Raw genomic sequence first — 54799 nt, 5'->3', positions numbered from 1 at the left:
CCCGGAGTCGAGACTGACGATGTCGTTCGGGGAATGCTTGCGCAGTTCCTCGATGCGGGCATCCCAGTGCTCGCGGTTCATCATCGCGGCGTACACCTCTTGCGTGGTGTGCAGCGGATACCGCGCGGAGTAGTCGAGTCGGCGTGCCACGATCGCTCAGGTTACTGCCGGGCGACCCCGGTCAGTGCGACCTTGGGGCGGGTTGCCGGCGGTGAACCGGGGTGCTCAATGCGAACTCAGCCATGTGTCGGTGAACTCGGCCTCGCGCTCCAGCAGCTCGGTGAGGTGCTGCTGGATGGCGGCCTCGATCTTCTTGCCGAACAGCGGGATCTTCACGTCGATGGAGCCGTCCACCACGAAGGTGGAGCCGGAGCCGTTGTCGGTGACGGTCAGGGTGCCGTTCACGGTGGCGGGCGCGCCGTCCACGCGGGCCTCGACGGTGCCGCCGCTGCCGTGCCAGGTCTCGGTGCGCGGAATGGTCAGGCCGTCGGGCTTGATCGCGGTGATCTGCGCGGGCAGCTCTTCGGCCGGAATCGTCTGCACCATGTCGACGCGCACCTGGTCACCGGTGATGACGAGGTTCTCGATGCGGGCATTGGGGCCGCCGACCGCCTCGATGCGGTCCTTCCAGTACTGCTCGTCGGCGAACGCCGCGCGCACCGCGGCCATGGGATGTGTCGAGTGCGCAGTGAAGGCCAGAGGTGTCGCCATGGTCGGACAGGCTACCGTCTGTGCCTGTGCGTACTTCTCGGGTGGTGTCGTTCGACGACCTGCGGGACCGGCTGACGGCGACCGGTGCGCGGCTGCGTGCCGCGGTCCCGTTGGCGGAGCTGACGACCCTGCGGGTCGGCGGTCCGGCCACGGTCGCCGACTGCGCGACCACCGACGCCCTGGTGGCGACCGTGCGCGAACTGGACGCGGCCGGAATTCCGGTGCTGCTCATCGCGGGTGGCTCCAACCTGCTCATCGGCGATGACGGGTTCGACGGGGTTGTGGTGCGGATCGCGACCGAGGACGTCGAGATCACCGGTGACACGGTGACCGCCGAGGCGGGCGCGAACTGGGACGCGGTGGTGGCCGCGACCGTGGCAGCCGGTTTGGGCGGTCTCGAATGCCTGTCCGGAATTCCCGGTTCGGCCGGTGCCACACCGGTCCAGAATGTCGGCGCCTACGGTGTCGAGGTGGCGAGTTTGCTGCGCCGGGTGCGGTTGCTGGACCGCGCGACCGGCGAGATTCGCTGGGCCGGGCCGGAGGAGCTCGGATTCGGTTATCGCACTTCGGTTCTCAAGCACAGTGCCGCCGCCGTGGTGCTGGCGGTCGAATTTGCCCTGCGTGCTGACGGTTCCAGCGCGCCGCTCGCCTACCGCGAACTGGCCAACGCGCTCGGTGCGACCGAAGGCGAGTCCCGGCCCGCGGCGGAGGTGCGCGCCTCGGTGCTGCGTTTGCGGGCGGGTAAGGGCATGGTGCTGGATCCGGCCGATCACGACACCTGGAGTGCGGGTTCGTTTTTCACCAATCCCGTGATTCCGGACGCACAGGTGGCCACGGTGCGCGCGGCGATCGCGTCACATCTGGGGGCGGACGTGGCCGTGCCCACCTATCCCGCGGACGGCGGGGTAAAGTTCTCGGCGGGCTGGCTCATCGAGCGCGCCGGCTTCGCCAAGGGCTTTCCGGGCGACGGGTCTCCAGCGCGGTTGTCGACCAAACACACGCTGGCGCTGACCAATCGGGGCGCGGCTACCGCGACCGATCTGGTGACCCTCGCCCGCACGGTTCGCGAGGGGGTTGCTGAGCGCTTCGGCATTCATCTGGATCCGGAACCTGTGACCGTGGGAGTCAGCCTGTAGCGAGTGGCTTTCGCCACCAATTCAGCGTCCGGAATACACGGTTTGCGGGGGTAGGGTCGAGCAAGTGAGTAAACGAGGACTGACCCGTCGGGCGGCCATACGGGCCGCTCTGGTGGGGTCGACGGCAGTGATCGCGGCGGCGTGTTCGTCGTCGAACAAGGGTGGTGGCGGCCCTGCGCCGGCCGCTCCGGTCGCGTCCGTCAAGCTGGAGCCGGGTGGCGGCACCGACAATGTCAACCCGACCACCGCGGTGTCGGCGACGGTCAGCAATGGCCGCATCGATCAGCTGGCGCTGACCAATTCCAATGGCAAGCAGGTAACCGGTACCTTCGATGCCACTCACAGCAAATTCACGGTGAACGAACCGCTCGGCTACGGCGCCACCTACACCTGGTCCGGCACCGCCATCGGCACCGACAACAAGCCGGTGGCCATCGACGGCAAGTTCACCACCATCAGCCCCAAGAACACCGCGCCCGCCACCATCAATATCGGTGACGGCCAGGAGGTCGGCATCGCGGCGCCGATCATGCTCCAGTTCAAGGGGCACGTCGAGAACAAGGCCGCGGTCGAGAAGGCGCTCGTCGTCACCGCCACCCCGGCCACCGAGGGCTCGTGGGCGTGGCTGCAGGACGAAAACGGCGGCTCCCGGGTGCACTGGCGGCCCCGCGAGTACTGGCAGCCGGGCACCACCGTGCACGTCGGCGCCAAGCTGTACGGCCTGGACATGGGCAGCGGGCTGTTCGGCGACTCCGACCTGACCTCCGACTTCCGCATCGGCCGCGCCCAGATCGTGAAGGCCGCCGCCCCCACCCACCGCGTCCAGGTGGTGCGCGACGGGCAGACCGTCTTCGACTTCGCCTGCAGCTACGGCGAAGGCAACCAGGACCGCAATGTCACCCGCTCCGGCATCCACGTGGTGACCGAGAAGTACGAGGACTTCATGATGTCCAACCCGCCGTTCTACACGAACGTGCGGGAACGCTGGGCCGTGCGCATCTCCAACAATGGCGAGTTCATTCACGCCAATCCGGAATCGGTGTCCGCCCAGGGCAATTCGAACGTCACCAACGGCTGCATCAACCTCAACCCGACCGACGCCCAGGCCTACTTCCCGACCGCCCTCTACGGCGACCCGGTCGAGGTCACCGGTACCCGTATCCAGCTCTCCGCGGCGGACGGCGACATCTACGACTGGACCATCGACTGGGAGACCTGGAAGGGCCTCTCGGCGCTGCAGGGCGAGCCGAAGAACCAGATCTCGGCCACCCCGCTCCCGCCCCAGCCCGTCGGCGGCCGCTGAAAACCCTTCCGCGACATGCGCGCCCTGAGTCCCTCGGAGCGGTGGTTCTGGATCATCGACCGGATCTCGCCGTCGAATTGCACTGGGCGCGTGCGGGTTCACGGGCGGGTTTCGGCGCGGCGGCTGGAGGAGGCGGCCGCTGCTCTGGTGGCGGAGTATCCGCTCCTGCGGGTAGGGGTAGTGGACGAGGCGGGCCGGGATCCGTGGTTCCGGGAGTTGGCTGAGCCGGGAATTCCGTTGCGGCGCATGGAGTCGCACGATTCCGAGGCGTGGGTGCGGGAAATCGATGCCGAGATGGCTGATCCCTTCGATACCGCGAAGGGGTTGGCGCGCATTGTCGATATCGCGGTCGGGGCGGGGACGGCGGACGAGTTCCATGACGTCGTGCTCACGATCTCGCACCTCATCGTGGACGGCCGGTCGCTGATGGCGTTGCTGCAGAAGCTGATCGGGCATGCGGCGGGGGCGAGTGCCGGGGTGGCAGCGCGTGCGGAGGTTCCGGCCGCGGATGATCTGATTCCCGCTGGGGCGCGGGGGTGGTGGCGGTGGGCGTATACGACGCTGTTCGATCAGGTGGCGGCGCTCGGGCAGCGGCCGCAGCGCGTGGCCGGTGCGCGGGCGGCGCTACCGGAGCGGCGAACCAGGGTCGTGCACCGGGTGCTCGATCGGGAAGCGCTGGCGGCGTTGGTAACCGACTGCCGGCGCGCCGGAGTCACCGTGCACGGGGCGCTGGCCGCCGCGGCGGCGTCCGCGGTCGGCGCCTGGAATTCCGGGGGGAGCGGAATCGCCGGGATCGCGTCGCCCGTGGATTTCCGGGAATTGCTCTCCCCGCGTCCGGCCGACGATGAGCTGGGGATCTATGCGCCGGTGCTGGTCGGATTCGTGCCGTTCGGAGTTCCGCTATGGACCGCGGCCCGGTCGGTGAAGCGGCAACTCGAGCGCGGGGTGCGGCAGCGGCGGCATCTGGCGACGGTGGCAGGCATGCGATTCGGGACGCCGCGGGCGCTGGAATCCGGCCGGCGCCTGGCGGACCTGGTGGATCGGCGGGCGCCGTGGAATGTGTCGGTCACCAATCTGGGGCGGGTCGAATTGCCGGAAACGGCCGGGGCATGGCGGCTTTCGGGACTGATGCTGGCCGCGTCGAATTCCTGTGTGAGCGTCCTGACGGTGGCGGTCGCGACCGCGCACGGGGAAATGCGCCTCGGGTTCTGCTACGCGGAACCGGTCCTGTCCGAGCGGCGGGCGGCGGAGTTCGCGGACGCGATGCTGACCGCGCTGCGCGAGCGCCCGGATCCCTCAGCCGAGCCGCTGCGCCAGCCGGGCGCGTAGCGCGGCCCGGTCGGGCTTGCTGGTGCGCCCGCCGACGGGGATCTCCGCGACCAGCACGATGTCGTCCGGCAGCGCGGAAACATCGATCAGGGACGGTAATTCGCGGCGTAGCCGGTCCTCGATATCGGAGGCGTCCGGGTCCGGCACCACGGCCAGCACGATGCGCTCGTCGCCGATCTCGTCGGGAATGCCGACCATGATGGCCTGCCGTACGCCCTCGACGCCCGCGATGGCCGGTTCGTACAGGCCCGGATAGATATTGGTCTTGCCGCGGATCATCATGTCCTTCTTGCGGCCCATGAGCACCAGGGTGCCGCCCTCGAACCGGGCGAGGTCGCCGGTGGCGATCTCCTTCAGCGGTGGTTCCCCGAGGTAGCCGCGGCACAGATTGGGCCCGGACAGGATGAGCTCCCCGTCGTCGGCCAGACGCGCGTCCACGCCCTCGACCGGCGGGCCGAGCGGGTCACCGGATCCCTCGAAGGCCAGCTTGTCCGTGCCGGAGGTGATGGCCACCGGCAGGATCTCGGTCATGCCGTAGACGGCCAGCAATTCGGTGTCCGGGAGGGCGGCGCGGGCGCGGCGCAGCAGCGCGGTGGTGACCGGCGCGCCGCCCAGCGAGACCTCCTCCAGGTGCACCGGCGCGACCAGTCGCCCGGCCTCGATGGCGTCCAGCACCACCGCCAGGTCGGCGGGGGTGAAGAAGGCGTGCGTCGCCGTGCCGAGGGTGCGCGCGAAGCCGATCGGGTCGATGTGGGTGCCGAAGCGCGGGTACCGCGGCATGGACCAGCGCGCGCCCTCCAGCACCGCGGGCAGCCCCATCATCAGCTGTTCGGTGTGCAGGTGCGAACCGGGCATGAGGCTGGTGCAGCCCGCCATGGCCGCCAGGCCCGCGCCCAGCGAACCACGGGTGTGCACAACGGCTTTCGGGTCGGCGGTGGTGCCGGAGGTGAAGACGATGAGCGCCTCGGCGTCGGGGTCCTCGACGGGCGCGTCGAAGGTCGATGTGGCCGCGGGACCCTGCCAACCGGGCTCGGAACCCACCAGCTGCCGCAGCGGGAGGGCCCCGCGCGGCGTGCCCGGTAGCCACGGCCCGCAGCGGATGTGCCGCACCGGCAGCTGCCCGAACTCCGGCAGCGACAGGCCGAGCCGGCGGCCGAACCCGCGCAGCGGCCCGCTCAGCAGGTACAGCAGCGATTCCGTCGCGGCCCAGCTCGGCTGCACCAATTCGATGCGGCGCGCGAACAATTCGGGCCCGACGCCCGGGTCCACGAACACGATGGTGCCACCCGCCGCGATGGTCCCGAACACCATGACCACGGCGTCCACGCAGGGCCGGATGGAGAACAGCATGCGGTCGCCGGGGCGGAAGCCCTTGCCGTGCAGGCGTTTCACGACCAGCCGGACGCGGGCGTCGAGTTGGGCGAAGCTGAGCGGTGGTTCGCCGATCATGCCCAGCGCGGGCGCGTCGGGGGTGCGCAGCACCTGCTCGCGGAGCAGCGCGGTGAAATCCTCACCCGCCAAGGGGTATCCAGCGTTCACCGGATGTCCACCAGCTCCGGTTTGTAGCGGTGGTCGGCGTACCAGGCGAGAGTTTTGCGCACACCCCAGGCTCGCACGCGCCGGTTGGAGCCGTACACCCGCACGTCCCGGCGCAGCCCGTAGTCGGTGGTGAGCGTGCGCACGGCGTTCACCAGTGCCCGATCCTCGTGCAGCTCCTCGATGGCGGTGCGCGGGAATCCGCCCGCGGCCTCGTACAGTTCGGCGGTGATGGCCATATTGCAGCCGGGCGTCATGACATACGGGCCCAGGTAGCGCGGATCGCGGTTGCCGGGCCGGAATTTCCCGAACAGGGAGGCCACCTCCAGCGCGACCAGGATGATGGTGCGATCACGCAGCCGCACGCCCTCGTCGGTGCGCGGGATCAGCTGCCCGCTGATCAGCCGCAGCCCCGAGTCGAAGGCGGCCCGGATGCGCGCGGTCCAGTCGGGGGCGGGCAGGCAGTCGGCGTCGGTGCGGGCCAGCCGGGTCGCACCGGCCGCGATGGCGTGCCGCATGCCGGTGTCGGCGGCCGCGCCGGTGCCCTTGCGCAGCTCGGTGATCACCTCGACGCGCAGGTCCGGATGGGTGTCCGCGAAATCGCGCACCACCTTGACGGTGGCGTCGGTGGAGTTGTTGTCCACCACCAGCAGCGTGAAGTCCCGGTCCCGCTGCCCGGCCAGGGCGGACAGCGTGCCGGCGATGCCGTGCTCCTCGTTGTAGGCGGGCACGATCACCCACAGTTCGTTCATGGCCCCTCCCGGCGGATTCCTCGCCCCGGCTTACGGTTTCGGCAGGCGGTAGGCGATGGCCGCGGCCGACGGCCCGGCCCCGGCGGCCACGAACAAGGCTACGTCGGCCCGATCGAGCTTGCCGCTGTCGCGGGCCGCCAGATACGCCACCGGGAGTGCCGAGGTGTGCGCGTCGAAGCGCGGGGAGGCGGAGCCCTCGGTATCGTCGGCGCTGACCGCCTCCGGCGCGATGCCCAGGCGCTCGGCCAGCAGTGCGGGGAATCCGGCGGTGGGCCGCCCGCAGATGAGCACCGTCCGCGCGGGGGGAGCGTCGGCCACGTCGAGCGCCTCCGACGCTGCCGAAACCGCGTGGTGCAGTAGCTCTTCCACATCGCCGGTGCGGTTCACGGTGATCGAGGACCGGCCGGTCGAGCCCATCTCCGACAGCCGCACGAAGCCCTCTGCAGCGGGCCGCCCGTCGGTGGCGCTGATGTGCAGCGCCCCGAATCCGGCTGTGCCCGGCCGCTTTTCCAGCAGCATGGCCGCGCCCACCGGCTTGATCGGGAAGCCCGGCTGCGGTTCGGGGGATTTCGACGGATGCGCGTCACCGGAGACCAGCAGCACCCGGTGCACGGTCGGGGCCTCCAGCAGCGCCTGACTGACCTGGATGGCATTGAGCATGCCGCAGGCACCGTTCATCAGGTCGAAGGACAGGCACGGCACATCGCCGCTGCGATACTCCAGCCCGATGCCGGCCTGCTGCTGAATCAGCGCGGACATGGCCGGTTCCACCATGTTCGAGTCGCGATAGACGCCGGTATTGATCAGCGCGTCGATCTGCTCCGGTGTGGCGCCGGCCTCCGCGATGGCCCGGCGCGCCGCGGCCGCCGCCTGCTCGATGGAGCTGCCGCCACCGATTTCGGTGGTTACGGAAGAAATGACGATTCCCATGCTGCATCACACCCGAAGGTCGCCGAGCGTCACCGACAGAAACCCGGCCACGACGCCGGAAGCCGCGGGCACCATCAGTACTTTCGCCCCGGACGCTATCCGCTGTTGTTTGAGCGCGTCGTGTAATACCACGAAATGCGAGGTGGATGCGGTATTGCCATAGCGGTCCAGGACCATGAGCGCGGGCGGCACCGGGGCGTCGAATTCGCGTTCGGCGATCTTCGATACCAATTCCACCGCGGGTGCGCTGAATTGATGATGGATCACGTGGTCGTAGCCTTCCGCCGCGAAACTGCTGTCGTTCTCGCGCAGGAAATCCCGCTGCCGGGTGGTCCACAGCAGATAGCGGGATTCATTGTGCATCGCCCGGTTGTCGGTGTACAGCGCGATGCCGGAACTGCGATCGCTGGGCATGCCCAGGCACAACTGTGCGAAACCGGCGCTGGTATTGAGTTCGATGTAGTCGATGCCCTCGTCGGCGCTGCCCTCGCTGTCCAGAATGACGGCGGCCGCACCGTCGCCGACGGTCAGCGAGGCGAACTGCGGATCGTATTTCTCGGACATCTCACGCACGGCGGTGTCGGAGATGGGCGTGATGTACTCCCCGGAAACCACCAGCCCGCGTTTCACCATGCCCGCACGAATCATGCGATCCAGCACGAGAACTCCGCTCATCATGCCCGCGCAGGCATTGGAGACATCGAAGTGGATGGCCCCGGTCGCGCCGAGTTCATTGCGGATCATGAGTGCGAAGGACGGCTCCACACAGAATTCGCCGTCGCGAATGCGGGTGATGGAGCAGGAGATGACGATATCCAGATCGGCAGCGTCATAGGACGAATTGGCCAGTGCGGTCCGCGCCGCCGCCAGCGCGACGCTCAGGGAATCCTCGTTCTCGGCGCAGCGGCGGCGGTGCCGCACGCCGCTGATGCGCTCCAGGTCGATGGGGGAGTCGATGGCCAGCTGGGCCAGCAATTCCGCGGTCGATATCTCGGTGTCGGGCAGGTAGGACCCGACCGCCTCGATTCGTGATCTCACCATGTTCACTCCAAGCAGCCCTCGGTTGCGGGCGACGCTAGCAGTGCCGGTATTTCGGTTTTGAAAAATCTATGATTCAGATCATGTGAGGTGAACTACATTGCGGCACAACACCATTTGACCTACCCCTGCGGAGGCGACTTCACGAGCGGCGGGCGAAACGTCCCGCCTCGGCCTGATCGCGCGGCTTGACGACAATGGTGTCCAGATCAACGTGCGGCGGGCGCGAGGCCACGAAGCCTACGATCTCCGCGATGTCCTGCGCGACCAGCGGATCGATGCCCTGGTACACACTCGCCGCGCGCTCGGCGTCGCCACCGAAACGCACCAGGGAGAATTCGGTCTCCACCGCGCCCGGCGCGATCTCGGTCAGCCGCACCGGCTGACCCAGCAGCTCGCCCCGCAGCGTCCGGTGCAACACCGCCTGCGCGTGCTTCGCCGAGGTGTAGCCGGAGCCGTTGTCGTAGGTGGAGAACGCGGCCACCGAGGTGATGGTGACGATCAGGCCGTCACCGGAGGCGATCAGCTTGGGCAGCAACGACTTCGTGAGCCGCAGCGTGCCCAGCACATTGGTCTCCCACATCCAGCGCCAGTCGTCCAGATCCGCCTCCAGCACCGGGGCCAGGCCCTTCGCGCCGCCGGCATTGTTGACCAGCACATCGCAGCGCTCGACGGCCTCGGTGAAGGCGCGCACCGACTCCTCGTCGGTCACGTCCAGCGGCAGCGCGGTCCCGCCGATCTCCGCGGCCAGCTGCTCCAGCCGATCGACCCGGCGGGCGCCGACGTACACGTGGTACCCCTGCTTGGCGAGTTCGCGGGCGGTTGCCTCGCCGATACCCGAACTGGCTCCGGTCACCACAGCGGTACGAGTGCTCATGTCCCTGAGCTTAGGCAGGGCGTGTCGCCGGTGCGTCGCGGGTGGTTAGCCTCACTCCTATGGCGATTCGGGAAGTAGCAAGCGCGGACGGCACGACCATTGTTTACCGGGTGACCGGTCCGGAGGGGGCCCGGCCGCTCGTTCTCCTGCACGGCTGGTCCGGAAACCTGCGCTGCTGGGGGCAGGCCGCCGACCTGCTCGCCGAGCAATTCCGGGTGATCGCCGTCGACCTGCGCGGCCACGGCTACTCCGACGCCCCCGAGGCCGGATACGACGACCCGAAGAACTGGGCAGCCGATATCGCCGCGGTGCTCGCCGCCGAGGACATCTCCTCCGGCGCGATCCTGCTGGGCTGGTCGTACGGCGGCATCGTGCTGTCCGACTACCTGACCGCCTACGGGACCGGCGCGATCGCGGGCGTCGTCTACACCGGTTCACAGGCCAATATCGGCCGCGGGGTCCAGGGCGCGGAGACCGGTCCGGGCATGAGCAAGGCCATCCCCGACGTCTTCGACGAGAGCGCGGGCAAGGCCATGCGCGGTTTCGCCGCCTTCGGCAATGCCAATACCGGGCCCGGCCGCGACAAGGGCGTGGACGCCCAGCGCCTGTTCGGCGGCAGCATCGCCACCCTGCCCCGGGTGCGCAAGGCCCTGTTCTATCGCACCGTCGACAACACCGAGACCCTGCGCGCCCTGGACGTGCCGGTGCTGGTGCTGCACGGCACCGCCGACCCGGTCGTGCCGATCGAGAACGGCCGCTACATCGCCGGCGCCGCGCCGGACGTGCGGACCTCCTACTGGGAGGGCGCGCAGCACGGCCTGTTCATCGAGGATCCCAGCCGGTTCGTGACGGAGATCACCAATTTCGTTGAGGCGCTGGGGTAATCGCGCGTCGCGGGAGTTCGGGGGCGGAGCCCTCGGAAGACTCACGCGAGTTGTGACCGACCTCACTTGGGAAGGTAACCCGTGCATGGGGTGTTACTACCCCCGTGCACACTGGAGTGGTGAGTCAGCGCCTGGACCTACGGCCCAATCGGATTGCCGTGCTATCGGTGCACACCTCACCACTAGCCCAGCCCGGGACCGGCGACGCGGGCGGCATGAACGTCTACGTGTTGCAGACCGCCATCGAACTGGCCCGCCGCGGCACCGAGGTCGAGATCTTCACCCGGGCCACCTCCTCCAATGACGAACCGGTGGTCGAGGCCGCGCCGGGCGTGCTGGTCCGCACGGTGGCCGCCGGGCCCTTCGAGGGGCTCGACAAGCACGATCTGCCCACCCAGCTGTGCCCCTTCGCCGCCGAGGTGCTGCGCACCGAGGCCCGCAATCTGCCCGGCCACTATGATCTCATCCACTCGCACTACTGGCTCTCCGGCCAGGTCGGCTGGCTGGCCCGCGACCGGTGGCGAGTGCCCATGGTGCACACCGCCCACACCCTGGCCGCGGTCAAGAACGCCTACCTCGCCGAGGGCGACTGCCCCGAGCCCGCGGTCCGCGAGATCGGTGAGAAGCAGATCGTCGCCGAGGCCGACCGGCTGGTCGCCAATACCGCCGACGAGGCCCGGCAGCTGATCGAGCTGTACGGCGCGGACCCCGACCGCATCGATGTGGCCCTGCCCGGCGCCGACCTGACCCGCTACCAGCCCGGCGACAAGCTCGCCGCCCGCCGCGAACTCGGCCTGCCCGCGCATGAGCGCATCGTCGCCTTCATCGGGCGCATCCAGCCGCTCAAGGCCCCGGACGTGCTGGTGCGCGCAGCCGCCCAGGTGCTGGCCGAGGAGGCCGCCCTGCCGACCCCGCCGCAACGCCCGCTGCGCGTGGTGATCGTGGGCGGCCCGTCCGGCAGCGGACTGAAGAAGCCCGAGGCCCTGATCGAACTGGCTGCGGCCCTGGGCATTTCGGACCGGGTCACCTTCCTGCCGCCCCAGCCCGCGCACCGGCTGGTGCAGGTCTACCGGGCCGCCGACCTGGTGGCCGTGCCCAGCTACAACGAATCCTTCGGCCTGGTCGCCATCGAGGCGCAGGCCAGCGGGACCCCCGTGCTCGCCGCCGATGTGGGCGGGCTGAGCACCGCCGTCCATGACGGCGTCTCCGGTTTGCTGGTGCCCGGCCACCAGACCGGCGACTGGGCCGCAGCTCTGCATTCACTGCTCGACGATCCGGGCAAGCTCGAGGACATGGGCCGGGCCGCGGTCGGGCACGCCGCCAACTTCTCCTGGGCGCACACGGCCGAGGCGCTGCTCGACAGCTATGCCGCCGCGCTCGCCCAGGCGCCGGCCATCCGGCCGCACAGCGGTAACCTGCACACCGACAGCAATCACGCCAGATCGCTGGCGCTGTGGCGGCGTCGGATGGGAGCAGTACGCAGATGAGCGAGGCCGACCGCACCGAGGAGTGGACGCCCCGCCCGCATGCCAGCACCGGCGGCCTGAACGACGAAACCGCCCGTGCCACCGCGCAACTCATCGACGAGACGCTGCGCGAACGCGAGATCGAGTACACCCGCGACGCCCCCGACCTGTTCGTGGTGGTGCTCCCCGGTGAACGCAAGCTCAAGACCGTCATCGGCGTCAGCGTCGGCAAGCACGGCGTCCGGATGGAGTCCTTCGTCTGCCGCAAGCCCGACGAGAACTTCGAGGGCGTCTACAAATTCCTGCTCCGCCGCAACCGCCGCCTCTACGGCGTGGCCTACACCATCGACCGCGTCGGCGACATCTACCTGGTCGGCCGCATGTCCAACGACCGCGTCACCCCCGACGAACTCGACCGCTGGCTCGGCCAGATCCTCGAGGCCGTCGACGCCGACTTCAACACCCTCCTCGAACTCGGCTTCGCCGAATCCATTCGCAAGGAATGGAAATGGCGGGTCGCCCGCGGCGAATCACTGAAGAACCTCCGCGCCTTCGAACACCTCGTGGATTCTGCGGACAAGCCGTAGCTGTCCCGCCTCCCCGAATCTTCAGCGCCCGGCTGAGAGCCGTCGGCGTTTGGCGACGCGTGCCGGCGGTTGGGTACCGAACCGATTCCGGGCGTCCGCGACGAGTTACCCCGACCGTTACGAGATCAGTTGCCGCCTTGGCGTACGGAGACGGCATCGGCGCGCGACAATCGGCCGGGCTATCGGTACGGGAGCGTAAGGGAGGCGGCTGCGGATGACGGCGCTGGCACTGGATATCGGAGCGACGAAATTCGCGGCGGCGCTGGTCGATTCGGCCGGGGCGGTGGGAGAGCCCCGACGGATCGCCGTGCCGGAGTCCGAGGTGTGGGAAGCCTGCCGGGAATTGCTGACCGAGGTTGTCCGGGATGCGCGAGTGAGTGCGGTCGGCATCGGGTCGGCCGGGCCGGTGGATGTGGGCGCCGGAGTTTGCGGGCCGCTCAATATTCCGGAGTGGGCCGACGGGTTTCCGATCGTGGATGCGGTGCGGAAACTGTTTCCGGAGGCCGAGATTCGGTTCGCCATCGACGGTGTGTGCCTGGTGCTGGCCGAGCAGCGGTTCGGGGCTGCGCGCGGGGTGCCGAATGTGCTCGCCATGACCGTTTCCTCGGGAATTGGTGGCGGCATCATCTCAGATGACCGGGTTGTCATGGGGCGCACCGGAAATGGCGGGCACGTCGGTCATATTGTCGTGCCCGGTCAGAACGAGCCCTGCGCGTGTGGTGGATTCGGGTGTGTGGAAGCCGTGGCGAGTGGCAAATCCTCGGTGCGCTGGGCGCGGCGGCAGGGCTGGACCGGAACGACCGGGGTGGAGCTCGCGGCCGCGGCGCACGCGGGGGAGCCGATCGCGGTGGCCGCCCTCGAGCGCGCGGGCACCGCGATCGGGACGGCTGTCGCCTCGGCCGCCGCCTTGCTCGACACCGATCTGGTGGTCATCGGGGGCGGCTTCGCGCAATCCGGCGAACCGCTGTGGGGTCCGCTGCGGACCGCCGCCGCGGCGCACGCGCGGCTGAAGTTCCTGCGCGGACTGCGCGTGGTGCCGTCCGAATTGACCGATCAGGCCACCCTGCAGGGTGCCGCGATTCTCGCGTTCGGGGCCGCGAATGCAGGTGAAACCCCGCGTGGGAGGATGACGTCATGACGTACACCCTCGTGTTGCTGCGCCACGGCGAGAGCGAATGGAATGCCCTGAACCTGTTCACCGGTTGGGTGGACGTTCGTCTCACCGACAAGGGTGTCGCGGAAGGCAAGCGTGCCGGTGAATTGCTCGCCGAGCACGGGATTCTGCCGGATATCGTCTACACATCGCTGCTGCGCCGTGCCATCAGCACTGCCAACAATGCCCTCGACGCCTGCGACCGGCACTGGATTCCGGTGGTCCGCGACTGGCGCCTGAACGAGCGCCACTACGGCGCGCTGCAGGGCAAGAACAAGGCGGAGATCAAGGAGCAGTACGGCAACGACCAGTTCATGCTGTGGCGCCGCAGCTACGACACCCCGCCGCCGCCGATCGAGGTGGACAGCGAGTACAGCCAGGACGGCGACCCGCGCTACGCCGGCATCGAGGTGCCGCGCACCGAGTGCCTCAAGGACGTCGTGGCCCGCATGGTTCCCTACTGGGAGGACACCATTGCGGCTGATGTGCGCTCGGGCAAGACGGTTCTCGTTGCCGCGCACGGTAATTCGCTGCGTGCCCTGGTGAAGCACCTGGAGAACATCTCGGACGAGGAGATTTCCGAGCTGAACATCCCCACCGGTATCCCGCTCAAGTACGAGCTGGACGAGAACCTGCGGCCGATCGGCAAGGGCGAATACCTCGACCCCGAGGCCGCCGCGGCGGGCGCCGCCGCCGTGGCCGGCCAGGGCGGCAAGTAATTCGAAACGAAACTCGCGCTGTGACCGAATTATCCGGTCACAGCGCGTTTTTCATTTCCGGCGAAGTTTTCGCGTCGAAGCCTCGATCGGAATGCCTTATCCGCTACTGTGATCCGCGTCTCACTACGTGACCGTAGGGTATTTCCCTGTCTCGCAAAATAATTTGCCGAAGCGTTGCCAGTTTAAATCAGTGTCTGTAACCGGGGTTTGCAACTTACTTCGGAGTAGATATGCTGCTGAGCGTTCGACCATTTGCGAGAGGTAGATCACGTTCGATGAAGCACGCGCTACGGGCCACGGTCTCGGCCGCCGCGGCCGCTCTGCTCCTGCCTGTTGCCGGCATCACCGCCGATGCCGCCATCCCCACCGGCCCCGACGGCGGTGCCGCGGGCGCCGAATGGACCACCACCGAGGACGGGCAGCAGCAGTACCCCAACGTCTTCATCGACTGGGACGTCCCGATCACCATGAGTGACGGCACCGTCCTGAAGGCCAATGTCTACCACCCGGCCGACGCCGCGGGTCATCCCATCGACGCCCCGACGCCGACCGTCGTCAATATGACGCCCTACACCAAGCTGGTGTCGAACATCGCCGACAGCGCCTTCTCCATCCCCGGCCTGTCCGACGCGCTCCTCGACGTCTTCCGCAACATCCACCTCGACGGCACTCCGCTCACCGGCTTCGGTGAACTGCTGAACGCGGCGGGCAACGGCGAACTCCGCAACTTCTCCGTCGACCGCCAGCTCATCAGGTCCGGGTACACGCAGGTCGTCGTGGACGTGCGCGGCACCGGCTTCTCGCAGGGCGAGTGGGACATGCTGCGCGGCCGCGAACAGCAGGACACCGTCGAGGTCATCGACTGGGCGTCCAAACAGGGCTTCAGCAATGGCCGCATCGGTATGAACGGCCTGTCCTACTCGGCCATCAACCAGGTGCAGGCCGCCGAGAAGCAGCCGCCCGCGCTGAAGGCCATCTTCCCCATCGTGCCCGGCAGCGACCTCATCGACGACGTGCTCGCGCCCGGCGGCGGCTTCGGCGTCAACTTCATTCCGCTGTGGCTGAGCGCCATCAACGGCCTCAAGTGGGTGCCGGACCTGGCCTCGATCGCCAACGGCGCCTTCGACTTCAAATGGCTGCAGGACCGCGTCAACGATCCCTTCGGCTACCTCGACGTGCTCATGTCGGCCTACACCAGCACGGACATGAACAGCATCGACCCGCGCGTCAAGGACATGCTCAACGGCTTCAGCCAGGAACGCCAGGAGTGGCTGGGCGACCCGGCCAAGATTCAGGTGCCGACCTTCGTGACCGGCGGCTGGCACGACCTGTTCACCTACTCGGAATCCAAGATCTACAACCAGATTCCGCTGCCGCCCGGCCAGAAGCAGCTGCTCATGGGCAACACCTACCACGTCACCTCGGGTGCGGATGTCAACCGGGTCGGGGCGCCGCCGCGCCTGGACGTGCTGCAGCGCGCCTGGTTCGACAAGTGGCTCAAGGGCATCGACAACGGCATCGATCAGTACGGCCCGGTGACCCTCAAGCAGCAGGGTGGCGGCTGGACCACCCAGGGCGGATTCGGGTCCACCGCACCGGTTTCCGAGGCCGCCGACTACCGCCGCATGTACCTCTCGTCGCAGGGCTCCGGCACCGCGAACAGCGTCTACGACGGCTCGCTCACCGCCGACGCCAATGGCGACACCGATCGGCTCACCGTCGCGCCCGGCCTGTCCACCGTCTGCTCCAATGACGCGGCCCAGGCCACCGCGGGCATCCTGAACCTGGTCGACGCCTGCGCCAAGGACTCCCGCATCGCCGAGACCAACGCGCTCACCTTCACCAGCGCGCCGGTGGCCGAGGCCACCACCGTCTCGGGCCCGATCGCGGTGCACCTCAACACCGTTCAGGACGCCGCCGACGGCTACTGGACCGTCACCGTGAACGATGTCGCGCCCGACGGCCAGTCGACCGTGCTGACCTCCGGCGAACTCATGGCCTCGCTGCGCCAGGTCGACGAGGCCGACAGCACCCGCTCCGCCAACGGCGACTACACCGACCCGCGCGCCTTCACCTCCCTGGACAAGCGCGAGGAGACCGTCCCCGGCGAGGCCACCACCCTCGACATCGCCCTCGGCGGCACCCAGGCCGTCCTGCAGCCGGGCCACCGCCTGCGCGTCGACGTCTTCGCCGGCAACTTCCCCAAGGGCCTTCCCATCCTGCCGATGCTCATCGACACCGGTCTGAAGCCCGAACACCTCCAGCTCGACCCCGACCGTCCGAGCTTCGTGAACATCCCGGTCCGCGGTAACACCGGCTGGTGAATCCGTCCCTCCGGGATCGAAGCCCCGGGTGTGCACAACGGCGTGCACACCCGGGGCTTTGCTTTTCGCCCGCATCGGTGCCGAGGTTCAGGCTTCGCCGAGGATGACGACTTTGCCGGTGACGGTGCCGGATTCGGCGAGGGTGAGCGCCCGTGCGGCCTCCCGCAACGGGATTCGGGCCGCGATCTGGGGGTGCAGCACGCCGCGCTCCGCGAGATCGAGCACCGCGCCGAGGTCCGCGGCGAGCTGAGCCCGGAACCGGGCGAGCCGGCGGCGTCCGGCCCAGATGTTGTAGAAGGACGCATGCCGCCCGTTGGGCAGCGCGTTCCACCACAGCAGCCGGGCGAACAGCTTCAGCACCGGCAGCCGGGAATCGCCCTCCTCGTCCTTGGTGGCCGCGCTGCCGTAGGAGACGAGGGTGCCGCCGGGCGCCAGCAATGCGAAGGAGTCCACGATGCCGGGACCGCCGACATGATCGAAGACGGCGTCCACCCCGTTCGGCGCGAGCGCCCGCACCTGGGCCGCCACGTCCCCGCGATAGTCCACCGGCAGTGCGCCGAGCGCGGCCACCGCGTCCGCATTGCGTGCCGACGCCGTCCCGATCACCCGGATTCCGGCGGCACGCGCCAGCTGGACCAGCGTCGAGCCGACGCCGCCGTTCGCCCCGTGCACCAGAATCGTCTGCCCCGCACGGGCCTTCGCCTTCCGGTGCAGCATCTGCCAGGCGGTGATGCCATTGACGACGAAGGTCTCCGCCGCCAGCCCGTCGGGTACCGGCACCAGATCGCCCGCGGGCACCGTGAGGTGACTGCTCCAGCCGCCGATCTTGGTCAGCGCCGCGACGTGGCGGCCGACGAGGGCCGGATCGACCCCAGCGCCCACCGCCAGTACTTCACCGACGATGTCGTAGCCGGGCACGAACGGGAACGCGGGCTGGTCGTAGTACTTGCCGCGCCGCATCTGCTGTTCGGCGAAGGACACGCCCGTCGCCTCCATGCGGATCAGCGCCTCGCCGGTGCCCGGCGGCGGCAATTCGCGGTCGGTGACGGTCAGGCCCTCCGGCTCGACGCGTCCCGGCAGCACTACCTCGGTGGCGATGATGTTCGACATCGGTTCGTCCCTCTCTGGTGCGTGATTGGTCAATCACCCTGTGGGTGAAAGAAAACGCCCTCGTCGGAGGGCGTGTGAAGGTCAGTTGAAGTGGCGGATTCCCGCGGTCAGGGTGGCGGCCCAGGCGCCCTCGCCGGCGTCCAGGCCGAGGGTGGTGATCAGGTGGCACAGCTGTCCGTAGGCCATGAAGTGCTGCACCTGCTCACCCGTTGCGCCGGAACGGGTTTCGGCGAAGTCGGTAATGCGCTGGAGGCCGCGGCGCATGGCCGCGGCGATATCGGGCGTATCGGCCGCGGACAGGGCGTGCACCTGCAGCATGAGCAGGCTCTTGTCCGCGATCAATTCGGCGTAGGCCCCGCCCATTTCGTGCAGCACCCGCTCCGGATCGCCGCCCGGTGTCCGGGCGGCTCCGGTGGCCAGCGCCCCCTCGACCTGCTCGAAACACCGGTCCAGCGCGGCGACGAACAACTCCACCTTGCTGGGGAACAGTTTGAACACGTACGCGGGGGAGATCCCGGCCGTCGCGGCGACGGTGTTGATCGGGGTCCCATGGAATCCGGTCTTGGCGAATTCGGTGATGGCCGCGTCCAGCACGGCTTCCCGTCGAATGTCCGAAGTCGAGAGTGCGATCCCGCGCCTGTTCATGTGAGTGACCATACACTCACTCTGCGGCTCCCGGCAAGCCCACCGGCCTAATCCGCAACGGCGAAGGCGGACTTCAAGGGCGGGAACATGGCTCGGGCGTCGTGGCCCGCGAACCAGAGACCGACGACGAAAGCCGAAGTGGCTTCGAGGTATCGGGCCTGGGCGAGGCCGCCCGCGTGGACCGGATGCAGCTTCAGGTCCGTGGCCAGGGTGGCCACCGTCGCCATGGCGTTCGGGTCGTCGCCGCACAGCGGGACGGTCAGGGGGCGGCCCTCGAACTCGCGGTGCGGGCCCGCCCAGACCTCGGCCGCAAGCAGATTGAACGCCTTCACCACACGGGCTCCGGGCACAGTGGCTGCGATCCGTTCTGCGACAGCGGGTTCGGAAAGGGTGAACCCTCCGCTGTCGGGCGCGAAGGCATTCGTGCAGTCGATCAGCGCGCGGCCCGCCAGGACATGGCTTCCGTCGGTTCCGTCCGCCGCACCCACCCCCGTCACGTCCTCCGAGTTCGCCGCGGCGAGCACCTCGGCGAGGGCGTCGACCGGGACGGCGAGCAGTGTGATGTCGCCGAAGCGAGCGGCGTCGGCGATGGTGGTGGCTCGTGCGCCGTGGCCGATGACAGCGACTGCCTCGTCGGCGCGGGCCGAAGTGCGTGCACCGAGCGCGATTTCGTGTCCGGCCGCAGCCCAGCCGCCGCCGAGGGCGCGGGCCATCTGTCCGGCTCCGATGATTCCGATTCGCATGTGAACTCCTTGGTCTGGCTTGCGAAATCGACGCTAGGGATTCCGATGCGCACTCCCGGGTGCCCAATGGCGGTGGCAGGCTGGATTCATGACGGCCGAGATCATCGAACCGGTGGAATTCGCGGAGTACGGCGGGCTCGAATCCGATTGCCCCGCGCGGCTCGCCGTGGACGTGTTCGGCAATTCGTGGCTGACTGTGATCGTTTACACACTTCGCGAGGGCCCGATGCGGCCGGTGGAGTTGCGGCGGGCGATCGGCGGCATCAGTCAGAAGATGCTCACCCAGACGCTGCGGCGCATGGAGCGGATGGGATTGCTGGCACGTCGCCGATACGCGGAAGCCCCACCGCGCGTGGAGTATTCGCTGACTCCGGCGGGCGCGGATCTGCTCATCCCCATCTTCGCGCTGGGGGAGTGGGCGGACCGCCACGGGGACACCGTCCGCACCGCCCTCTACGGCGACGCCGAGGACTGATCCGCGATCGCGAAAGTGGTTGCCGCAAGGGCGCTCAGCGGTCGAGACACGCTGACCGAACATTGCGTAAACGCCGGGCTAACGAGGATGGAAGTACCCATGACCTGCGTGAAACTTCCAGCACCCGGGGTTTGACCACGCGTCGGCGACCGTACGATTCAAAGTGTGAGCGTTCCACAGGCCGTGCTTTTGGCAGTCCTGGCGGCCGTAGTCGGACTGGCCGTCGGAGGACTGCTCATTCCGTATGTGAACGCTCGCCAGGAGCGCCTGCGCGCCGCCACCGACACCGGGCTGACCATGTCCCAGGTCCTGGACCTGATCGTGCTCGCCTCCGAGTCCGGCATCGCCGTGGTGGACCAGTATCGGGACGTGGTGCTGGTGAACCCGCGCGCCGAGGAGCTGGGCGTCGTCCACGACCGCCTGCTCGACGAGCGCGCCTGGGCCGCGGTGGAACAGGTGCTGGCCGGCGGCCAGGACGTCGATTTCGAACTCACCGCCAAGATCCCCATGCCGGGCCGCGCCCGCCTCGCTGTCCGAGGGGTTGCTCGGCCGCTCTCGCAGGAGAACACGAACTTCGTGGTCCTGTTCGCGGACGACGACTCCGAGCAGGCCCGCATGGAGGCCACCCGCCGCGACTTCGTCGCCAATGTGAGCCATGAGCTCAAGACCCCGGTCGGCGCCATGAGCCTGTTGGCCGAGGCGTTGCTGGAATCCGCCGACGATCCGGACTCGGTGCGGCACTTCGGGGAACGCCTGCACGGCGAGGCCCGCCGCATGGGCAAGATGGTGACCGAGCTCATCGCACTGTCCCGCCTGCAGGGCGCGGAACGGCTGCCGGAACTGGAAGCCGTCGACGTCGACACCGTCGTCACCCAGGCCATCGAGCGCTCCCGCAACGTGGCCGAGGCCGCGGGCATCACCGTCTCCACCGACGCCACCAGCGGCCTCGAGGTGCTCGGCGACCAGACCCTGCTGGTGACCGCCCTGTCCAACCTGGTCGAGAACGCCATCGCCTACTCGCCGCGCGGCTCGCACGTGTCGGTGAGCCGGGCGCTGCGCGGCGGCTACGTCAATATCGCGGTCACCGATCGCGGCATCGGCATCTCCAAGGAGGACCAGGAGCGCGTCTTCGAGCGTTTCTTCCGGGCCGACAAGGCGCGCTCGCGTGCCACCGGCGGTACCGGCCTCGGGCTGGCTATCGTCAAGCATGTGGCCGCCAACCACAACGGTGAGATCACCCTGTGGAGCAAACTGGGCACCGGATCGACGTTCACCCTGCGTATCCCGGCCCACCCTGCCGATTCCAACGGGCAGGTCGACAAGAGACTTGCCACCGGTGTTCCGGTGGCCAAGAAGGAAAACGGCTCGCGCCCCCTCGGGCGGGCCAGAACCAACGGTGTGGAGGCAACCCGATGACGAGTGTGCTGATCGTCGAGGACGAGGAGTCGCTGGCCGATCCGCTCGCGTTCCTGCTGCGCAAGGAGGGGTTCGAGGTCACCGTGGTGGGTGACGGCCCGGCCGCCCTGGCCGAGTTCGACCGTTCCGGCGCGGACATCGTCCTGCTCGATCTCATGCTCCCCGGCATGAGCGGCACCGACGTGTGCAAGCAACTGCGCGCTCGCGGCAGTGTCCCGGTGATCATGGTGACCGCGCGCGACAGCGAGATCGACAAGGTGGTCGGCCTGGAACTGGGCGCCGACGATTACGTCACCAAGCCCTACTCCTCGCGCGAGCTGATCGCCCGCATCCGGGCCGTGCTGCGCCGCGGCGCCGGCGAGGAACCCGACAACGGCAGCGAGACCAGCGTGCTGGAGGCCGGCCCGGTGCGCATGGACGTGGACCGCCACACCGTCCAGGTGAACGGCAAGGCGGTGACCCTGCCGCTCAAGGAGTTCGACCTGCTCGAATATCTGCTGCGCAATTCGGGTCGCGTGCTCACCCGCGGACAGCTCATCGACCGCGTCTGGGGCGCCGACTACGTCGGCGACACCAAGACCCTCGACGTGCACGTCAAGCGCCTGCGCTCGAAGATCGAGGCCGACCCGGCCAAGCCGGAACACCTGGTCACCGTGCGCGGCCTGGGCTACAAGCTCGAGGCGTAGCCCACCCGGACGACAAAGAACCCGCCCGCTTCGAATTCGCGAAGCGGGCGGGTTCGGCTTACTCCCGACCAAGTCCTTCGTGCGGCCCCCCGGCAGTCTTCGGTGCTTAGGCGTTGGGGTCGTTCTTCATGGTGTCGACCCACGCGGGGCCGAGGCCCGGCAGGTCCTGCTTGTCCAGAATGATCCAGCCCAGGCCCGGGTTGTCCTGCTGCATGCAGCCGTACCACGGCACGTCGGCGCCATTGCCCTTGCACGCGATGGTGTGGCTGGTGCCGTACGGGCTGACGATGATCTGCTTGCCGGCATCCTTGGCGCTCAGGACGGCGGGATCGTTGTACGCGACGAAGTCGGCGGTGCGATCGCTGTACGCATTGGGGTCGGCGTTGTCGGCGAACGCCTGCGGCGCGATGGCGAGAACGGCACCTGCGGCCAGCGCGGTGACGGCGAGAGTTTTCTTGATCATGGCCAGGATGTCTAACACGCTCCGGTGAATTCGCAATAGCGGAACAATGTCGCGCATACTTCGGGCTATTCACATCCCGAGGTCATCGGACCGGAGGGGATGCGAAATATACTTCTGCGCAGCCTGATTCGTTTGTCGTCCGGCCGCACCGGTTGTTCACCTCCCGGACACCCGCGATCGCGTCACATAACGACGCGGGTCGGGCTCGGGACGTCCGCGCCCGCCGCGATGTGACAGCGGGCACGAAACCGGTGCGGACTACGAGCCCGCGCTGCCGGTCAGCCCGCCGAGCAGGCCGCCAAGCGCCGAACCCGCGCTGCCGGTCCCGCCGCCACCGCCGGCGCCGCCACCGCCACCGCCCGGCTGGGACGGATCGGTCACGTTCACGATGACGGTCTTGGTGTTGCCGCCCTGCGAGGCGGTGATCATGTGCTGGCCCGCGGTGGTGGGCTTCCAGTCGACGTGGGAGTAACCGACCGGCCACGGCACGATGCCCACGCCATTGGTGAGGCTGGCGCCGTTGTCCGACCAGTAGACCAGCAGGCCGATGCCAGCCCCGCTGAGGTTCGCGGTGAGGGTGTAGCTGGTGTTGATCGTGTACGGGGCCGTGCCGGAGATGGCGACCGAGTCGACTGTGGCGGCGGCTTGCGGCGCGGCCAGCACGGCCACGGCGGCGGTGGTCGCGAGACCCGCGACGCCCGCGGCGATCCGGCGGGCTGATCTCGATGCGCGAATGCTGCTCATGCGGAAAGTCCTGTCTCGCTTACTAGTTCGGCGTGGTGCCGCTGCTGCCGCTGCCGAGCGGACCGGCGGGCCCGAAGCCGCTGCCGCTGCTGCTGGAGCCCGAGCCGAGCGGTGCGTCGGCCACCTGCACGACGATCGACTGGCTGTTGGGGCCCTGGGACGCGGTGATGATGTGCTGTCCGCTGGTGGTGGGCCGCCAGCTGATCGAGGCGTGTCCGGGCGGGGACGGGATCTTGGGCGGGCCGATCTCGTTGCCGTTGTCGCTGAAGTACACGAGCAGGCCGATCGAGGCGCCGCTGAGGGTGGCCGAGATGGTGTACGCCTTGTCGACCACCGGGTTCGTCTGGTCGATGCTGACCGTGTCGACCGCGGCCAGGGACGCGGGGGCCGCGACCACGGCCGCGGCGGCGAGGGCGGCGAAGCCGGCGATCCCCACGCCGGCTCGGCGCGCGCGGATCCTCGGTGGTGTGTTGCGCATGTGTTGCTCTCCTGTGCTGCCCCACGGGGAGATGTGCGGGCTTCCGCACCCTAAGTGACCGAATGTGTGAAGCGTGGCTATTTCGAAAAAATAATCAAGCAAGCGTCCGCTTGGTACTGGTGGGCGTGACGGGCCCCACCGGAAAACCCGCCACGCCGTACCCGAATCGGGTGGTTGCTAGCTGCTGCCGAACAGCCCGCGCAGCAGTCCGCCGACCAGGGTGCCCGCGCTGCCGCTCGCGCTGCCCGTGCCATTGCTGCCAGTGCCGCCGCTGCCCGGCGTGGTGGTGGTCGGGTTGCTGGTGGGCGGCGTGGTGGTGGTCGTGGTCGGCGGCGTGGTCGTGGTTGTGCCACCGGAACCGCTGCCGACATTCACGACCAGGGTCTGGGTGCTGTTGCCCTGCGAGGCCGTGATGATGTGCTGGCCCGGGGTGGACGGCGACCAGTCGAGGCTGGCCTCACCCGGCGGCCACGGGACCTTGCCGGCCGGAGTCAGGCCGGCGCCGTTGTCGCTCCAGTAGATGAGCAGGCCGACCGACGCGCCCGACAGGGACGCGTGCAGGGTGTAGTCGCCGCCGACGGTGGGCGTGGCGCTGGAAATGGTGATCACGTCGACGGTGGCGCTCGCGGTCGGCGACATGGCCACCGCAACCGCGGCGGCAGCCGCCACCGTGACGCCGGCCAGCCCGGCCCCGATCACGCGGCCCGAAGGTTTGCTGCGCATGGGTACTCCTGTGCTTCTCATGGTGTGCCCCAAGGGAATTGGGGTGGGAATCGGATCAGAGCCCGAAGGGCAGGCCATTGGCGCTGCCGGTGCCGCCGCCGCTGCTGCCGCTGTTGCCCGGCGACGTCGTGGTGGTCGGCGGGACCGTGGTGCTGGTGGTCGGGACCGTGGTGGTCGTGGTCGGCGGCACCGTTGTGGTGGTCGGCGGGACCGTGGTCGTGGTGGTCGGCGGGACCGTCGTGGTGGTGGTCGGCGGCACCGTGGTCGTGGTCGTGGTGGTGGTGGTGGTGCCGTCGCCGACGTTCACGATCAGGGTCTGGGTGGTGCTGCCCTGCGAGCAGGTGATGATGTGCTGGCCCGGGGTGCTCGGGGTCCAGTCGAGGCTGGCGTGGCCGGGGGGCCACGGGACCTTGCCGACCGGGGTCAGGCTGCTGCCGTTGTCACTCCAGTAGACGAGCAGGCCGATCGACGCGCCGGAGAGGTTGGCGCTGAGGGTGTAGCTGGTGCCGACGGTCCAGTTCGATCCCGAGATGGAGACCGAGTCGACGCTGGCGTGCGCGGCCGGGGCCTCATGGGTGGTCAGGACGGTGACCGCGCCGGTCGCGATGGCCAGCCCGGCCAGACCCGCGCCGAGGCTGCGCCCCATGGGGGTGATTCTCATGAAAACTCCTGGATTTCAGGGGAATTGGTCTCCATCAGAGACCGAAGGGCAGCCCGTTGGCGCTGCCGGTGCCGCCGCTGCCACCGCCGCCGGGGGTGGTCGTGGTGGTCGGGGGAACCGTTGTGGTGGTGGGCGGTTCGGTGGTGGTGGTCGGCGGTGCCGTGGTCGTCGTCGGCGGAACCGTTGTGGTGGTGGGCGGTTCGGTCGTGGTGGTCGGCGGAACCGTTGTGGTGGTGGGCGGTTCGGTCGTGGTGGTCGGCGGCACCGTCGTGGTCGTCGGCGATTCAGTGGTGGTGGTGGGCGGGACCGTGGTGGTCGTGGTCGGCGGCACCGTTGTGGTGGTCGGCGGGACCGTGGTCGTGGTGGTCGGCGGGACCGTTGTGGTGGTGGTCGGCGGGACGGTCGTGGTGGTGGTGCCGTCGCCGACGTTCACGATCAGCGTCTGGGTGGTGCTGCCCTGCGAGCACGTGATGACGTGCTGCCCGGGGGTCTTGGGGGTCCAGTCGAGGCTGGCGTGGCCGGGGGGCCACGGGACCTTGCCGACCGGGGTCAGGCTGCTGCCGTTGTCACTCCAGTAGACGAGCAGGCCGACCGAGGCGCCGGAGAGGTTGGCGCTGAGGGTGTAGCTGGTGCCGACGGTCCAGTTCGATCCCGAGATGGAGACCGAGTCGACCGAGGCGTGGGCGGCGGGGGCTTCGTGTGTGGCCAGAACGGTGACTGCGCCCGTCGCGATGGCCAGCCCGGCGAGACCGATGCCGAGATGTCGGCCGCCCAAGCGGATTTTGCTCACTATGCGTACTCCTGTGCTGCGACCCATGTGGGTAGGGGTCCGTCGCACAGTAAGGGAGGGGCAATGTGAAATTGGGTAATTTCAGAAAATTACTGGCTAGTTCTCCGCTATTGCTGCGCGGGCTTCGCCTTCCGGGCTGCCTTCTTCGCGGACGCGGCCTCCCGCTTCGCGGACTCGGCCTCCCGCTTCGCGGACTCGGCGGCCTTCTCCTCCGCGATGGCCGTGGCCGGATGCACCGCCACGATGCCCAGTCCCTGACGGCGTTTGCAGTGCTGCGCCAGCTCGTCGTAGGCGGGCTGGCCGATCAGCTCGATCAGCTCGGGTGCGTAAGCCTCCCACACCGGGCGAGTGCCGACGTGCGCATCCGGCGAACCGGTGCAGTACCAGTTCAGATCCAGGCCGCCGGGCCCCCAGCCACGGCGGTCGTACTCGGTGATCACGGTGCGCAGGATCTCCACCCCGTCCGGCCGGTCAACCCATTCCTGGGTGCGGCGGATGGGCAGCTGCCAGCACACTTCCGGCTTCACGGTGAGCGGCTCCAGGCCCTTGCGCAGCGCCATGGTGTGCAGCGCGCAGCCGATGCCCTCGGCGAAGCCGGGCCGGTTGAGGAAGATGCAGGCGCCGTCCACTCGCCGGGTGCGCAGGGCGGGCTCGTCGTCGAGGTCGTCCTCTTCCAGATACAGCTTCTTGCGGACCCGGCCCTTCTCGTCGACGGCCTTGTCCATCAGCTGCCAGTCCTCGGGTGTGAGCATTTTCACAGCCTGGTGCAGCTTCTTGCCGTCCTCCTCGTCGGAGAGGAACGCGCCGTGCGAGCAGCAGCCGTCGTTCTCCCGGCCGTCGATGATGCCCTGGCATGCCGGGGTGCCGAAAACGCAGGTCCAGCGCGAGAGCAGCCAGGTCAGATCGGCCGCGATCAAATGCTCATCATTTGCTGGATCGACGAATTCGATCCACTCCCGCGGGAAGTCGAGTTCAACTTCGGGCGCCGGGTCGATCTTCGCCGCTGGTCGCAGCCCGGTCGGTCCGCTCGCCGATGCACCTGCCGTCACAATGCGGAACGCTAACAGCTCAGTCGCCTGGCCAGAAGTCCTGACGCACCCAGTACCGTGTTCTTGTGCGTCTCGGTGTACTCGATGTGGGAAGCAATACCGTCCACCTGCTCGTGGTGGACGCGCATCGTGGTGGACACCCGATGCCTATGAGTTCGACGAAGTCGGCGCTGCGGCTGTCCGAGAACATGGACGACCAGGGCCGGATCACGTCCGCGGGCGCCGCGCGGCTGACCGCGACGGTAGCCGAATTCGCAAGTATCGCAAAGACTTCCGGCTGCGTGGAGCTGATGGCGTTCGCCACCTCCGCAGTCCGCGAGGCCACCAACTCCGACGAGGTGCTGGCCCGGGTGCGGCGCGAGACCGGAGTCAATCTGAAGGTGCTCACCGGTGTCGATGAGGCTCGACACACCTTTCTCGCCGTGCGGCGCTGGTACGGCTGGAGCGCCGGGCGGATGCTGAATCTGGACATCGGCGGCGGCTCGCTCGAGATGAGCAACGGCGCGGACGAGGTGCCGGATGTGGCGTTGTCGCTGCAACTGGGCGCAGGCCGGCTGACCCGCGACTGGCTGCGCCACGATCCGCCGGGCAAGCGCCGGGTCGCGGTGCTGCGCGACTGGCTCGACGCCGAGCTCGTACTGCCCAGCAAGCAGCTGCTCGAGGTGGGCCGCCCGGATCTGGCGGTGGGCACCTCCAAGACCTTCCGCTCGCTGGCCCGGCTGACCGGCGCCGCCCCCTCTGTTGCGGGACCCCGGGTGCGGCGTACTCTCACCAGTTCCGGCCTGCGGCAGCTGATTGCGTTCATATCGAGAATGACGGCCGCCGACCGGGCAGAATTGGAAGGCGTAAGTTCTGATCGGTCACAGCAACTGGTGGCCGGTGCGCTGGTCGCGGAGGCGAGTATGCGGGCTCTGTCCCTGGACACGCTCGAAATCTGTCCCTGGGCACTGCGAGAGGGATTGATCTTGCGCAAACTGGATACCGACCTGGATAGCGAACCGATTACCGGCGGCCCCGACAGCGGCCTGTCGGGCCCGATCGAAACGGTGTCTCGATGACCGAGGATTCAAGCCAGCTGTCCGTCGCCGAGCTACTGGCGCGGAACGGCCAGCAGAGTGGGGCCCCCGCCGGCGGCGGCGGGCGCAGACGTCGAAGCGGCCGTGGCATTTCCGTCGCGGAACTGACCGGTGATATTCCGGTGGTGAGCGCGGGATCGTCCTCACACGCCGTGCCGGACGAGGACGTGGCCGAGCCCGCCCCGATCGAATCGGACTATTCAAACTCTTCGAACTTCTCGAATCATCCTGATTATTCGAGCTTTCCGGATTATTCGGACCTGGTAGCCGCCGCATCGGGCAAGCCGGACTATTCACAGTACGACGCGGTACCCGATCCGGACCCCGCGTATTCGCCGCTCTCCGGGCCGATCTCGTACTACGACCCGCTGGCCCCCGCCCCGCAGCCGCCGTCCCTACCGGAGCCGTCCCAGGACTGGTCCGCCGGTCTGGACTGGCCGCCGACCGAGAACCCGCTACCGGAGGCCCGCCCGAGCGGCGGCCGCCGCCGCAAGCCGGACCCGCTGGACTCCGATGTCGCGCTGGGCCGGTTGCCGGGCATCGAACCTCCCGCCCCGCCCGCCGCGCCGCGCGAGGGCGGTCGCCGGCGCCGCTACGACCCGGACGACGAGAACACCGACGAGGTGCGTCCGTTCCGCGGCGATACCGGCCAGCCCGCCGACGGGGCCGCACGCACCCAGTTCAATCCCGCGGTCCGCCAGCCCTTCGACGACCGGCCGCCGTACGACGATCAGCCGCCCTTCGGTGACCCTGCCCGCACCCAGTTCCAGCCGGCCGCCCCCGCGTGGTCGCCGGTGCCGGGACCCGAACCGCTACCGCGCACCCCCGGGCAGGATCGGCCGCCCTTCGAGCCGCCGCAGGCCGCGCCCGCCGCGCCGCCCATGTCGCGCTCGGCGCGCCGGCACGCGGAATCGCAGGTCCAGAATGCCCCCCAGGGCCCGGCCGTCGACCGCCGCGGCGGCGTCGACCACGGCGCGGCCAACGGACTTCCGGAATGGTCCGCGCACCGACGACCCGACGCCGAACCCGTCCGCGACCGCCAGGATCAGGCCGCGGTGCCGACCGCCGCGTGGTCGTCGCTGGCCCACTCCGATCAGCAGCTGCTCTCCGGGGAATCGGTGGCAGGTGATCTGCTCCGCGACGCCCAGCAGCGCGACGATCAACGCGCGGAACGGAATTCGCGAAATGCCGGCAAACGTCCCGGCGGCGGGCGCGGCCGTGCGGTGGCGCCCGAGCCGGAGCCCGACGACCACCTCACCGATTTCTACGAGCCGTTCGACGACTACGACGACTATGACGACGACGAGCCCGAGACGTCGCTGGGCGGACGGCTTTCCGCGCTCACGCAGAAGGCCGGCTCCTTCGCCCGCAAGAGCAAGAGCAGGAGCACCCGCGGCGCCCCGGCCCGCTCGCGTGCGGCGGCCCGCTCCGACGACGATGAGCACCGCCGGCAATGGCTGATGATCGCGGGCCAGAGTGTGGGCGCCGCGGTCGCGGGCATGTTGCTGTTCAAGGGCTTCGAACGCATGTGGGAAATGCTCCCGTGGGTGGCCCTGGCCCTGGCCATGATCGTGATTCTCGGCCTGGTCGCCCTGGTGCGGGTGCTGCGCCGCACCGATGACATCTTCAGCACTGTGATTGCCGTCGTCGTAGGCGTCTTCGTGACGCTCGGACCGCTAGCCTTTCTACTCAGTACGAACTGAGCAGGGAGCAGCAGTGGGGAACATCGTGCAAGCGCAGGGGGCGAGCACCGAGGACCGGGCGGGGCGAAAGGAAGTCCGGGTCGGGCTCTCGACCGCATCGGTGTATCCGGAGAACACCGAGGCCGCCTTCCGCTATGCGGCCGAACTCGGATACGACGGCGTGGAACTCATGGTGTGGGCCGAGCCCGCCAGCCAGTCCATTTCGACCGTGCAGCATTTCGCGCACAAATACGATGTGCCGGTGCTGGCCGTGCACGCCCCGTGCCTGCTGATCTCGCAACGGGTCTGGGGGTCGGACCCGATCGCGAAACTCACCCGCAGCGTGCACACCGCCGAGGCGCTGGGCGCGGCCACCGTGGTGGTGCACCCGCCCTTCCGCTGGCAGCGCCGCTACGCCGACGGCTTCGCGAAACAGGTTGCCGAACTGGAGAATTCGAGCCCGGTTGCGGTGGCCGTGGAGAACATGTTCCCGATGCGCGCCGACACCCTGTTCCGCGGCAGCTCGATCGAGCGGCTGCAGCGCCGCGGCGGCCCCGGCCCCTCCATCACCACCTTCAGCCCCTCCTTCGACCCCACCGACGTCGGCTTCCGGCACTACACCCTCGACACCTCGCATACCGCCACCGCGGGCATGGATCCGCGCGTCCTGGCGGGCCGCATGGGTTCCGGTCTCACCCACCTGCACCTGGCCGACGGCCGCGGCGCCGCCACCGACGAGCACCTGATCCCGGGCGAGGGCACCCAGCCGGTGGCCGAACTCTGCGACATGCTGGTACACAACGGTTTCGACGGCCAGGCCGTCATCGAGGTGAACACCCAGATGGCCCGCACCACCATGGACCGGGCCGCCATGCTCAACCGGGCGCTCACCTTCGCCCGCACCCACCTCAACCCCTTCACCCCCGCGCCCACCCCCGAACCGACCGTCGCCCACCGCGGCTGAGAGCCTCGGCGGGGGTTGCGTGATTCATCCCACCGCTGGGGCGGAAAGATCCGACCGTCCGTTTACGCTGTACAAACCGCGACAGTGGAAGGACAGCGGATGACAACGGAGTTGACCGTCGATCTCGAATCGGCGAGCGAACTGGCGAACGCGCCGTTCAGCCGCGTCTGCGCGCTGACCGAGGTCGAGGCGGAGACTCCCGGGCTCGGCCGCTACGCGGGCCTGATCGAACCCACCTGGACCATCGGCGACAAACTGCACGGCGGCACCATGGTCGCCGGCAGCGCGGCCGCCGCCACCGAATGGCTGCGCCGCACCGCGCCCACGCAGGCCGCCATGTTCCCCATCTCGGCCAGCACCGACTTCCTCGGCGCACCCGTCCCCGGGGAGGTCGAGTACGAGGTCCGCACCCGCAAGCTGGGCCGCCAGATCGCCCTCATCGACGCCGGCCTGATCCAGGACGGCCGCACCCTGGTGCACACCGCCTTCACCTTCGGCCACCTCGACGACGCCGTCCCGCAGTACGCCGTCGACCACGCCGGCGACATGCCCGCGGAACCGCCCGCCGACGCCCTCGCCTACGACGAGCGCAACCCCATGGGCAAGATCGTCCACGTCGCCCAGGGCTCCTCGGTCGCCATCGACCCGGCCTGGGCCCGCTTCCTCGCCGGCGAGAAATCCGAACCGCGCCTGCGTCTCTGGATCCGCCCCTTCGAGGGCGACGAACAGGACCCCGACGTCGCCGCCTTCTTCGCCCTGATGGCCGCCGACATGAGCCCCCCGGTCCCCATGAACCTCGGCCACTTCGGCTGGGCCCCCACGGTTCAGCTCACCACCTACCTGCGCCGCCGCCCGGCCCCCGGCTGGCTCCGCGTCATCGCCCACAGCCGCGAGGTCGGCAACCGCATGTTCGACGAGGACCAACTCGTCGTCGACTCGACGGGCGCCATCGTCGCCCAGAGTCGCCAACTAGCCCTCATCCCTCAACCCCGCTGACCCCGCCGGCACGGGTTCCCAAGGCCAACGCTCCTCGGCTGTGCGCTGAAGGCCCGTATAGGCGGGACAGCTAGCCTTGATCCTCATGACGAGGATTGCGGTTATCGGTGGGGGTCGGATCGGGGAGGCGTTGATCGCCGGTCTGCTCGAGTCCGGGCGGGCGAACAAGGATCTGGTCGTGGTGGAGCCGGTGCCGGCGCGGGCCGAAATGCTGGCCGACCGGTTCGGGATTCGCGCCACCGACGACATCGCCGATGCCGCCAAGTCCGCGGATCTCATCGTGATCGCGGTGAAGCCGAACGATGTGGACGCCGTGGTCGCCGAGCTGGGCAAGGCCGAACTGGGCGACGACCACGATCAGGTGCTGGTGTCGCTGGCCGCCGGCGTGCCGACCGCGCGCATGGAGTCCCGGCTGCCCGCCGGCTTCCCGGTCGTGCGGGTCATGTCGAACACGCCGATGCTGGTGGGCCAGGGCATGAGCGCCATCGCGCCCGGCCGCTACGCCCGCAAGGAGCAGCTGGCCCTGGTCACCGAGATGCTGGAGTCGGTGGGCAAGGTGGTGACGGTCGCCGAATCGCAGATGGATGCCGTCACCGCGGTGTCGGGTTCGGGCCCGGCGTACTTCTTCCTGATCGTCGAGGCCATGATCGACGCCTCGGTGGGCCTGGGTCTGAGCCGCGATGTGGCCGCCCAGCTGGTGACGCAGACGATGCTCGGTTCGGCGGCCCTGCTCGAGGAGTCGGGACAGTCTGCTCCGGAATTGCGCGCGGCCGTCACCTCGCCCGCGGGCACCACCGCGGCGGGCCTGCGGGCGCTGGAGCGGGGTGCGGTGCGCTCGGCTTTCCACGATGCATTGGACGCCGCAAAACGCCGTTCCGCCGAACTCGGCGTGATCGCGGACTAACGTTGATGGTGCGGCGAGTGCGCTCCCCGCATTCAAATACTGCTCGGTTGCTAGTTTGCTGCCGAAGGCCGACTCGCCACAGCAAAGGCTGATTTCTCACACCCGTCGCAGCAATCCCACTGGTCCCGCTAAGCTTCAAGGAGCACGTGCGTGTCTGTTCCGCCGGTGGGGAAGCCGGCGGCGCGGACGTGCCGGAGGTCAGTGGCGCAATGATGTCTGGAAACAGCCAAGCGAGGTCCGGAAACAGCCCAATCAATGCAGGATCCGTCATCGGCGGAGGAACTCAGTTCCTCACCGTCGCCGAGGTCGCGAATCTGATGCGGGTATCCAAAATGACGGTGTACCGGTTGGTGCATTCGGGAGAGCTGCCCGCGGTGCGGGTGGGGCGTTCCTTCCGGGTACACGCCAAGGCGGTGCACGACTATCTGGAGACGTCCTACTTCGACGCGGGGTAGTACACCCGGATAACCGATCGGCCACCCGTTTCGTTCGCCGGAGAGTGGCCCGGTAGCATGGACCGGCATCCTGTACGTGCCGGTGGTGCCGCCGGGTCCATTCGGCCCGTATCGGGTAGGGACTGTGCAGGGTCAGACAGTGTGCACCCCGCGGAAGCGGGGATGACCCGAGAGAACGCGAGGAACAACCCTATGGGTTCTGTGATCAAGAAGCGCCGCAAGCGCATGTCGAAGAAGAAGCACCGCAAGCTGCTTCGCCGCACGCGTGTTCAGCGGCGCAAACTCGGCAAGTAAGCCGCTGTGTCGTAGCTGGAAGCCCGTCACCTCAGGTGACGGGCTTTCGTTTTTCACAGGTGATTGAAGTCATCGTTAGATCCTGGTTAATACCCTTCGGATGGTCCCTACTCGCCGGTTACTCTGGGAGCGCGGGAATAACACAGCGGCGATATTTCAAGACATGGGGGCTGCGAGTGGGATCCGGAGTGGCAGGGACTCGGGATGGGCAGGCGCCCAGGGTGGTGATGGTGACCGGTGCGAGCCGGTTCTTCGGCGGCAATGTGGTGGCCCGGCTGGCGGCCGACCCGGCCGTCGAACGCATCATCGCCGTGGACGCGAAACAGCCCAGCCGGGAGCTGCTGCGCCGTATGGGCCGCGCCGAATTCGTGCGCGCCGATATTCGTAATCCGTTGATCCGCAAGGTTATCGACGGAAATCAGGTGGATACGGTGGTGCATCCCGCGGCACTGTCGCGCCCGCCCTCGGGTGGCGGCCGGGCCGCCATGAAGGACATGAACGTCCTCGGCGCCATGCAGTTGTTCGCGGTGTGCCGCAAGGCTTCCAGCGTGCGGCGGGTGGTGGTGCGGTCCTCCTCCGCCGTCTACGGGTGCAGCGCCAAGGACCCGGTGAAATTCACCGAGGAAATGAGCGCGCGTACGCCGCCGCGCGGCTGGTTCGCCCGGGACATGATCGAGGTGGAGGGCTTCGTCCGCGGGCTGGCCCGGCGGCGGCCGGATATCTCGGCGGCGATTCTGCGCTTTCCGCCGATCGTGGGGCCGCAGCTGGCCAAACGCGGTGTGCAGTATTTCCGTTCGCCGATCACCCCGACCATCCTCGGGCGTGATCCGCGCATGCAGCTGCTGCACGAGGAGGACGGCATCGCCGCCCTTGTCCACGGGGCCATGACGGCTCCGGGCGGGACCTACAATGTGGCAGGTGACGGCGCGATGGCGCTGTCGCAGGCGATCCGCCGGGCCGGGCGGGTCGAATTGCCGGTCCCGTACGCGGTTTTCCGCACCGTCGGGCGGACCGTGATGGGCCCGGTCATGCGGGAGTTCACCGCGGAGCAGATCGACTACTTCCATTTCGGGTGTGGTCTGGACACCACCCGGATGCGCACCGAACTGGGCTTCCAGCCGCGCTGGACCACGGTGCAGGCGTTCGACGACTTCATAGGGGGCGCAGCGTTGCGGCCCGTGATCGATCCTGCGTGGATCGACGCCGCAGAAAACAAACTTCTCGGCCTGCTCGGGGCCGGGACGGGAGCACACCAATGAGTGATGTAGCGAAGGTGATTCGACTTCACGACGTGGATTTCGAGACGCGGCACAGCCGGCCGTCCCGGGCGTGGCCGGTGGGGGAACCGGCGCTCACCCCGGTGACCTCGCTGACCGACCGGCTCGCCGAAGCCGAAGCGCGCCAGCCCAAGTCGCTGGGCGACCTGATCCGGGGGACCGTTGCGGACGGGGTCCGCTACACCGCCGACTTCGCGCGCCGCCGCCTGACCGGCGATTATCAGGTCGACGAATTCGGTTTGGACGAGCACCTTCTCGAATCGGTGATCCTCCCGATGCTGCGCCCGCTGTCGGACCTGTGGTTCCGGGTCGAGGTGTCGGGCGTCGAGAACATTCCGGAGGTGGGCGGCGCGCTCATCGTGGCCAATCACGCGGGCACGGTGCCGCTGGACGGGCTGATGCTGCAGCTGGCCGTGCACGACCGGCACCCCAAGCAGCGGGCGCTGCGCATCCTGGCCGCCGATCTGATCTTCGAGACGCCGATCGTCGGCGGGCTGGCCCGCAAGGCCGGGCACACCCTGGCCTGCCCGGCGGACGCCGAAAGGCTGTTGCGCGCGGGCGAAGTCGCGGGCGTGTTCCCCGAGGGCTACAAGGGCATCGGCAAGCCGTATTCGGACCGGTACAAGCTGCAGCGTTTCGGCCGTGGCGGTTTCGTGTCGGCGGCGGTGCGCACCGGCGTACCGATCATTCCGTGCTCCATTGTGGGTTCGGAGGAGATCTATCCGAAACTGGCCGATCTGAAGCCGCTGGCCCGCCTGCTCGGTATCCCGTATTTCCCGGTGACGCCGCTGTTTCCGCATCTGGGTCCGCTCGGTGCCATTCCCTTCCCGTCGAAGTGGTACATCGAATTCGGCGAGCCGATTTCGACCGCCGGATACGAACCGGCGGATGCGGATGATCCGATGACGATGTTCGAAGTCACCGATCAGGTCCGCGAAACCATTCAGGGGACGCTGTACAAGAATCTGATCAAACGCCGGAATCCGTTCACCGGCTAGTTCTTTCGCACATATTTGCGACCGGCCCGCTCCGAAATGGAGCGGGCCGGTCGTTTTATGTGCTGGCGAAACTGCTCGAGAGCTAGCTCGCTTTGGCTTCCCGCTTACGCGAGAGCACGGCCGCGGCCGCGCCGCCCGCCGCGCCGAGTGCGAGGGCGGTGGGCACACCGACTTTCGCGGCCTTGCGGCCGGTGCGGAAATCGCGGATCTCCCAGCCGCGGTTCTTGGCGACCTCGCGCAGGTCCGCGTCCGGGTTGATGGCCACGGCGGTGCCGACCAGCGAGAGCATCGGCACGTCGTTGTGGCTGTCGCTGTAGGCGGTGCAGCGCTTGAGGTTCAGGCCCTCGCGAATGGCCAGGGTGCGCACCGCGTGCGCCTTGCCCAGCCCGTGCAGGATGTCGCCGACCAGGCGGCCGGTGAACACGCCGTCCTCGCTCTCGGCGACCGTGCCCAGCGCGCCGGTCAGGCCCAGCCGCTTGGCGATGACCTGCGCCAGCTCCACCGGCGTGGCGGTGACCAGCCACACCTGCTGGCCCGCGTCGAGATGCATCTGGGCCAGCGCCCGGGTGCCCGGCCAGATCTTGTCGGCGATGATCTCGTCGTAGATCTCCTCGCCGAGCGCGGCGAGTTCGGCGGTGGGGCGGCCGGCGATGAAGGAGAGCGCCTTCTCCTTGCCGGAGGCCATATCCTGGTGGCTCTCCTTGCCGGTGACCCGGAATTTGACCTGTTTCCAGGCCATATCGACCAGGTCGGAGGTCTTGAAGTACTTGCGCGCGGCCAGCCCGCGGGCGAAGTGCACGATGGACGCGCCCTGCACCATGGTGTTGTCGACATCGAAGAAGGCGGCGGCGGTGAGGTCACGGGGGACCGCGAGGGGCGGCATGCCGTCGTCCCGCAGCGCGAGTTCGGCGTCGTGCAGGGCGATGGCGGCGTCGGCGCTGGCCTCGCCGGCCAGGTTGGCCCGGACCTCTTCCTCGCTGGGACCGAACGGACTGCGGGTGATGCGGGTGAACTGATCCTGCAGGTCCTGCAGGCCCTGACCCCAGCGCGCCGGGAATTCACCGAAGCGGCCCGCGATGAAGCCCGTCCCCTGCTCTTTCGAACGTTCCGGCACCAGTACCTCCGCCTGTTAGCGCGAACAAGTCCACAGTAACGCCCGGGGGTGGCCGCAACGTAGACGGTGAACGACATATCGGAGAGTTGTTAGATGGTGGCTATGAGCGATTCGACACATGCTGTGACTCTGTTGACCCGCAGCGGCTGCGGCCTGTGCCACACGGCACTGGAACAATTGCGGCCGATCTGCGCCGAGTTCGGCATCGAGGTCGCGACCGTGGACGTGGACGAGGCCGCCGCCACAGATCCGGGCCTGCGCGCCGAATACGGCGACCGGTTGCCGGTCGTGCTACTGGATGGGCGCGAGCACAGCTATTTCGACGTGGACGAGCCGCGACTGCGTGCCGACCTCGCGAAATAAGGCGCAATAGGGGCTTTTCGGGGGTTCGTGACGGCGGGCCTCCTTCACCCCTTCCCACCGGTGTGTTGCGTGGCGGGTTCGCGCTGATGAGGGTTGAATGAAGCCGGGGCCGGAGCCCGCCGCAAAGTGACTGAATTCACCGACTTTGTGCAGGGCTTCACAAGCGGTTACGGTGGTGGCACGCGACCCGCCTTCTCGGGCAGCGGAAGCGACCCCCTGAACCTGACTCGACCTCGCCTGCAAGGACCGCGACGGTCTCCCGGCGTCGGGTCGACAAGAGAACCCGGACACTCACCCCCGGCCGGACGAGGAGCGCAAGCGACGTGACAGAGCAGCACGAGACGCCGCCGACTGGCGTCTCCAAGGCTCTGCAGAAGGACATCCCGCAGGCCACGGTGGCCCGGCTGGCCACCTATCTCCGCGTGCTCGCCGTACTCGCCGACGACGGTGTAGCCATCGTATCGAGTGAGGAACTGGCTGTCGCGGCGGGTGTCGGTTCGGCGAAGTTGCGCAAGGATCTTTCCTTCCTGGGGCCCAATGGCGTTCGCGGCGTGGGCTATGACGTGATCAAGCTGCGCGACCGCATCGAGGATGTGCTCGGCCTGTCCGAGGGGCACCGGGTGGTGCTGGTCGGAGCCGGTCATCTGGGCCGGGCGCTGGTCGGCTACGGCGGTTTCCGCCGCCGCGGGTTCGCCATGGTCGGGCTGTTCGACAACGATCCGGCGGTGATCGGCACGACGGTGTGCGGACTGGTCGTTCGCGATGTCACCGAAATGGCCGATGCCGTGGACACTCTGGAGCCCACCATCGCCGTCATCGCGGTGCCGGACGCGGCCGCGCAGGGCGTCTGCGATCTGCTGGTCGAGGCCGGCATGCAGTGCATTCTGAGCTTCTCCGCCCTGGCGCTCGAGGCCCCCGCCACCGTCGAGGTGCGGCGCGTCGATCTCGCGGTGGAGATGCAATTGCTGTCGTTCGAGCGGGCCCGCAGCGCGGAATCGGCCGCAGAGGAAGCGATGAGCGCGGCCGCCGGGAGCCTGATGCCCCGGGTACCGATGACAACCAGCAAGGGAGCGGTGGTCCAGCCATGAGTGTTCTTCTCGTCGGGATCTCGCATCGCAGCGCACCGGTGTCGGTGCTCGAGAAGATCGCCATCACGGAGACCGACCGGCCCAAGCTGACCGACAAGATGCTGGCCTCCAGCCACGTCTCCGAGGCGATGATCGTCTCCACCTGCAACCGCATCGAGGTCTACGCGGTCGTCGACGCCTTCCACCCGGCGCTGGGCGAGATCGGCGAATTGCTCACCAAGCATTCGGGTCTGCCGCTGCCGGAGCTCACCAAGCACGCGTATGTGCGCTACGCGGAGGCCGCGGCCGAGCACCTGTTCGCGGTGGCCTCGGGCCTGGACTCCATGGTGGTCGGCGAGCAGCAGGTGCTGAGCCAGATCCGGGCCGCCTACGCCGCCTCCGACGCGCAGCAGGCCGCCGGGCGCACCCTGCACGAGCTGGCCCAGCACGCGCTGCGGGTGGGCAAGCGGGTGCACTCCGAGACCGGGATCGACCGCGCGGGCGCGTCGGTGGTGTCGGTCGCGCTGGATCGCGCGCGCATGGTGCTGGGTCCGCTGGCGGGCCGCACCGCGCTGGTGCTGGGTGCGGGCGCCATGGGCGGGCTCGCGGTGGCGCAGCTGGCACGCGGCGGGGCGGCGAAGATCCTGGTGGTGAACCGGACGCTGGAAAAGGCGCAGCGCCTGGCCAATACGGCCACCACCATGCACGGCGTGCCGGCCGAGGCCATCGAGATGGACCGGCTGACCGAGGCGATGGCCGCCGCCGATGTGGTCGTCACCTGTACCGGCGCGGTCGGCGCCGTGGTGACGCTGGCGGACGTGCATCGCGCGCTGGCCGCCAAGACCGGCTCGGAGGAGTTGGTGATCTGCGATCTGGGCCTGCCCCGCGATGTGGACCACGCGGTGGCCGGGCTGCCGGGCGTGACCGTCATCGACATGGAGACGCTGCAGCGCGATCCGTCGGCCGGCGCGGCCGCCGACGACACCGCCGCCGCGCGCACCATCGTCGCCGACGAACTCGCGAAATACCTTGCCGGACAGCGCATGGCCGAGGTCACCCCGACCGTGGCCGCGCTGCGCCAGATGGCCGCCGACGTGGTCGAGGCCGAGCTGCTCCGGCTGGATTCCCGACTACCGGGACTCGAATCCACCGAACGCGACGAGGTGGCCCGTACCGTGCGACGGGTGGTCGACAAGCTGCTGCACGCGCCGACGGTGCGGGTCAAACAGCTGGCGTCCACGCCCGGCGGCGACAGCTACGCCGAGGCGCTGCGCGAGCTTTTCGAACTGAAACCCGGTGCGGCACAAGCGGTTGCCGCGCCGATGGAGATTTCCGCCCTGCAGGGCGAACTGGCCGACGATTTCACCGCCGCTCACCCGGGCGACGAACAGGGGCACACCGCATGACCGGAGCAATGGTGCACGAGAACGAAACAACCGTCCCCTCCACGGAGCGGATTGTTGGCCGCGGAACCGTCGAGGCGCCCTGGCGCATCGGTACCCGCGGCAGTCTGCTGGCCCTCACCCAGGCCGGGCATGTGCGCGACGCCCTGATCGCCAACGGCCAGCAGGCCGAGCTGGTCATCGTGAAGACCGCCGGTGACCAGAACGCCACCGATCCGGTGCAGAAGATCGGGGTGGGTGTCTTCACCGCCGCGCTGCGCGAGGAATTGGCCGCGGGCACGGTCGACATCGCGGTGCACTCCTACAAGGACCTGCCGACCGCGCAGGATCCGCGCTTCGACATCGCGGCCATCCCGGCCCGCCAGGATCCGCGCGACGCGCTGGTGGCGCGTGACGGCCTGGTGCTCGGTGAGCTGCCCGCGGGCGCGAAGGTCGGCACCTCCGCGCCGCGCCGGTCCGCGCAGTTGAAGGCGCTGGGCCTGGGCATCGAGATCGTGCCGTTGCGCGGCAATCTCGACACCCGCATCTCCAAAGTTACTTCCGGTGAATTGGATGCCGTCGTGGTGGCGCGGGCCGGGCTGGCCCGCATCGACCGCCTCGACGCCGTCACCGAATCGCTCGAACCGGTGCAGATGCTGCCGGCCCCGGCGCAGGGCGCGCTGGCGGTCGAATGCCGCAGCGCCGATACCGAACTCGTGACCATCCTGTCGGCTCTCGACGATCTCGGCACCCGTGCCGCGATCACCGCGGAGCGGGCATTGCTGGCCGAACTGGAGGCCGGCTGTACCGCACCGATCGGTGCGCTGGCGGAGGTCGTCGAATCGCTCGACGACGACGGCCGGGTGGTGGAGGAGTTGTCGCTGCGCGCCTGCGCGGCGGCGATCGACGGCTCGGATGTGATCCGGGCTTCAGTGGTCGGCTCGGTCGCGGATGCCGCGGACCTGGGTCGGGCACTGGCGCGCGAGCTCTTGGAGCTGGGGGCGCGCGACCTGCTCAGCGTCACAGAGGAGCCCGCTGAGCTCACCGACGACAGCAATCCCAGCCCAATGGAGAACCAACGATGAGCCGAGTGACGAAGAAGAATCCCGGTCGGATCCTTTTCGTGGGGTCCGGGCCTGGTGACCCGGCGCTGCTCACCGTGCGGGCCCGCGAGGTGCTCGGCCGGGCGACGCTGGCGTTCACCGATCCCGATGTCGACAAGGGCGTGCTCGCCCTGATCGGCACCGCGGTCGAGGAGAACCCCGACGGGACCCGTCCCGTCGACGTGCGTCCCGCGCTCGGTGACGCCGCCGAGGTGGCCAAGACGCTGATCGCCGAGGCACGCAATGGTTCCGACGTGGTGCGCCTGGTCTCCGGCGACCCGATGACCACCGATTCGGTCATCCACGAGATCAACGCCGTCACCCGTTCGCACCTGAACTTCGAGGTGCTGCCGGGGCTTTCGGCCGGCACCACCGTCCCCGCCTACGCGGGCATCGAAATCGGTTCCAGCCACACCGAGGTGGATGTGCGCGGCGAGGTGGACTGGGCGGCCGTGGCGGCCGCGCCGGGTCCGCTGGTGCTGCACGCCACCTCCGGGCATCTGGCCGAGACCGCGTCGGCGCTGGTCGAGCACGGCATGGCGCCGCAGACCCCGGTCGCGGTGACCGTGCGCGGCACCACCCGGCAGCAGCGCACCATCGACGCCACGCTGGCGACGCTGAACAATGCCGCCTCCGAACTGGTCGGCCCGCTGGTGGTCACGGTCGGCAAGGAGGTGGAGAAGCGCGCCAAGACCTCCTGGTGGGAGTCGCGGGCCCTGTACGGCTGGACCGTGCTGGTGCCGCGCACCAAGGAGCAGGCCGGTGAGATGAGCGAGAAGCTCGTCATGCACGGTGCCATCCCGATGGAGGTGCCGACCATCGCGGTCGAGCCGCCGCGCAGTCCGGCGCAGATGGAGCGCGCGGTCAAGGGTCTGGTCGACGGCCGCTACCAGTGGGTGGTGTTCACCTCCACCAACGCGGTGCGCGCGGTGTGGGAGAAGTTCGGCGAATTCGGCCTGGACGCCCGCGCTTTCAGCGGCGTGAAGATCGCCTGCGTCGGTGAGGCCACCGCGGAGAAGGTGCGCTCCTTCGGCATCAACCCGGAGCTGGTGCCCAGCGGTGAGCAGTCCTCCGAGGGCCTGCTGGCCGACTTCCCGCCCTACGACGACGTTTTCGACCCGGTCAACCGGGTGCTGCTGCCGCGCGCGGACATCGCCACCGAGACCCTCGCCGAGGGCCTGCGCGACCGCGGCTGGGAGATCGACGACGTCACCGCCTACCGCACCGTGCGTGCGTCGCCGCCGCCCGCGGAGACCCGCGAGATGATCAAGACCGGCGGTTTCGACGCGGTGCTGTTCACCTCGTCCTCCACCGTCCGGAACCTGGTCGGAATCGCCGGCAAGCCGCACGCCCGCACCATCGTGGCCTGCATCGGCCCCAAGACGGCCGAGACCGCAATCGAATTCGGCCTGCGCGTGGACGTGCAGCCCGAAATCGCTCAGGTCGGCCCGCTCGTCGAGGCACTCGCCGAGCACGCCGCCCATCTGCGCGCCGAGGGCCTGCTGCCCCCGCCCCGCAAGAAGAGCCGCCGCAGCCGCTAGCGCTCGCGGCCGGGCCCGGCGGTATCGCCGTGTTCGCCGGCCGGAACCGGGCCCCGCATCCAATGATGCGGGGCCCGTGGCATTTCGCGTTCGCTGGGTGGATGCCCATGAAAGTGCTGGCGTTCCATTTCGAACCGAAATGCATACGCTGCGTTCAGCATTCGATCTTCGAAAGGTGAACGTCTATGAAGCGCACGGCAGTCGGCCTGATCGCGATGTCCGGGATCGCCCTCGCGGTGCTGTCCCCGGCCGCGGCGTCGGCGGCGCCCGTACCGCTGGAGCAGGCCCCGGCCGCGGTTCAGACCACCGCGGTCGCACCGATCGATGCCACCAGCTCCGGTAGCGCAGCCGTGAACACGCTGCAATTCCTGCTGAAGTGCCTGACCACCGGCTCGGGTACCCCGGGCACCACCGGCACCGGCTGCCTGGTCTCCTAGCGGCCGCCGTGCGCGGCGGAGGTTCTCCGAAGTCTCTTGCGCGGCCTCGGAGAGCCTCCACCGTTGTCAGCGTTGCGCTGCCATCAGGCGGCGGACCATGCGGCAGGTGGCGTCCGAGGGCCGGTGCACGCCGATGACTTCCGCTGTGTGGCGGATGTTTTCATTGGTGGCCTGATCCGGGCTGAAGGAGCCGGAGTCCAGTAGCGCGATGGCCAGCCGCATAGCCTTCAACCTGCGATTGTGCGAGATGTACCACGACCGCGGCCGCCCTGCGGGCAGCGGCTGTTTGGACAGCGGCCGCCACGCGTGATCGATCACGTCCCCCTTCTTCGGCACTTCGCCGGCCCGGTTCACCTTGTCGGACATGCTGGTAACAGCTGCGAGCACGACCATTCCTCCCGTCGCGATCCGGATCCGCACCCCGTATCGGCGGCGCGACTCCTTCGAACACATCTTCGATTCTACTCGTCCCCACCGACAAAATCGGCTGCTCACAATGACTTTGGCGATGCGACCCGATGGCCGTGACGGTGCGGCGCGGCCCGGCCGCGGAGGCGCGCGCACCCGGGTCGAAGGGCGGGCATATCATGCGAACATGACCGGAATGGACCGCCCTCGGCGGTTGCGCCGTACTCCCGCCATGCGTCGGCTCGTCGCCGAGACCAGCCTGGAGCCGCGGCATCTGATTCTGCCCATGTTCGTCGCCGACGGGATCGGCGAACCGCACGAGATCTCCTCCATGCCAGGCGTTTTCCAGCACTCGATGGACTCGCTGCGGAAGGCGGCCGTGGAGGCGGTGGCCGCCGGCGTGGGCGGGCTCATGCTGTTCGGCGTGCCCAAGCCGGAGGACAAGGACGCGCAGGGGAGTGCCGCCAGCGATCCGGACGGGATCCTGAACCGCGGCCTGCGCGCGCTGGTGCACGAGGTCGGCGGATCGACCGTGGTCATGGCCGACACCTGCCTCGACGAGTTCACCGACCACGGCCACTGCGGTGTGCTCGACGACAGCGGCGCGGTCGACAACGACGCCACGCTGACCCGCTACGTCGAAATGGCGTTGGCGCAGGCCGAAACCGGCGCGGACCTGCTCGGCACCAGCGGCATGATGGATGGCCAGGTGGCCGCGATCCGTGCGGGCCTGGACGACGCCGGGTACTCCGACACCGGCATCCTCGCCTACGCGGCCAAGTACGCCTCGGCCTTCTACGGTCCCTTCCGGGAGGCCGTCGGCTCCTCGCTGCAGGGGGATCGGCGCACCTATCAGCAGGATGCGGCGAACCGCCGCGAGGCAATTCGTGAGCTGGAGCTGGATCTGCTCGAGGGCGCGGACATCGTCATGGTGAAGCCCGCCATGTCGTATCTGGACATTCTGCGCGAGGTCGCGGACCGCTCCACGGTGCCGGTGGCGGCCTATCAGATCTCCGGTGAGTACGCCATGATCACCGCGGCCGCCCAGCACGGCTGGATCGATCGCAAGGGCGCGGTGCTGGAGTCGCTGCTCAGCATTCGGCGCGCGGGCGCGGACATGGTGCTGACCTACTGGGCCACCGAGGCCGCGCACTGGCTGTCGTGAGCGTGGCCGAGTAGCTCCGATCGTGAATCCGATGGTCCCGCCGGGTATTTCGCGCCCGGCCCCGGAAGACGTGCGCACCGCCTGCCAACTCTGGTATCTCACATTAGCTGTCGGCCTGGTGCAGTTGATCGCCTCGCTGGTGACGCAGTTCGGGCAGCGGCAGGATCTGGCGCAGCAGATGTTCGACCAGGTCAAGGAGCAGCAGCCGACCGTGACGCTGGCACAGGTGCAGGCCTGGATGGCGATCGTGTTCATCCTGGTCGGCGTGGTCTGGCTGGTGCTGACCGGCGCCGGAGTGGCGGTGGTGTACCAGCTGGGACGCGGAAAGGCCTGGGCGCGAGCGCTTCTCACCGGGTTCGGCGTCTTCCTGGTGCTCGGCGCGGCGGGCACGCTGTTCGGCATCGGGGTCAAGGAGGGTGCGGCCGCGCTGGTCGCCGGCGGGGCTGGAATCGTGGCGGCGGTGCTGGCGGGCGGGGCCGTATTCCTGTGCTATCGAAGCGAATCCGAGGCATTCTTCCGTCCCGGACCGCAGTAGGAACGCCTGAGTTTGTGACAAGCGTACTAGCGGGTATGGTGAGGGCAGTCACAGAGAATTCGGGAACCGGGTGCCTGTCGTCATACGTTGTGTTATGGCGCGTTCGGCTCCGGGAAGGCGGAGGCAACGATGCGAGTGGTGATCCAGCAGCCGCACAGCCTGCGGCGCGATGTGCTGGTGCTGAGTCTGCTGTTTCTGTTCGGGCTGCTCACCCTCGCCGTGCTGTTGATTCCGGGCCTGGCCCGCTGAGCGAATCCACGATCTTTACGCTCGACCTATGAGTGAGGCCATCAACACCCCCGGGGCCGTGCTGTTCTCCGAGCCCGGTGCGCGCTGGCGGACCATCGCCTACGGACCCGCGCTGTGCGCGATCATCCTGGTCATCGAGCTGATCCGGGGTGGCGCCATCCACTGGTTCGGGCTGGTCTTCTGCGCGGTGCTGCTGGCCGGATTCGTGTGGTTGCAGGTGGTGGCGGGCAAGCGGCACATCAGTGTCGAGCTGACGCCGGAGCAACTGCGCGAGGGCACGGAGGTGGTGCCGCTGCGCGACATCGCCGAGGTGCTGCCGGAGGAAGACGACGAGTCCTGGGAGTATGAGGACTGGCAGTCGGCGCGGGCGCTGGGCGAGCTGACCGGAGTACCGCGGCGGCGCAAGGGAATCGGGCTGAAGCTGACCGACGGGCGGCTGGTGCAGGCGTGGGCGCGGGATCACGTCACGCTGCGCGCCGAGTTGACAGCCGCGTTGGAGCGGGCGCGCGGTACCGATGACGAGCCCGGAACCGATGACGAGCCCGGAACCGATGACGAGCGCGGGTCGGATGACGAGCGGAAGGAAGCGCTGTGATGCGATGGCTGACCGTATTCGCCGAATTCGTGCTGGTGCCGGTGCTGGTGGTGGCGGCGGTGTGGTGCTGGCACAACGGGATTCGGACCACTGTCTTCAAGCCTCAGGGTGAGGTGCCCGCGTTCACCGCGACGCGGTACATCGGGCCCTGGCTGGCGGGGTGCGCGGTGCTGGCCATCATGTCGGGGCTGGCGCTGATCGACGTGGTGGCGCGTGCGGTTCGGTTCGCGCGCTGAGCTTTTCGCGACACGCCACGCGGGGGGGTGCGAAGTCCGGATTCGCCTTGGAGGCGTCCGGGCGGTCGCGGAGAATCATGGGCATGAAGCGCACAGATCTCGTGAAACGCATCGCCACCGCGGTGCTGGCCACGGGGGTCGTCGGCGTCGTGGCGGTGGCTCCGGCCGCCGCCGCTCCGGTCGATGCCGTCCCGGATTACCGGTCACACCCGGTCGCGCTGTCCTGGCAAGACCTACTACCGCCCCAGCTGAGTTGCCTGCTGTCCACCGGATGGGCGGCGTTCTGCCTGGGGATTCCGCTCCCGTAACGGGTCGCGGCGGCGCGACCGCAGACCGCGCCGCCGTCTCCGCTGCGGAAAAAGGTGTCAGCCCCGCTTACGCGAGGGCTGGGCTCCCGCTGATGCGAAAGCCTCAGTCCCAGTTCTGGTAAATATCCAGCACACGTCCGCTCCGGCTGCCCGGCAGATCGAGGAAGATCGCGACGTTGCCGTCTGGATGATCGGCGGCCTCCGCGATCACCTGCCGGAGCGAGGCGTGCACGCCACCCTTGTCGTCCTTGTAGATGCTGGTGTCGGGCCGCAGGCCCGCCCCCATCCGGTTCAGCGGCACGACCATGCTGATCACCGCGGGCACGGGACCATCGGCCAGCGCGGCGGTCTCACTGTGGGACAGCGTCACCCCCAGCCGCCCCTGATCGACCTGCACCACCGGCTCCGCCGCTGCCGCGACGCCGGCCCCGGCGGCGAGCCCGGCCGTCACCGCGACGATCCCAACCCCGATTCGAACGACCCGCATACGTCCCGCCCTCTCTCCCAAGCCGTCTCCTGCGTCGAGACATTACGCACTAGCAAACGTGTAGCGAATAACGTTGTACGAAACTGGACTCCGGCGTGTTGCCTCACCGTCCCAGTGAGCCCACATCGGAGTCCGCGCACTGCAATTCGGAGTCCCGCGGCTGCGGGCTGGGAGAGGACCCGCGGGTATGTAATGCCCGGGCAGCTCGCGGTTGAACCGCCATAGGCAATTGCGTGCCAGGTAGCGGTTGACGGTCGCGCCGCACCCCGCGGACCCGGCACCAGGCCGTTCACCATCGTCGCGGTCAGGCCACCCGATGGTTCGGCCGATGCTGCGGGGAGTTCGGCGGAGGCGGTATCGGCAGCGAGGGCTCGGGTGCCGGGGTGGGCGGCCGGGCCGCCTTCGGGATGCGGTGTTCGTATCGGGGTGCGAGGATGGCGGGTTGGCTGTGGGAAGGGCCACTCGACTACACCCTGTCGTCGACGGGGGCAGGGGCGGCTGAGAGACTGGGTGCCGTGAGTTCTTCTCCGCGTGCGAGCCAGGTGTCGGTCCCGGTCTCAGCCCAACTTTTCGAACGCGCCGCGGCGGTCATCCCGGGTGGCGTGAATTCGCCCGTGCGTGCGTTCAACTCCGTGGGCGGCACGCCGCGGTTCATCGCCTCCGCGCGCGGTTGCACGCTGACCGACGCCGACGGCAACGACTACGTCGACCTGGTGTGCTCGTGGGGCCCGATGATTCTCGGGCACGCGCACCCGGCGGTGGTCGAGGCGGTGCAGCGGGCGGCCACCGGCGGGCTGTCCTTCGGCGCGCCGACCGAGGCGGAAATCGAGCTCGCCGAGGCCATCGCGGGCCGGGTCGCTCCGGTGGATCGGGTGCGGCTGGTGAACTCCGGCACCGAGGCCACCATGAGCGCGGTCCGGCTGGCGCGCGGTTTCACCGGCCGCGGCAAGATCATCAAGTTCAGCGGCTGCTACCACGGGCACGTGGACGCGCTGCTGGCCGACGCCGGATCGGGCGTCGCCACGCTGGGCCTGCCGACCTCGCCGGGCGTCACCGGTGCGCAGGCGGCCGACACCCTCGTGCTGCCCTACAACGATCTCGACGCGGTGGCCGCCGCGTTCGCCGCCTACCCGGGTGAGATCGCGTGCGTCATCACCGAGGCCGCGGCGGGCAATATGGGCGCGGTCGCGCCGGTCGCCGGATTCAACGAGGGGCTGCGCCGGCTCACCGCCGAGCACGGCGCGCTGCTCATCATGGACGAGGTCATGACCGGGTTCCGGGTGAGCCACTCGGGCTGGTTCGGCATCGACGGCGTGGCCGGTGACCTCTACACCTTCGGCAAGGTGATGAGCGGCGGCCTGCCGGCCGCGGCGTTCGGCGGGCGCGCCGACATCATGAATCACCTGGCGCCGCTGGGTCCGGTCTATCAGGCGGGCACCCTCTCGGGTAACCCGGTCGCGGTGGCCGCGGGTCTGGCCACGCTGCGCGCCGCGGACGAGCAGGTGTACGCGACGCTGAACAAGAACGCCGAGCGGCTGGGCGCGCTCATGACCGAGGCGCTGACCGCCGAGAGCGTCCCGCACCGGGTGCAATTCGCGGGCAATATGGTGAGCGTGTTCTTCGCCGAGAACCCGGTCACCGACTACGCCGCCGCCAAGGCGAGCGAAACCTGGCGTTTCCCAGCCTTCTTCCACGCGCTGCTGGATGCCGGTGTGTACGCGCCGCCGAGCGCCTTCGAAGCCTGGTTCGTCTCGGCCGCCCTCGACGAGGACGCGTTCGACCGCATCGCCGCCGCCCTCCCCGCCGCCGCGCGCGCCGCGGCGGCCGCCACCCCCGAAGGATCCGCCGCGTGAGCTCCGCCCACCCCGACTCCGGCCTACCCGCACCCACCCAGCACGAGGTTCCCCTCTCCGCCGCCGAGGCCACCCGCCTCCTGGACTCGATCCGTCAGGCCGAAGAGGAACTGGCCGAAACCGGCGAACACATCGCCGTCTCCCCGGCCGAACCCGATTCCGCCCCAATGGAATCCGACAATTCCGGCGCAACCGCCGGGTCCGAAACGGATCCGGATGACTCCGATGCGGGTGAATCCGCTGCTCCGGTTGCGTCGTTCTCGTCCGAGATCGTGGTCGAGATCGATCCCGATGCGGGTGAATCGGGCACGGTATTCGCGGCCGCGGGCGATTCGGATGCGGCTGCCGCCGGTGCCGACGCGGCCTCCGGCACCACGGGCGGGTTGATCCTGCCGGGTGACGTGGCGGCCGATCTCGAGACGATCGTGCACGTCATGCGGCACGGCGAGGTCCACAATCCCAAGGGCATCCTGTACGGCCGTTTGCCCGGGTTCCAGCTGTCGGTGACGGGACGGGCGCAGGCGCAGGCCGTGGCGCGGTCGCTGGCGGATCATGACATCGCGCTGGTGGTGGCGTCGCCGCTGCAGCGGGCGCAGGAGACCGCGGATCCCATTGCGGCGGGCCACGGTCTGGTGATCCGGACCGACGACAATCTGATCGAGGCCGGCAATACCTTCGAGGGGCTGCGGGTCTCGGCGGGGGACGGTGCGCTGCGCAAGCCCCGGCACTGGTGGAAGCTGCGCGACCCGTTCACGCCGTCCTGGGGTGAGCCGTACCTGCAGATCGCGCACCGCATGCTGGCCGCGGTGAACAAGGCGCGGGTGGAGGCCGCCGGCCGGGAGGCCGTGCTGGTCTCGCATCAGCTGCCGGTCTGGACGCTGCGCCGCTTCCTGCAGGGGCAGCGGCTGTGGCATGACCCGCGGCACCGCCAGTGCTCGCTCGCCTCGCTGACTTCGCTTGTCTACCAGGGCGATACCTTGATCGACATCGTCTACTCGGAGCCGGCGGGCGCCTCGGATCCCAAGGTGACCGGGGCATGAGCCGCGCCATCGCGTCCCGGCCCGCCCGCCGCCCGCTGCGCCGGGTCGCGGCGTTGCTGGCCGGTGTGAGTGTGGTGGCCGTGCTCGCCGGGTGTTCGACGGCGGGCAAGGACGCGGTGGCCCAGGGCGGCACCTTCGACTTCGTCTCGCCGGGCGGCAAGACCGAGATCTTCTATGATCCGCCGTCCTCGCGCGGCACCATCGGCAAGCTGTCCGGCCCGGATCTGCTGCACGACGGCAAGACCACGTCGGTGGACGATTTCCCCGGCAAGGTGGTGGTCGTCAATATCTGGGGCCAGTGGTGTGGCCCGTGCCGCGCGGAAGCGCCCGCGCTGGAACAGGTCTACGAGGCGAGCAAGGACAAGGGTGTCGCGTTCCTCGGCATCAATGTCCGCGACAACCAGAAGGACAAGGCCCAGGACTTCGTGACCGACAACAAGGTCGGTTACCCCTCCATCTACGACCCGTCCATGCGCAGCCTGCTCGCGCTCGGCGGCAAGTTCCCCACCAGCGTCATTCCCACCACCATCGTGCTGGACAAGCAGCATCGGGTGGCGGCGGTGTTCCTGCGCGCCCTGCTGACCGAGGACCTGCAGCCGGTGGTGGACAAGCTCGCGCAGGAGCAGGCGTGAACCACGTGACCTACCTGGCGAGCGTGGGGGATTCGTTCCAGCAGACCGCCGCCACCGGACCACTGCTGCTGGCGCTGGGCGCGTGCATGCTGGCCGGTCTGGTGTCGTTCGCCTCGCCGTGCGTGGTGCCGCTGGTGCCCGGCTACCTGTCGTACCTGGCCGGTGTGGTGGGCGCGGAGGCCCCGCCGGTGACGGTGGAATCGGCCAAGACCACCAGAACCGCCGTGGCGAGCCGCAATTCCGCGCGCCTGCGGGTGGCGGGCGCGGCGGGCCTGTTCGTGGCGGGCTTCACCGTGGTGTTCGTACTGGCCTCGGCGACCGTGTTCGGCGCGATCCAGGTGCTGAACGTCAATCGTGATCTGCTGCAGCGCATCGGCGGCGTGGTGACCATCGTGATGGGCCTGGCGTTCATCGGTCTCATTCCGGCGCTGCAGCGCGACACCCGCATGGAGCCGCGCCGGCTCAGCGGCCTCATCGGGGCTCCGCTGCTGGGCGCGGTCTTCGCGCTCGGCTGGACACCGTGCCTGGGTCCGACGCTGTCGGGCGTGATGGCGGTGTCGGCGGGCACCGAGGGCACCACCGCGGTCCGCGGCGTGGCCCTCATCGTGGCCTACTGCCTGGGCCTGGGCCTGCCCTTCGTGATCCTGGCCTTCGGCTCGGCGACCGCGCTGCGCGGCGTCGGCTGGTTGCGCCGTAATTCCCGCACCATTCAGGTGATGGGCGGTCTGCTGTTGGTGGCCGTCGGTATCGCCCTGGTGACCGGGGCGTGGGACCAGTTCGTCTCCTGGGTCCGCGACGCCTTCGTCTCGAATGTGACCCTGCCGATCTGACATGACTGCCACCATCGAAACCCCCAGCGCCCCCGTCCGTCCGCCGCGTCAGTCGCCACTGCGGCGCGTACTCGGCGTCCTGCGCAATACCTGGCGCGGACTGACCAGCATGCGCACCGCGCTGATGCTGCTGTTCCTGCTGGCCCTGGCCGCCATCCCGGGTGCGCTGCTGCCGCAGCGCAGTCTGAACGCGGGCAAGGTCGACGACTACATCCGCAATCGGCCGACCCTGGGCCCGTGGATGGACCGGCTGCAGCTGTTCGACGTGTTCTCCAGCTTCTGGTTCACGGCCGTGTATGTGCTGCTGTTCATTTCGCTGGTGGGCTGCATCCTGCCGCGCTGTGTGGACCACTACCGTGCGCTGCGGACGCCGCCGGTCAAGGCGCCGCGCAACCTGTCTCGCCTGCCGCATCACTGGTCGGGGACCGACGCGGCCACCCCGGAGCAGGTGATCGAGCGGGCTCGCGGTCAGATGCGCGGCTGGCGCACGGTCGTGCAGCCGGGCGATCGCGCAGGGGAACTGACTCTTTCGGCGGAGAAGGGTTACACCCGCGAGCTCGGAAACCTGGTCTTCCACCTGGCGCTGGTCGGTCTGCTGGCGGCGATCGCGGTCGGCAAGCTGTTCGGCTACGAGGGCAATGTGGTCGTACTCGCCAATGACGGCCCGGGTTTCTGCACCACCTCGCCCGCGGTGTTCGACTCGTTCCGTGCGGGCAATGTGAACGACGGCACCGGCCTGGCGCCGATGTGTGTGCGGGTCAAGGACTTCCGGGCCGACTACCTGCAGAACGGCCAGGCGTCCATGTTCACCTCGAACATCCAGTACCAGACCGGTAAGGATCTGAACTCCGACACCTGGCGGGACACCGCCATCCAGGTGAACCATCCGCTGCGCGTCGCCGGCGACCGGGTCTACCTGCAGGGCCACGGTTTCGCGCCCAAGTTCACGGTGACCTTCCCGAACGGCCAGACCCGCACCGAGGCCATCCAGTGGAAGCCGGACGACGCCACCACCTTCCTGTCCTCGGGTGTGCTGCGCATCGATCCGCCGGGCGGCATGTATCCGAACGAGGAGGAGCGCCGCAAGCATCAGGTGGCGATCCAGGGCCTGTTCGCGCCGACCGCGCTCATGCACGGTCAGCTGCTGACCTCCATGTATCCGGCCATGAAGGATCCCGCGGTGGCGATCGACATCTACCAGGGTGATACCGGCCTGGACACCGGCCGCGCGCAATCGCTGTTCGCGCTGGACCCGGAGATGATCAAGCAGGGCCGCCTGGTGAAGGAACAGCGGGTGAACCTGAAGCCGGGTGAGTCCGCGACCCTGACCGACGGCACCAAGGTCACCTTCGACGGCGCGGAAGAGTTTGTGAACCTGCAGGTTTCGCACGATCCGGCGCAGCAATGGGTGCTGGTGTCGGCGCTTACCATGATGGCGGGCCTGCTGGTGTCGCTGCTGGTGAAGCGCCGTCGCATCTGGTTGCGGGTGTACCCGGATACCGAAACCGACGGGGTACGACGTACCGTAGTAGAAATGGGCGGATTGGCCCGCACCGACCAGGCCGGGTGGGGCGGCGAGTTCGACCGCCTGCGTGAGCGGCTGCTGACGGGAGAGAAGTAATGCCGATCGACGAGAACATCGCCTCCTACAGCGATCTCGCGTTCAAGTCGGCCATCGTGATCTACGCGCTGGTCTGGATCATGCTGGTCTGGCAGTTCGCCCTCACCCGCACGGTGCCGACGGCCGCCGCCCGCCAGCTGGTCACGGCCGGAGGCGGTTCCGGCATCGTCGACGAGCCGCCCGCCAATGTGCCCGGCAAGGTGCAGCCGCGCGGGGTCGAGCGCCCCTTCTCGGAGCGCCTGGGCAATATGGCCTTCGCGGTGCTGTTCGTGGGCTTCGGCGTGCACCTGGTCTCGATCGTGCTGCGCGGCTTCGCGACCCACCGCTTCCCGCTGGGCAATATGTTCGAGTTCATCTCGATGGCCACCGGCGCGGCTGTGCTGCTCGGCCTGATCCTGCTGCGCGACCAGCGCTATCGCGGCATGTGGTCGTTCCTGCTGGTGCCGGTGCTGATCCTGCTGTTCCTGGCGGGCACCAAGCTGCACGTGGACGCGGCCCCCGTGGTCCCGGCCCTCAAGTCCTACTGGCTGCCGGTGCACGTCACCGTGGTGTCGATCGGCTCGGGCGTCTTCCTGGTCTCCGGCGTCGCGAGTCTGCTGTTCCTGTTCCGCCTCTGGCAGCCCGCGGGCGCGGAGTCCGACACCATCTTCGGCCAGCTGGCCCGCCGCCTCCCCGACGCCCAGCTGCTGGACCGGCTCGCCTACCGCACCACCATCATCGGCTTCCCGATCTTCGGCGCCGGCGTCATCCTCGGCGCGATCTGGGCCGAGGCCGCCTGGGGCCGCTTCTGGGGCTGGGACCCCAAGGAGACCTGCTCCTTCATCGCCTGGGTCCTCTACGCCGCCTACCTGCACGCCCGTGCCACCTCCGGCTGGCGCGACACCAAGGCCGCCTGGATCAACATCGCCGGTTTCGTGGCCATGCTCTTCAACCTCTTCATCATCAATATCGTGGTCAGCGGTCTGCACTCGTACGCGGGTCTGAACTGACCCGACAGGCTTCCTGAACTGGCCCAATGGGTTTCGGAAGGTCCCGGCACGTTTCAGTGCCGGGGCCTTCTTCTTTTCCCGGGAACTTCCGATCGGTGCTCGGGGGCTGTACGGTATTAAGCGACCGTGATTAGAACACGTTCTAGTTTTAGTGTTTAGTAGTGAAGGGGCTCGTCATGGCAGTGGCGCCGCAGGGTCGGGTTCGGAAGGTGCGGGAGATCGACGTGGGCGAGGTGCCCACGCGGTACGCACGCGGATGGCATTGCCTCGGGCTCGCGAAGTCGTTCCGGGACGGGAAGCCGCATCAGATCTCCGCCTTCGGGACCAAGCTGGTGGTCTTCGCCGACAGTAAGGGTGAGCTGCACGCGCTCGACTCCTACTGCCGGCACCTGGGCGGCGACCTCAGTATGGGTGAGATCAAAGGTGATTCCATCGCCTGCCCGTTCCACGATTGGCGCTGGGGCGGCAATGGGAAGTGCACCGGGATTCCGTACGCGCGGCGGGTGCCGCCGCTGGCGCGGACACGGTCGTGGATCACCTTGGAGCGCAACGGCCAGCTCTTCGTGTGGCACGACCACGAGGGCAACCCGCCGCCGGACGAGGTGACGATCCCCTACATCGAGGGCCCGTACACCGATGCCGAGGGTAGGGGCACCGAGGGGCTTGCCGACGGCTGGACCGAGTGGACCTGGGAGTCCATGGTGATCGAGGGCTCCAACTGTCGCGAGATCATCGACAACGTCGTGGACATGGCCCACTTCTTCTACATCCACTACGCGTATCCGACGTTCTTCAAGAACGTCTTCGAGGGCCACGTCGCCACCCAGTTCCTGGACTCCACGGCGCGCCCGGACAAGGGCATGGCCACGCAGTACGGCGGCAACTCGACGCTGAAGTCGGTGGCCTCGTACTTCGGGCCGTCCTACATGGTCAATCCGCTGGTCAACAGCTACAGCGGGTTCGAGCTCGAGACCGTGCTGATCAACTGCCACTACCCGATCTCGCAGGACGCATTCGTGCTGCAGTACGGCATGTCGGTGCGCAAGCCGCAGGGCGTCGACGATGCCTCTGCCGATCGGATCGCGAAGAAGATGACCGTCGGCATCGGTGAGGGCTTCCTGCAGGACGTCGAGATCTGGAAGCACAAGTCCAAGATCGAGAATCCGCTGCTGACCGAGGAGGACGGGCCGGTCTACCAGCTGCGTCGCTGGTACGAGCAGTTCTACGTGGACGTCGCCGACATCGACCCGAAGTCGGTGCAGCGCTTCGAGTTCGAGGTCGACACCACCAAGGCCAATGAGGCGTGGCAGGCGGAGGTCGCCGAAAACCTCAGGCGCAAGGCGGAAGAGGACGCCGTCGGTCACTGACGGGGATCGGGTTCCGGACGGTCCGGGTGGGGGGGTGTTGCTTGCCCCCCCCGACCCTCGTCAATTTGTGGCCGCGGTTGCCGCCCCGATCCCCACCTCCCCA

At 68.7% G+C, this 54799-nt stretch carries 59 protein-coding genes (1 of these 59 only partly in view); 39 read left to right on the top strand and 20 right to left on the bottom strand.

Features of this window, described 5'->3' with window-relative positions:
* Positions 1-150 carry the 5' portion of a DUF2505 domain-containing protein gene (locus tag ACFXN1_RS22925; protein WP_379438149.1) on the bottom strand. 366 nt of this gene lie to the left of the window's left edge, so only the first 150 of its 516 coding nucleotides appear in the window; it begins with the start codon at positions 148-150; the stop codon falls past the left edge of the window.
* A 75-nt stretch (positions 151-225) separates the two neighbouring features.
* Positions 226-711 (bottom strand): DUF2505 domain-containing protein, encoded by a 486-nt coding sequence (locus ACFXN1_RS22920; protein ID WP_379399578.1) that lies wholly within the window; start codon positions 709-711, stop codon positions 226-228.
* A 44-nt stretch (positions 712-755) separates the two neighbouring features.
* Here ACFXN1_RS22920 and ACFXN1_RS22915 point away from each other — a divergent pair, with 44 nt between their 5' ends.
* From ACFXN1_RS22915 to ACFXN1_RS22905, 3 genes are all read left to right on the top strand, one after another.
* A complete protein-coding gene (locus ACFXN1_RS22915; RefSeq protein WP_379438221.1) occupies positions 756-1847 on the top strand; it encodes a UDP-N-acetylmuramate dehydrogenase in 1092 nt (363 codons plus the stop codon).
* Between the two features lie 64 nt (positions 1848-1911).
* Complete coding sequence (locus tag ACFXN1_RS22910; protein ID WP_379399577.1) at positions 1912-3150, top strand: Ig-like domain-containing protein; 1239 nt, start codon at positions 1912-1914, stop codon at positions 3148-3150.
* Positions 3151-3165: 15 nt separating this feature from the next.
* A complete protein-coding gene (locus ACFXN1_RS22905) occupies positions 3166-4479 on the top strand; it encodes a hypothetical protein (protein WP_379438151.1) in 1314 nt (437 codons plus the stop codon).
* On the opposite strand, the gene ACFXN1_RS22900 is transcribed toward ACFXN1_RS22905, so the two are convergent.
* The 5 genes from ACFXN1_RS22900 to ACFXN1_RS22880 form a co-directional block, all read right to left on the bottom strand.
* Positions 4447-6018 (bottom strand): class I adenylate-forming enzyme family protein, encoded by a 1572-nt coding sequence (locus tag ACFXN1_RS22900; protein WP_379438153.1) that lies wholly within the window; start codon positions 6016-6018, stop codon positions 4447-4449. The genes ACFXN1_RS22905 and ACFXN1_RS22900 overlap by 33 nt on opposite strands.
* The gene (locus tag ACFXN1_RS22895) at positions 6015-6767 is read right to left on the bottom strand and encodes a glycosyltransferase (RefSeq protein ID WP_379438154.1); all 753 of its coding nucleotides are present in this window, start codon (positions 6765-6767) and stop codon (positions 6015-6017) included. The genes ACFXN1_RS22900 and ACFXN1_RS22895 overlap by 4 nt, the downstream gene beginning before the upstream one ends.
* 30 nt (positions 6768-6797) lie before the next feature.
* The gene (locus tag ACFXN1_RS22890) at positions 6798-7697 is read right to left on the bottom strand and encodes a hypothetical protein (protein ID WP_379438156.1); all 900 of its coding nucleotides are present in this window, start codon (positions 7695-7697) and stop codon (positions 6798-6800) included.
* A 6-nt stretch (positions 7698-7703) separates the two neighbouring features.
* Positions 7704-8738, bottom strand: a complete 1035-nt coding sequence (locus tag ACFXN1_RS22885) for a 3-oxoacyl-ACP synthase III family protein (RefSeq protein WP_379438157.1) — start codon at positions 8736-8738, stop codon at positions 7704-7706.
* A gap of 139 nt (positions 8739-8877) precedes the next feature.
* Positions 8878-9612, bottom strand: coding sequence for an SDR family NAD(P)-dependent oxidoreductase (locus tag ACFXN1_RS22880; RefSeq protein ID WP_354846970.1), 735 nt, complete (start codon positions 9610-9612; stop codon positions 8878-8880).
* 59 nt (positions 9613-9671) lie between these two features.
* On the opposite strand from ACFXN1_RS22880, the gene ACFXN1_RS22875 reads away from it, so the two are divergent.
* From ACFXN1_RS22875 to ACFXN1_RS22850, 6 genes are all read left to right on the top strand, one after another.
* Positions 9672-10496 carry an alpha/beta fold hydrolase gene (locus tag ACFXN1_RS22875; protein ID WP_379438159.1) on the top strand — a complete coding sequence of 275 codons (825 nt, stop codon included), beginning with the start codon at positions 9672-9674 and terminating at the stop codon, positions 10494-10496.
* Between the two features lie 119 nt (positions 10497-10615).
* Entirely contained in the window at positions 10616-11983 is a 1368-nt protein-coding gene (mshA, locus tag ACFXN1_RS22870; protein ID WP_379438160.1) for a D-inositol-3-phosphate glycosyltransferase, read from the top strand.
* Positions 11980-12549: a YbjN domain-containing protein gene (locus tag ACFXN1_RS22865; protein WP_379389216.1), complete on the top strand. Its 570-nt coding sequence runs from the start codon at positions 11980-11982 to the stop codon at positions 12547-12549. The genes mshA and ACFXN1_RS22865 overlap by 4 nt, the downstream gene beginning before the upstream one ends.
* Before the next feature lie 214 nt (positions 12550-12763).
* Positions 12764-13687, top strand: coding sequence for an ROK family protein (locus ACFXN1_RS22860; RefSeq protein ID WP_379438162.1), 924 nt, complete (start codon positions 12764-12766; stop codon positions 13685-13687).
* Complete coding sequence (locus tag ACFXN1_RS22855; protein WP_354846955.1) at positions 13684-14421, top strand: phosphoglyceromutase; 738 nt, start codon at positions 13684-13686, stop codon at positions 14419-14421. The genes ACFXN1_RS22860 and ACFXN1_RS22855 overlap by 4 nt, the downstream gene beginning before the upstream one ends.
* A 275-nt stretch (positions 14422-14696) precedes the next feature.
* Positions 14697-16745 carry a CocE/NonD family hydrolase gene (locus tag ACFXN1_RS22850; RefSeq protein ID WP_379438163.1) on the top strand — a complete coding sequence of 683 codons (2049 nt, stop codon included), beginning with the start codon at positions 14697-14699 and terminating at the stop codon, positions 16743-16745.
* Positions 16746-16832: 87 nt separating this feature from the next.
* On the opposite strand, the gene ACFXN1_RS22845 is transcribed toward ACFXN1_RS22850, so the two are convergent.
* From ACFXN1_RS22845 to ACFXN1_RS22835, 3 genes are all read right to left on the bottom strand, one after another.
* The gene (locus tag ACFXN1_RS22845; protein WP_379438165.1) at positions 16833-17855 is read right to left on the bottom strand and encodes a medium chain dehydrogenase/reductase family protein; all 1023 of its coding nucleotides are present in this window, start codon (positions 17853-17855) and stop codon (positions 16833-16835) included.
* Positions 17856-17936: 81 nt separating this feature from the next.
* Entirely contained in the window at positions 17937-18500 is a 564-nt protein-coding gene (locus ACFXN1_RS22840; RefSeq protein WP_379438167.1) for a TetR/AcrR family transcriptional regulator, read from the bottom strand.
* Positions 18501-18547: 47 nt separating this feature from the next.
* On the bottom strand, positions 18548-19243 hold the full coding sequence (locus ACFXN1_RS22835; protein WP_379438169.1) for an NADPH-dependent F420 reductase: 696 nt from the start codon (positions 19241-19243) through the stop codon (positions 18548-18550).
* Between the two features lie 88 nt (positions 19244-19331).
* Between ACFXN1_RS22835 and ACFXN1_RS22830 the strand changes: the two genes are divergently transcribed.
* From ACFXN1_RS22830 to ACFXN1_RS22820, 3 genes are all read left to right on the top strand, one after another.
* On the top strand, positions 19332-19718 hold the full coding sequence (locus ACFXN1_RS22830) for a winged helix-turn-helix transcriptional regulator (RefSeq protein WP_379438171.1): 387 nt from the start codon (positions 19332-19334) through the stop codon (positions 19716-19718).
* A gap of 165 nt (positions 19719-19883) precedes the next feature.
* Positions 19884-21134, top strand: coding sequence for a sensor histidine kinase (locus ACFXN1_RS22825; protein WP_379389222.1), 1251 nt, complete (start codon positions 19884-19886; stop codon positions 21132-21134).
* The gene (locus ACFXN1_RS22820; protein ID WP_154790977.1) at positions 21131-21820 is read left to right on the top strand and encodes a response regulator transcription factor; all 690 of its coding nucleotides are present in this window, start codon (positions 21131-21133) and stop codon (positions 21818-21820) included. The genes ACFXN1_RS22825 and ACFXN1_RS22820 overlap by 4 nt, the downstream gene beginning before the upstream one ends.
* A gap of 106 nt (positions 21821-21926) precedes the next feature.
* On the opposite strand, the gene ACFXN1_RS22815 is transcribed toward ACFXN1_RS22820, so the two are convergent.
* From ACFXN1_RS22815 to ACFXN1_RS22785, 7 genes are all read right to left on the bottom strand, one after another.
* Entirely contained in the window at positions 21927-22283 is a 357-nt protein-coding gene (locus ACFXN1_RS22815) for a hypothetical protein (protein ID WP_379438173.1), read from the bottom strand.
* 258 nt (positions 22284-22541) lie between these two features.
* Positions 22542-23027 (bottom strand): hypothetical protein, encoded by a 486-nt coding sequence (locus tag ACFXN1_RS22810; RefSeq protein WP_379438174.1) that lies wholly within the window; start codon positions 23025-23027, stop codon positions 22542-22544.
* A 22-nt stretch (positions 23028-23049) separates the two neighbouring features.
* Complete coding sequence (locus ACFXN1_RS22805) at positions 23050-23505, bottom strand: Ig-like domain-containing protein (RefSeq protein ID WP_379438176.1); 456 nt, start codon at positions 23503-23505, stop codon at positions 23050-23052.
* A gap of 177 nt (positions 23506-23682) precedes the next feature.
* Positions 23683-24228: a hypothetical protein gene (locus tag ACFXN1_RS22800; protein ID WP_379399559.1), complete on the bottom strand. Its 546-nt coding sequence runs from the start codon at positions 24226-24228 to the stop codon at positions 23683-23685.
* A 55-nt stretch (positions 24229-24283) separates the two neighbouring features.
* The gene (locus ACFXN1_RS22795; RefSeq protein ID WP_379438177.1) at positions 24284-24889 is read right to left on the bottom strand and encodes a hypothetical protein; all 606 of its coding nucleotides are present in this window, start codon (positions 24887-24889) and stop codon (positions 24284-24286) included.
* A 34-nt stretch (positions 24890-24923) separates the two neighbouring features.
* The gene (locus tag ACFXN1_RS22790; RefSeq protein ID WP_379438179.1) at positions 24924-25679 is read right to left on the bottom strand and encodes a hypothetical protein; all 756 of its coding nucleotides are present in this window, start codon (positions 25677-25679) and stop codon (positions 24924-24926) included.
* Between the two features lie 107 nt (positions 25680-25786).
* The gene (locus ACFXN1_RS22785) at positions 25787-26728 is read right to left on the bottom strand and encodes a hypothetical protein (RefSeq protein ID WP_379438180.1); all 942 of its coding nucleotides are present in this window, start codon (positions 26726-26728) and stop codon (positions 25787-25789) included.
* Between the two features lie 65 nt (positions 26729-26793).
* On the opposite strand from ACFXN1_RS22785, the gene ACFXN1_RS22780 reads away from it, so the two are divergent.
* The 9 genes from ACFXN1_RS22780 to ACFXN1_RS22740 all read left to right on the top strand — a co-directional run bounded on the left by ACFXN1_RS22780 (position 26794) and on the right by ACFXN1_RS22740 (position 35374).
* Positions 26794-27786, top strand: coding sequence for a hypothetical protein (locus tag ACFXN1_RS22780; RefSeq protein WP_379389230.1), 993 nt, complete (start codon positions 26794-26796; stop codon positions 27784-27786).
* Complete coding sequence (locus ACFXN1_RS22775) at positions 27783-29507, top strand: hypothetical protein (RefSeq protein WP_379438182.1); 1725 nt, start codon at positions 27783-27785, stop codon at positions 29505-29507. The genes ACFXN1_RS22780 and ACFXN1_RS22775 overlap by 4 nt, the downstream gene beginning before the upstream one ends.
* A 22-nt stretch (positions 29508-29529) precedes the next feature.
* A complete protein-coding gene (locus ACFXN1_RS22770) occupies positions 29530-30450 on the top strand; it encodes a sugar phosphate isomerase/epimerase family protein (protein WP_379399606.1) in 921 nt (306 codons plus the stop codon).
* A 99-nt stretch (positions 30451-30549) separates the two neighbouring features.
* Complete coding sequence (locus ACFXN1_RS22765) at positions 30550-31446, top strand: thioesterase family protein (protein ID WP_379438183.1); 897 nt, start codon at positions 30550-30552, stop codon at positions 31444-31446.
* 85 nt (positions 31447-31531) lie between these two features.
* Positions 31532-32350 (top strand): pyrroline-5-carboxylate reductase, encoded by an 819-nt coding sequence (gene proC / locus ACFXN1_RS22760; protein ID WP_379399553.1) that lies wholly within the window; start codon positions 31532-31534, stop codon positions 32348-32350.
* A 212-nt stretch (positions 32351-32562) separates the two neighbouring features.
* Positions 32563-32805, top strand: a complete 243-nt coding sequence (locus tag ACFXN1_RS22755; protein ID WP_045437601.1) for a helix-turn-helix domain-containing protein — start codon at positions 32563-32565, stop codon at positions 32803-32805.
* Positions 32806-32997: 192 nt separating this feature from the next.
* A complete protein-coding gene (locus ACFXN1_RS22750) occupies positions 32998-33099 on the top strand; it encodes a 30S ribosomal protein bS22 (protein ID WP_003402602.1) in 102 nt (33 codons plus the stop codon).
* Positions 33100-33326: 227 nt separating this feature from the next.
* The gene (locus tag ACFXN1_RS22745; RefSeq protein WP_379399605.1) at positions 33327-34358 is read left to right on the top strand and encodes an NAD-dependent epimerase/dehydratase family protein; all 1032 of its coding nucleotides are present in this window, start codon (positions 33327-33329) and stop codon (positions 34356-34358) included.
* Entirely contained in the window at positions 34355-35374 is a 1020-nt protein-coding gene (locus ACFXN1_RS22740; RefSeq protein ID WP_379438185.1) for a lysophospholipid acyltransferase family protein, read from the top strand. The genes ACFXN1_RS22745 and ACFXN1_RS22740 overlap by 4 nt, the downstream gene beginning before the upstream one ends.
* Before the next feature lie 82 nt (positions 35375-35456).
* Here ACFXN1_RS22740 and ACFXN1_RS22735 read toward each other — a convergent pair whose 3' ends face one another.
* Positions 35457-36407: an HAD family hydrolase gene (locus ACFXN1_RS22735; protein ID WP_379399604.1), complete on the bottom strand. Its 951-nt coding sequence runs from the start codon at positions 36405-36407 to the stop codon at positions 35457-35459.
* Positions 36408-36590: 183 nt separating this feature from the next.
* Between ACFXN1_RS22735 and ACFXN1_RS22730 the strand changes: the two genes are divergently transcribed.
* The 6 genes from ACFXN1_RS22730 to ACFXN1_RS22705 all read left to right on the top strand — a co-directional run bounded on the left by ACFXN1_RS22730 (position 36591) and on the right by ACFXN1_RS22705 (position 42381).
* A complete protein-coding gene (locus tag ACFXN1_RS22730; RefSeq protein WP_354846896.1) occupies positions 36591-36851 on the top strand; it encodes a glutaredoxin family protein in 261 nt (86 codons plus the stop codon).
* Positions 36852-37174: 323 nt separating this feature from the next.
* Positions 37175-37939: a redox-sensing transcriptional repressor Rex gene (locus tag ACFXN1_RS22725; RefSeq protein ID WP_379399552.1), complete on the top strand. Its 765-nt coding sequence runs from the start codon at positions 37175-37177 to the stop codon at positions 37937-37939.
* The gene (locus ACFXN1_RS22720) at positions 37936-39324 is read left to right on the top strand and encodes a glutamyl-tRNA reductase (RefSeq protein WP_379438187.1); all 1389 of its coding nucleotides are present in this window, start codon (positions 37936-37938) and stop codon (positions 39322-39324) included. The genes ACFXN1_RS22725 and ACFXN1_RS22720 overlap by 4 nt, the downstream gene beginning before the upstream one ends.
* Entirely contained in the window at positions 39321-40385 is a 1065-nt protein-coding gene (gene hemC, locus ACFXN1_RS22715; protein WP_379399550.1) for a hydroxymethylbilane synthase, read from the top strand. Before ACFXN1_RS22720 ends, hemC begins: the two co-directional genes overlap by 4 nt.
* Positions 40382-41944: a uroporphyrinogen-III synthase gene (locus ACFXN1_RS22710; RefSeq protein WP_379389237.1), complete on the top strand. Its 1563-nt coding sequence runs from the start codon at positions 40382-40384 to the stop codon at positions 41942-41944. The genes hemC and ACFXN1_RS22710 overlap by 4 nt, the downstream gene beginning before the upstream one ends.
* Positions 41945-42129: 185 nt before the next feature.
* On the top strand, positions 42130-42381 hold the full coding sequence (locus ACFXN1_RS22705; protein ID WP_379438188.1) for a hypothetical protein: 252 nt from the start codon (positions 42130-42132) through the stop codon (positions 42379-42381).
* A gap of 66 nt (positions 42382-42447) precedes the next feature.
* On the opposite strand, the gene ACFXN1_RS22700 is transcribed toward ACFXN1_RS22705, so the two are convergent.
* On the bottom strand, positions 42448-42768 hold the full coding sequence (locus tag ACFXN1_RS22700; RefSeq protein WP_354846878.1) for a hypothetical protein: 321 nt from the start codon (positions 42766-42768) through the stop codon (positions 42448-42450).
* A gap of 208 nt (positions 42769-42976) precedes the next feature.
* Between ACFXN1_RS22700 and hemB the strand changes: the two genes are divergently transcribed.
* From hemB to ACFXN1_RS22675, 5 genes are all read left to right on the top strand, one after another.
* Positions 42977-43954 (top strand): porphobilinogen synthase, encoded by a 978-nt coding sequence (gene hemB / locus ACFXN1_RS22695; protein ID WP_364620156.1) that lies wholly within the window; start codon positions 42977-42979, stop codon positions 43952-43954.
* 22 nt (positions 43955-43976) lie between these two features.
* Positions 43977-44489: a hypothetical protein gene (locus tag ACFXN1_RS22690; protein WP_379438190.1), complete on the top strand. Its 513-nt coding sequence runs from the start codon at positions 43977-43979 to the stop codon at positions 44487-44489.
* A 277-nt stretch (positions 44490-44766) separates the two neighbouring features.
* A complete protein-coding gene (locus tag ACFXN1_RS22685) occupies positions 44767-45333 on the top strand; it encodes a hypothetical protein (RefSeq protein ID WP_379438191.1) in 567 nt (188 codons plus the stop codon).
* A complete protein-coding gene (locus ACFXN1_RS22680; RefSeq protein WP_379438193.1) occupies positions 45333-45569 on the top strand; it encodes a hypothetical protein in 237 nt (78 codons plus the stop codon). Before ACFXN1_RS22685 ends, ACFXN1_RS22680 begins: the two co-directional genes overlap by 1 nt.
* Before the next feature lie 83 nt (positions 45570-45652).
* Positions 45653-45877 carry a hypothetical protein gene (locus tag ACFXN1_RS22675; protein ID WP_379438194.1) on the top strand — a complete coding sequence of 75 codons (225 nt, stop codon included), beginning with the start codon at positions 45653-45655 and terminating at the stop codon, positions 45875-45877.
* 103 nt (positions 45878-45980) lie between these two features.
* On the opposite strand, the gene ACFXN1_RS22670 is transcribed toward ACFXN1_RS22675, so the two are convergent.
* Entirely contained in the window at positions 45981-46328 is a 348-nt protein-coding gene (locus ACFXN1_RS22670) for a hypothetical protein (protein WP_379463664.1), read from the bottom strand.
* A 551-nt stretch (positions 46329-46879) separates the two neighbouring features.
* On the opposite strand from ACFXN1_RS22670, the gene hemL reads away from it, so the two are divergent.
* The 7 genes from hemL (at position 46880) to ACFXN1_RS22635 (ending at position 54696) form a co-directional block, all read left to right on the top strand.
* Positions 46880-48217, top strand: coding sequence for a glutamate-1-semialdehyde 2,1-aminomutase (gene hemL / locus ACFXN1_RS22665; protein ID WP_379438197.1), 1338 nt, complete (start codon positions 46880-46882; stop codon positions 48215-48217).
* Between the two features lie 434 nt (positions 48218-48651).
* Complete coding sequence (locus ACFXN1_RS22660; RefSeq protein ID WP_354847158.1) at positions 48652-49257, top strand: histidine phosphatase family protein; 606 nt, start codon at positions 48652-48654, stop codon at positions 49255-49257.
* Complete coding sequence (locus ACFXN1_RS22655) at positions 49254-49889, top strand: TlpA disulfide reductase family protein (RefSeq protein ID WP_379438199.1); 636 nt, start codon at positions 49254-49256, stop codon at positions 49887-49889. Before ACFXN1_RS22660 ends, ACFXN1_RS22655 begins: the two co-directional genes overlap by 4 nt.
* A 5-nt stretch (positions 49890-49894) precedes the next feature.
* Positions 49895-50719, top strand: coding sequence for a cytochrome c biogenesis CcdA family protein (locus ACFXN1_RS22650; protein WP_379399603.1), 825 nt, complete (start codon positions 49895-49897; stop codon positions 50717-50719).
* A gap of 1 nt (position 50720) precedes the next feature.
* Positions 50721-52340, top strand: coding sequence for a cytochrome c biogenesis protein ResB (locus tag ACFXN1_RS22645; protein WP_379438200.1), 1620 nt, complete (start codon positions 50721-50723; stop codon positions 52338-52340).
* The gene (ccsB, locus tag ACFXN1_RS22640; protein ID WP_379389246.1) at positions 52340-53329 is read left to right on the top strand and encodes a c-type cytochrome biogenesis protein CcsB; all 990 of its coding nucleotides are present in this window, start codon (positions 52340-52342) and stop codon (positions 53327-53329) included. Before ACFXN1_RS22645 ends, ccsB begins: the two co-directional genes overlap by 1 nt.
* 176 nt (positions 53330-53505) lie before the next feature.
* Entirely contained in the window at positions 53506-54696 is a 1191-nt protein-coding gene (locus tag ACFXN1_RS22635) for a Rieske 2Fe-2S domain-containing protein (RefSeq protein ID WP_379438202.1), read from the top strand.
* Positions 54697-54799 lie beyond the last annotated feature (103 nt).

The organism is Nocardia sp. NPDC059154 (assembly GCF_042755705.1).
GTDB lineage: Bacteria > Actinomycetota > Actinomycetes > Mycobacteriales > Mycobacteriaceae > Nocardia.
The sequence above is the reverse complement of the archived record's forward strand: the minus strand, read 5'-3'. Positions and strand labels throughout refer to the sequence as shown.

Bases quoted from the DNA above. Each gene is read 5' to 3' on its own strand.
- ACFXN1_RS22685 (WP_379438191.1), top strand. From the start codon at position 44,767: ATGAGTGAGGCCATCAACACCCCCGGGGCCGTGCTGTTCTCCGAGCCC.
- ACFXN1_RS22835 (WP_379438169.1), bottom strand. From the start codon at position 19,243: ATGCGAATCGGAATCATCGGAGCCGGACAGATGGCCCGCGCCCTCGGC.
- ACFXN1_RS22815 (WP_379438173.1), bottom strand. From the start codon at position 22,283: ATGATCAAGAAAACTCTCGCCGTCACCGCGCTGGCCGCAGGTGCCGTT.
- ACFXN1_RS22840 (WP_379438167.1), bottom strand. From the start codon at position 18,500: ATGAACAGGCGCGGGATCGCACTCTCGACTTCGGACATTCGACGGGAA.
- ACFXN1_RS22795 (WP_379438177.1), bottom strand. From the start codon at position 24,889: ATGAGAATCACCCCCATGGGGCGCAGCCTCGGCGCGGGTCTGGCCGGG.
- ACFXN1_RS22740 (WP_379438185.1), top strand. From the start codon at position 34,355: ATGAGTGATGTAGCGAAGGTGATTCGACTTCACGACGTGGATTTCGAG.
- ACFXN1_RS22800 (WP_379399559.1), bottom strand. From the start codon at position 24,228: ATGCGCAGCAAACCTTCGGGCCGCGTGATCGGGGCCGGGCTGGCCGGC.
- ACFXN1_RS22680 (WP_379438193.1), top strand. From the start codon at position 45,333: ATGCGATGGCTGACCGTATTCGCCGAATTCGTGCTGGTGCCGGTGCTG.
- ACFXN1_RS22635 (WP_379438202.1), top strand. From the start codon at position 53,506: ATGGCAGTGGCGCCGCAGGGTCGGGTTCGGAAGGTGCGGGAGATCGAC.
- ACFXN1_RS22895 (WP_379438154.1), bottom strand. From the start codon at position 6,767: ATGAACGAACTGTGGGTGATCGTGCCCGCCTACAACGAGGAGCACGGC.
- ACFXN1_RS22705 (WP_379438188.1), top strand. From the start codon at position 42,130: ATGAAGCGCACGGCAGTCGGCCTGATCGCGATGTCCGGGATCGCCCTC.
- ACFXN1_RS22850 (WP_379438163.1), top strand. From the start codon at position 14,697: ATGAAGCACGCGCTACGGGCCACGGTCTCGGCCGCCGCGGCCGCTCTG.
- ACFXN1_RS22655 (WP_379438199.1), top strand. From the start codon at position 49,254: ATGAGCCGCGCCATCGCGTCCCGGCCCGCCCGCCGCCCGCTGCGCCGG.
- ACFXN1_RS22845 (WP_379438165.1), bottom strand. From the start codon at position 17,855: ATGTCGAACATCATCGCCACCGAGGTAGTGCTGCCGGGACGCGTCGAG.
- ACFXN1_RS22860 (WP_379438162.1), top strand. From the start codon at position 12,764: ATGACGGCGCTGGCACTGGATATCGGAGCGACGAAATTCGCGGCGGCG.
- hemB (WP_364620156.1), top strand. From the start codon at position 42,977: ATGACCGGAATGGACCGCCCTCGGCGGTTGCGCCGTACTCCCGCCATG.
- ACFXN1_RS22745 (WP_379399605.1), top strand. From the start codon at position 33,327: ATGGTGACCGGTGCGAGCCGGTTCTTCGGCGGCAATGTGGTGGCCCGG.
- ACFXN1_RS22720 (WP_379438187.1), top strand. From the start codon at position 37,936: ATGAGTGTTCTTCTCGTCGGGATCTCGCATCGCAGCGCACCGGTGTCG.
- proC (WP_379399553.1), top strand. From the start codon at position 31,532: ATGACGAGGATTGCGGTTATCGGTGGGGGTCGGATCGGGGAGGCGTTG.
- ACFXN1_RS22755 (WP_045437601.1), top strand. From the start codon at position 32,563: ATGTCTGGAAACAGCCAAGCGAGGTCCGGAAACAGCCCAATCAATGCA.
- ACFXN1_RS22675 (WP_379438194.1), top strand. From the start codon at position 45,653: ATGAAGCGCACAGATCTCGTGAAACGCATCGCCACCGCGGTGCTGGCC.
- ACFXN1_RS22820 (WP_154790977.1), top strand. From the start codon at position 21,131: ATGACGAGTGTGCTGATCGTCGAGGACGAGGAGTCGCTGGCCGATCCG.
- hemC (WP_379399550.1), top strand. From the start codon at position 39,321: ATGACCGGAGCAATGGTGCACGAGAACGAAACAACCGTCCCCTCCACG.
- ACFXN1_RS22765 (WP_379438183.1), top strand. From the start codon at position 30,550: ATGACAACGGAGTTGACCGTCGATCTCGAATCGGCGAGCGAACTGGCG.
- ACFXN1_RS22855 (WP_354846955.1), top strand. From the start codon at position 13,684: ATGACGTACACCCTCGTGTTGCTGCGCCACGGCGAGAGCGAATGGAAT.
- ACFXN1_RS22885 (WP_379438157.1), bottom strand. From the start codon at position 8,738: ATGGTGAGATCACGAATCGAGGCGGTCGGGTCCTACCTGCCCGACACC.
- ACFXN1_RS22920 (WP_379399578.1), bottom strand. From the start codon at position 711: ATGGCGACACCTCTGGCCTTCACTGCGCACTCGACACATCCCATGGCC.
- ACFXN1_RS22805 (WP_379438176.1), bottom strand. From the start codon at position 23,505: ATGCGCAACACACCACCGAGGATCCGCGCGCGCCGAGCCGGCGTGGGG.
- ACFXN1_RS22710 (WP_379389237.1), top strand. From the start codon at position 40,382: ATGAGCCGAGTGACGAAGAAGAATCCCGGTCGGATCCTTTTCGTGGGG.
- ACFXN1_RS22730 (WP_354846896.1), top strand. From the start codon at position 36,591: ATGAGCGATTCGACACATGCTGTGACTCTGTTGACCCGCAGCGGCTGC.
- ACFXN1_RS22890 (WP_379438156.1), bottom strand. From the start codon at position 7,697: ATGGGAATCGTCATTTCTTCCGTAACCACCGAAATCGGTGGCGGCAGC.
- ACFXN1_RS22660 (WP_354847158.1), top strand. From the start codon at position 48,652: ATGCGGCACGGCGAGGTCCACAATCCCAAGGGCATCCTGTACGGCCGT.
- ACFXN1_RS22905 (WP_379438151.1), top strand. From the start codon at position 3,166: ATGCGCGCCCTGAGTCCCTCGGAGCGGTGGTTCTGGATCATCGACCGG.
- ACFXN1_RS22875 (WP_379438159.1), top strand. From the start codon at position 9,672: ATGGCGATTCGGGAAGTAGCAAGCGCGGACGGCACGACCATTGTTTAC.
- ACFXN1_RS22750 (WP_003402602.1), top strand. From the start codon at position 32,998: ATGGGTTCTGTGATCAAGAAGCGCCGCAAGCGCATGTCGAAGAAGAAG.
- ACFXN1_RS22880 (WP_354846970.1), bottom strand. From the start codon at position 9,612: ATGAGCACTCGTACCGCTGTGGTGACCGGAGCCAGTTCGGGTATCGGC.
- ACFXN1_RS22810 (WP_379438174.1), bottom strand. From the start codon at position 23,027: ATGAGCAGCATTCGCGCATCGAGATCAGCCCGCCGGATCGCCGCGGGC.
- ACFXN1_RS22830 (WP_379438171.1), top strand. From the start codon at position 19,332: ATGACGGCCGAGATCATCGAACCGGTGGAATTCGCGGAGTACGGCGGG.
- ACFXN1_RS22775 (WP_379438182.1), top strand. From the start codon at position 27,783: ATGACCGAGGATTCAAGCCAGCTGTCCGTCGCCGAGCTACTGGCGCGG.
- ACFXN1_RS22645 (WP_379438200.1), top strand. From the start codon at position 50,721: ATGACTGCCACCATCGAAACCCCCAGCGCCCCCGTCCGTCCGCCGCGT.
- ACFXN1_RS22865 (WP_379389216.1), top strand. From the start codon at position 11,980: ATGAGCGAGGCCGACCGCACCGAGGAGTGGACGCCCCGCCCGCATGCC.
- ccsB (WP_379389246.1), top strand. From the start codon at position 52,340: ATGCCGATCGACGAGAACATCGCCTCCTACAGCGATCTCGCGTTCAAG.